Annotated in this window: 50 protein-coding genes; 22 read left to right on the top strand and 28 right to left on the bottom strand. The window is 73.6% G+C overall.

From position 1 onward, the window contains the following. Positions 1-1393 precede the first annotated feature (1393 nt). The gene (locus tag AC07GB_RS16165; RefSeq protein ID WP_478845766.1) at positions 1394-1774 is read left to right on the top strand and encodes a hypothetical protein; all 381 of its coding nucleotides are present in this window, start codon (positions 1394-1396) and stop codon (positions 1772-1774) included. Between the two features lie 3 nt (positions 1775-1777). Here AC07GB_RS16165 and AC07GB_RS16160 read toward each other — a convergent pair whose 3' ends face one another. Next, the gene (locus tag AC07GB_RS16160; protein ID WP_478845764.1) at positions 1778-2602 is read right to left on the bottom strand and encodes a class I SAM-dependent methyltransferase; all 825 of its coding nucleotides are present in this window, start codon (positions 2600-2602) and stop codon (positions 1778-1780) included. A gap of 70 nt (positions 2603-2672) precedes the next feature. On the opposite strand from AC07GB_RS16160, the gene AC07GB_RS16155 reads away from it, so the two are divergent. Then, positions 2673-4532: a S9 family peptidase gene (locus AC07GB_RS16155; RefSeq protein WP_478845762.1), complete on the top strand. Its 1860-nt coding sequence runs from the start codon at positions 2673-2675 to the stop codon at positions 4530-4532. 57 nt (positions 4533-4589) lie between these two features. After that, positions 4590-5378 carry an SURF1 family protein gene (locus AC07GB_RS16150; RefSeq protein WP_478845760.1) on the top strand — a complete coding sequence of 263 codons (789 nt, stop codon included), beginning with the start codon at positions 4590-4592 and terminating at the stop codon, positions 5376-5378. A 52-nt stretch (positions 5379-5430) separates the two neighbouring features. Here the strand turns inward: AC07GB_RS16150 and AC07GB_RS16145 are convergent, their stop codons facing one another. From AC07GB_RS16145 to AC07GB_RS16115, 7 genes are all read right to left on the bottom strand, one after another. Further along, positions 5431-6771 (bottom strand): hypothetical protein, encoded by a 1341-nt coding sequence (locus AC07GB_RS16145; protein WP_478845758.1) that lies wholly within the window; start codon positions 6769-6771, stop codon positions 5431-5433. Then, complete coding sequence (locus tag AC07GB_RS16140; protein WP_078869075.1) at positions 6768-7421, bottom strand: SigE family RNA polymerase sigma factor; 654 nt, start codon at positions 7419-7421, stop codon at positions 6768-6770. The genes AC07GB_RS16145 and AC07GB_RS16140 overlap by 4 nt, the downstream gene beginning before the upstream one ends. Before the next feature lie 379 nt (positions 7422-7800). Next, the gene (locus AC07GB_RS16135; protein WP_478845756.1) at positions 7801-8859 is read right to left on the bottom strand and encodes an aspartate-semialdehyde dehydrogenase; all 1059 of its coding nucleotides are present in this window, start codon (positions 8857-8859) and stop codon (positions 7801-7803) included. Continuing rightward, the gene (locus AC07GB_RS16130) at positions 8856-10127 is read right to left on the bottom strand and encodes an aspartate kinase (RefSeq protein ID WP_030682780.1); all 1272 of its coding nucleotides are present in this window, start codon (positions 10125-10127) and stop codon (positions 8856-8858) included. The genes AC07GB_RS16135 and AC07GB_RS16130 overlap by 4 nt, the downstream gene beginning before the upstream one ends. Before the next feature lie 249 nt (positions 10128-10376). After that, positions 10377-11057 (bottom strand): DUF5063 domain-containing protein, encoded by a 681-nt coding sequence (locus tag AC07GB_RS16125; RefSeq protein ID WP_478845754.1) that lies wholly within the window; start codon positions 11055-11057, stop codon positions 10377-10379. Further along, positions 11050-11649: a recombination mediator RecR gene (gene recR, locus AC07GB_RS16120; protein WP_478845752.1), complete on the bottom strand. Its 600-nt coding sequence runs from the start codon at positions 11647-11649 to the stop codon at positions 11050-11052. The genes AC07GB_RS16125 and recR overlap by 8 nt, the downstream gene beginning before the upstream one ends. A gap of 102 nt (positions 11650-11751) precedes the next feature. Beyond that, entirely contained in the window at positions 11752-12093 is a 342-nt protein-coding gene (locus tag AC07GB_RS16115; RefSeq protein ID WP_478845750.1) for a YbaB/EbfC family nucleoid-associated protein, read from the bottom strand. A 313-nt stretch (positions 12094-12406) separates the two neighbouring features. On the opposite strand from AC07GB_RS16115, the gene AC07GB_RS16110 reads away from it, so the two are divergent. Then, entirely contained in the window at positions 12407-13162 is a 756-nt protein-coding gene (locus tag AC07GB_RS16110) for an SLATT domain-containing protein (protein WP_478846078.1), read from the top strand. Between the two features lie 31 nt (positions 13163-13193). Here the strand turns inward: AC07GB_RS16110 and AC07GB_RS16105 are convergent, their stop codons facing one another. The 5 genes from AC07GB_RS16105 to AC07GB_RS16085 all read right to left on the bottom strand — a co-directional run bounded on the left by AC07GB_RS16105 (position 13194) and on the right by AC07GB_RS16085 (position 19086). Then, positions 13194-13844: a hypothetical protein gene (locus tag AC07GB_RS16105; RefSeq protein ID WP_478845748.1), complete on the bottom strand. Its 651-nt coding sequence runs from the start codon at positions 13842-13844 to the stop codon at positions 13194-13196. A 209-nt stretch (positions 13845-14053) separates the two neighbouring features. Then, positions 14054-16516 carry a glycosyltransferase gene (locus AC07GB_RS16100; RefSeq protein WP_478845746.1) on the bottom strand — a complete coding sequence of 821 codons (2463 nt, stop codon included), beginning with the start codon at positions 16514-16516 and terminating at the stop codon, positions 14054-14056. Beyond that, positions 16513-17250: a GntR family transcriptional regulator gene (locus tag AC07GB_RS16095; RefSeq protein ID WP_478845744.1), complete on the bottom strand. Its 738-nt coding sequence runs from the start codon at positions 17248-17250 to the stop codon at positions 16513-16515. Before AC07GB_RS16095 ends, AC07GB_RS16100 begins: the two co-directional genes overlap by 4 nt. A gap of 128 nt (positions 17251-17378) precedes the next feature. After that, a complete protein-coding gene (locus AC07GB_RS16090) occupies positions 17379-18737 on the bottom strand; it encodes an aminotransferase class III-fold pyridoxal phosphate-dependent enzyme (protein ID WP_478845742.1) in 1359 nt (452 codons plus the stop codon). A gap of 100 nt (positions 18738-18837) precedes the next feature. Further along, a complete protein-coding gene (locus tag AC07GB_RS16085) occupies positions 18838-19086 on the bottom strand; it encodes a hypothetical protein (RefSeq protein ID WP_478845740.1) in 249 nt (82 codons plus the stop codon). 481 nt (positions 19087-19567) lie between these two features. Here AC07GB_RS16085 and AC07GB_RS16080 point away from each other — a divergent pair, with 481 nt between their 5' ends. Then, positions 19568-20278 carry a response regulator transcription factor gene (locus tag AC07GB_RS16080; RefSeq protein WP_478845738.1) on the top strand — a complete coding sequence of 237 codons (711 nt, stop codon included), beginning with the start codon at positions 19568-19570 and terminating at the stop codon, positions 20276-20278. An 8-nt stretch (positions 20279-20286) separates the two neighbouring features. Continuing rightward, positions 20287-21666 carry a sensor histidine kinase gene (locus tag AC07GB_RS16075; RefSeq protein WP_478845736.1) on the top strand — a complete coding sequence of 460 codons (1380 nt, stop codon included), beginning with the start codon at positions 20287-20289 and terminating at the stop codon, positions 21664-21666. On the opposite strand, the gene AC07GB_RS16070 is transcribed toward AC07GB_RS16075, so the two are convergent. Together AC07GB_RS16070 and AC07GB_RS16065 are read right to left on the bottom strand one after the other, a co-directional pair. Further along, complete coding sequence (locus AC07GB_RS16070) at positions 21566-22411, bottom strand: VTC domain-containing protein (protein WP_478845734.1); 846 nt, start codon at positions 22409-22411, stop codon at positions 21566-21568. The genes AC07GB_RS16075 and AC07GB_RS16070 overlap by 101 nt on opposite strands. Further along, positions 22408-23061: a DUF4956 domain-containing protein gene (locus AC07GB_RS16065; RefSeq protein ID WP_478845732.1), complete on the bottom strand. Its 654-nt coding sequence runs from the start codon at positions 23059-23061 to the stop codon at positions 22408-22410. Before AC07GB_RS16065 ends, AC07GB_RS16070 begins: the two co-directional genes overlap by 4 nt. A 152-nt stretch (positions 23062-23213) precedes the next feature. On the opposite strand from AC07GB_RS16065, the gene AC07GB_RS16060 reads away from it, so the two are divergent. The 6 genes from AC07GB_RS16060 (at position 23214) to AC07GB_RS16035 (ending at position 31401) form a co-directional block, all read left to right on the top strand. Then, positions 23214-23849 (top strand): DJ-1/PfpI family protein, encoded by a 636-nt coding sequence (locus AC07GB_RS16060; protein WP_478845730.1) that lies wholly within the window; start codon positions 23214-23216, stop codon positions 23847-23849. After that, positions 23846-24322, top strand: coding sequence for a MarR family winged helix-turn-helix transcriptional regulator (locus AC07GB_RS16055; RefSeq protein ID WP_478845728.1), 477 nt, complete (start codon positions 23846-23848; stop codon positions 24320-24322). Before AC07GB_RS16060 ends, AC07GB_RS16055 begins: the two co-directional genes overlap by 4 nt. A gap of 119 nt (positions 24323-24441) precedes the next feature. Continuing rightward, on the top strand, positions 24442-26310 hold the full coding sequence (locus AC07GB_RS16050; protein WP_478846076.1) for a serine/threonine-protein kinase: 1869 nt from the start codon (positions 24442-24444) through the stop codon (positions 26308-26310). A gap of 222 nt (positions 26311-26532) precedes the next feature. Then, positions 26533-30243, top strand: coding sequence for an nSTAND1 domain-containing NTPase (locus tag AC07GB_RS16045; RefSeq protein ID WP_478845726.1), 3711 nt, complete (start codon positions 26533-26535; stop codon positions 30241-30243). 156 nt (positions 30244-30399) lie between these two features. Continuing rightward, positions 30400-30516, top strand: a complete 117-nt coding sequence (locus AC07GB_RS16040) for a DUF397 domain-containing protein (protein ID WP_478845724.1) — start codon at positions 30400-30402, stop codon at positions 30514-30516. Between the two features lie 219 nt (positions 30517-30735). After that, positions 30736-31401 (top strand): TetR/AcrR family transcriptional regulator, encoded by a 666-nt coding sequence (locus AC07GB_RS16035; protein WP_478845722.1) that lies wholly within the window; start codon positions 30736-30738, stop codon positions 31399-31401. Positions 31402-32102: 701 nt separating this feature from the next. Here AC07GB_RS16035 and AC07GB_RS16030 read toward each other — a convergent pair. After that, a complete protein-coding gene (locus AC07GB_RS16030) occupies positions 32103-33386 on the bottom strand; it encodes an adenylosuccinate synthase (protein WP_478845720.1) in 1284 nt (427 codons plus the stop codon). 173 nt (positions 33387-33559) lie between these two features. Between AC07GB_RS16030 and AC07GB_RS16025 the strand changes: the two genes are divergently transcribed. Beyond that, positions 33560-34411, top strand: a complete 852-nt coding sequence (locus AC07GB_RS16025) for a diacylglycerol kinase family protein (RefSeq protein WP_478845718.1) — start codon at positions 33560-33562, stop codon at positions 34409-34411. Here AC07GB_RS16025 and AC07GB_RS16020 read toward each other — a convergent pair. The 3 genes from AC07GB_RS16020 to AC07GB_RS16010 are packed head-to-tail and all read right to left on the bottom strand — an operon-like array spanning position 34408 to position 37737. Then, complete coding sequence (locus tag AC07GB_RS16020) at positions 34408-35640, bottom strand: cytochrome P450 (protein WP_478845716.1); 1233 nt, start codon at positions 35638-35640, stop codon at positions 34408-34410. The genes AC07GB_RS16025 and AC07GB_RS16020 overlap by 4 nt on opposite strands. Positions 35641-35659: 19 nt before the next feature. Beyond that, positions 35660-36391, bottom strand: coding sequence for a response regulator (locus tag AC07GB_RS16015; RefSeq protein ID WP_478845714.1), 732 nt, complete (start codon positions 36389-36391; stop codon positions 35660-35662). Further along, a complete protein-coding gene (locus AC07GB_RS16010; protein WP_478845712.1) occupies positions 36388-37737 on the bottom strand; it encodes a sensor histidine kinase in 1350 nt (449 codons plus the stop codon). The genes AC07GB_RS16015 and AC07GB_RS16010 overlap by 4 nt, the downstream gene beginning before the upstream one ends. A gap of 130 nt (positions 37738-37867) precedes the next feature. On the opposite strand from AC07GB_RS16010, the gene AC07GB_RS16005 reads away from it, so the two are divergent. From AC07GB_RS16005 to AC07GB_RS15980, 6 genes are all read left to right on the top strand, one after another. Next, the gene (locus tag AC07GB_RS16005; RefSeq protein WP_478845710.1) at positions 37868-38281 is read left to right on the top strand and encodes a DUF3151 domain-containing protein; all 414 of its coding nucleotides are present in this window, start codon (positions 37868-37870) and stop codon (positions 38279-38281) included. Positions 38282-38476: 195 nt separating this feature from the next. Then, positions 38477-39331 carry a tryptophan 2,3-dioxygenase family protein gene (locus tag AC07GB_RS16000; protein ID WP_478845708.1) on the top strand — a complete coding sequence of 285 codons (855 nt, stop codon included), beginning with the start codon at positions 38477-38479 and terminating at the stop codon, positions 39329-39331. Further along, positions 39324-40571 (top strand): kynureninase, encoded by a 1248-nt coding sequence (kynU, locus tag AC07GB_RS15995; RefSeq protein ID WP_478845706.1) that lies wholly within the window; start codon positions 39324-39326, stop codon positions 40569-40571. Before AC07GB_RS16000 ends, kynU begins: the two co-directional genes overlap by 8 nt. A 200-nt stretch (positions 40572-40771) precedes the next feature. Further along, the gene (locus tag AC07GB_RS15990; protein WP_478845704.1) at positions 40772-41689 is read left to right on the top strand and encodes an alpha/beta hydrolase fold domain-containing protein; all 918 of its coding nucleotides are present in this window, start codon (positions 40772-40774) and stop codon (positions 41687-41689) included. A gap of 135 nt (positions 41690-41824) precedes the next feature. Beyond that, a complete protein-coding gene (locus tag AC07GB_RS15985; RefSeq protein ID WP_478845702.1) occupies positions 41825-42409 on the top strand; it encodes a DUF2975 domain-containing protein in 585 nt (194 codons plus the stop codon). Further along, positions 42409-42657 (top strand): helix-turn-helix domain-containing protein, encoded by a 249-nt coding sequence (locus AC07GB_RS15980; RefSeq protein WP_478845700.1) that lies wholly within the window; start codon positions 42409-42411, stop codon positions 42655-42657. Before AC07GB_RS15985 ends, AC07GB_RS15980 begins: the two co-directional genes overlap by 1 nt. Here the strand turns inward: AC07GB_RS15980 and AC07GB_RS15975 are convergent. From AC07GB_RS15975 to AC07GB_RS15945, 7 genes are all read right to left on the bottom strand, one after another. Continuing rightward, positions 42654-43820, bottom strand: coding sequence for a MalY/PatB family protein (locus AC07GB_RS15975; RefSeq protein WP_478845698.1), 1167 nt, complete (start codon positions 43818-43820; stop codon positions 42654-42656). The two genes, AC07GB_RS15980 and AC07GB_RS15975, sit on opposite strands and share 4 nt — an antisense overlap. A 72-nt stretch (positions 43821-43892) precedes the next feature. After that, complete coding sequence (fbaA, locus tag AC07GB_RS15970; protein WP_478845696.1) at positions 43893-44915, bottom strand: class II fructose-bisphosphate aldolase; 1023 nt, start codon at positions 44913-44915, stop codon at positions 43893-43895. 147 nt (positions 44916-45062) lie between these two features. After that, positions 45063-45614 carry an orotate phosphoribosyltransferase gene (pyrE, locus tag AC07GB_RS15965; protein WP_030682693.1) on the bottom strand — a complete coding sequence of 184 codons (552 nt, stop codon included), beginning with the start codon at positions 45612-45614 and terminating at the stop codon, positions 45063-45065. Positions 45615-45644: 30 nt separating this feature from the next. Further along, a complete protein-coding gene (locus tag AC07GB_RS15960) occupies positions 45645-46439 on the bottom strand; it encodes an aldose epimerase family protein (protein WP_478845694.1) in 795 nt (264 codons plus the stop codon). A gap of 59 nt (positions 46440-46498) precedes the next feature. Further along, positions 46499-47278, bottom strand: coding sequence for an SRPBCC domain-containing protein (locus tag AC07GB_RS15955; protein ID WP_478845692.1), 780 nt, complete (start codon positions 47276-47278; stop codon positions 46499-46501). A gap of 81 nt (positions 47279-47359) precedes the next feature. After that, the gene (locus AC07GB_RS15950; RefSeq protein ID WP_478845690.1) at positions 47360-48943 is read right to left on the bottom strand and encodes a polyamine aminopropyltransferase; all 1584 of its coding nucleotides are present in this window, start codon (positions 48941-48943) and stop codon (positions 47360-47362) included. A gap of 107 nt (positions 48944-49050) precedes the next feature. Next, positions 49051-49569 carry a DUF2617 family protein gene (locus AC07GB_RS15945; RefSeq protein ID WP_478845688.1) on the bottom strand — a complete coding sequence of 173 codons (519 nt, stop codon included), beginning with the start codon at positions 49567-49569 and terminating at the stop codon, positions 49051-49053. Between the two features lie 783 nt (positions 49570-50352). Here AC07GB_RS15945 and AC07GB_RS15940 point away from each other — a divergent pair. Next, positions 50353-51555 carry a pyridoxal phosphate-dependent aminotransferase gene (locus AC07GB_RS15940; protein ID WP_478845686.1) on the top strand — a complete coding sequence of 401 codons (1203 nt, stop codon included), beginning with the start codon at positions 50353-50355 and terminating at the stop codon, positions 51553-51555. A gap of 102 nt (positions 51556-51657) precedes the next feature. Continuing rightward, a complete protein-coding gene (locus AC07GB_RS15935; protein WP_478845684.1) occupies positions 51658-52854 on the top strand; it encodes a hypothetical protein in 1197 nt (398 codons plus the stop codon). 30 nt (positions 52855-52884) lie between these two features. Here AC07GB_RS15935 and AC07GB_RS15930 read toward each other — a convergent pair whose 3' ends face one another. Further along, on the bottom strand, positions 52885-53424 hold the full coding sequence (locus tag AC07GB_RS15930; protein ID WP_478845682.1) for a type III secretion system chaperone family protein: 540 nt from the start codon (positions 53422-53424) through the stop codon (positions 52885-52887). 110 nt (positions 53425-53534) lie between these two features. Next, positions 53535-56159, bottom strand: coding sequence for an ATP-dependent chaperone ClpB (gene clpB, locus AC07GB_RS15925; protein WP_478845681.1), 2625 nt, complete (start codon positions 56157-56159; stop codon positions 53535-53537). A 112-nt stretch (positions 56160-56271) separates the two neighbouring features. Here clpB and AC07GB_RS15920 point away from each other — a divergent pair, with 112 nt between their 5' ends. Further along, on the top strand, positions 56272-56685 hold the full coding sequence (locus AC07GB_RS15920) for a pyridoxamine 5'-phosphate oxidase family protein (protein ID WP_478845679.1): 414 nt from the start codon (positions 56272-56274) through the stop codon (positions 56683-56685). Positions 56686-56841 lie beyond the last annotated feature (156 nt).

The raw sequence follows: 56841 nt of genomic DNA, 5'->3' as shown, positions 1-56841 counted from the left end.
CCGCTACCGCGGCGGTTTCCCTCCCACCCGCCCGCCCGTTCCTGCCCCGGCGGCGTGGCCGGGCCCCGACCTGGCGGCGCGCGGGCCGGCCACTCCGGCGGAGGCCCGTTCTTTCGCCCGGGGGCGGGCCTGCCTGGGGTGCCCCGAGGCCCCGCCTGTGTCACCCCGGTCCACCGGCCGGGTCTTCTCCCCCCCCCACCCGCCCCCGTCGGCCTGCGGCCTCGTCCTCAAACGCCGGACGGGCTTGATCTCCCCGCCCGCCCCTGTTCGTGAGCGGGGCAAGTGAGGGGCAACCCGTCAGCACCAGGGCGGGAGATGGGCCGCAGCCGCCAGGTCAGGGCTCAGCCCATGCCACCGAGACAGGCACGGATGGGTGGGCGGGAAGTTGGGCAGCGACCCGCAGCCGCCAGGCCGGGGCCCGACCAAGCCATCAGGCAGGAACAGGCGGTGGCGGGCAGAGGACCGCAACCGCTGGGTCAGGGCCCAGCCCATGTCGCCGAGGCTGGCGCGGACGGGTGGGTGGGAAGCATCTGGCGGGCAGTTGCACAGCGATCCGCCGCCTCCAGGGCGGGGCCCAACCAAGCCATCGGGCCAGGAAACGGGCGGGCAGGTGAGAGACAACCCGCCGCGAAAGCGACCGGGGAGACGAGCGACCGGCCGCAGCCGCCAGGCCGGGGCCCGGCCAGGCCGCCGGGGCAGGTACGGGTGGGTGGGCGGGAGGCACCCCGGCGCGGTAGCGGCGGGGCAGACGAGCGACCGGCCGCAGCCGCCAGGTCGGGGCCCAGCCCTGTCACCGGGCCAGGCACGGGTGGGCGGGTGGGAGAGATCCCGGCGCGGTAGCGGCGGGGGAGGTGCGCGACGGGCCGCAGCCGCCAGGCCGGGCCCGGCCAAGTCGCTGGGGCAGGTACGGGTGGAGGGGCCGGCGGGGTGTGGGCGGGGCTTCGGGGTAGGCATCGGCGGCAGCGGCGGGGCCGGGCGAGGTGTCGGGGCAGGTTCCGCGCGGCGGCTCGTGCTGTCACCATGCTCACCCAGGCAGGGGGAGGCGCGCATGGCAGAGGTGTTCTTGCGGCGGCTGTCACGTTGGCAGGCGGAGCAGCAACGCGAGGACGTGGCAACCGTGTACACGGCGAGCCACGAACAGACCCGGAACCAGGGCCAAGACCACGGTCACAGCCAGGGCCAGGGCCACGGTCGCGGCCAGAGCCAGAGCCAAGGCCAAGCACGCCCCGGCCGCGCTGAGGGCCAAGGGTTCGGGCAAGCCCCGTATCAGAGCAGCCCGTACGGAAGCAGCGCGTACACAGGCAGCCCGAACGAAAGCGGCGCGTACCAAAGCAACCCGCACCAAAGCAACGCGGAAGCACGCCGCACCTTCCTGGCCAGGTTCGAACGCCACGTGCAGGAGCGGGACTTCGACATGGTCGCGGCCGACTCCGCCACGGGCCTGGTCGGCTGCCTGTACGGCTACCGCGCCACCCCGGAAGCCCATGACTTCACGGCCCTGCGCGACGTCCTGCCGCCGGCGGCGACGGGCGCGGCCGCGGCAGGACGCCTGTTCCTGCTCGTGGAGCTGATGGTGCTGCCGGAGCACCGCCGCAGGCGCGTCGCGACGCGCATGCGGGACCTGTTGCTCGCCCGGCACGGCACGGACGTCGTCGTCACGACGCTCGCGGCGGCCGGCGGCGGCACCGCGCACGAGGTGCTGCGGGCGTGGTCGTGCACGAAGCTCGGCGAGTTCGGGGCGCCCCCGAGGGAAGCCTGGATGCACCCGGCCTGACGGTCAGGCCCGGCTGGCCTTCAGGGAGTACATCAGGGGTACGCGCGGACTCGTGGCCGGGTAGCGGTAGAGCCCGTCGCGCGGTTCGAGCGCGGCGAAGCGCCGGAAGAGGGTCACGTCGTGTTCGTGCAGGAAGTCGACGCGCAGGCCCGCCTGCGCGAGGGCCGTGACGACCTCGCCGACGGGGTGCTGCCACTCGACGCTGCGGTTGTGGACGGTGACGGCGTCCCCGTCGGCGTACCCGCCGGGCCCCTCGTCGACCCACGCGTCACGCGCGAAGTAGTCGTGCTCGATCCGCGTACCGGTGGCGTCGTCGAGGACGTCCGTGAGGGGGTGGAACTCGGCGAGGTAGAGGAAACCGCCGGGCGCGACGAGTGCGGCGGCGGTCTCGGCCCAGCGCCGGATGTCGGGCAGCCAGCACAGGGCGCCCGCGCCGGTGTAGACGATGTCGTACGAGGTGTCGGGCACGGCCTCGGCGGCGTCGTACACGTCGGCCGCGACGAACGCCGCCCGGTCCGGGGTGAGCCCGAGTTCGGTGGCGAGGCCGCGGGCGGCCTCCACGGCGGGCTCGGAGAAGTCGAGGCCGACGACGCGGGCGGCGCCGTGCCGCGCCCAGGAGAGGGTGTCGAGGCCGATGTGGCACTGGAGGTGCAGCAGGGAGCGGCCGGTGATGTCGCCGATCTCGGCCCGCTCGAAGTCGCGCAGCGGGTCCTTGCCGGCGCGGAAGGCGGCGAGGTCGTAGTAGTCGCTGGCCAGGTGGATCGGCACACGCTCGTCCCAGCGGCGCCGGTTGGACTCGCGCCAGTCGGCGGGGTTCGGTGTGTACATGCCCGAAAGTTATCCACAGGCTGGGGACCCTCGCCAGCGGATTACGGAGAGGGCGAGGCACTATGGGGCCATGAGTGAGACGGGCAAACAGGTGGACGCAGGGGCCGAGGGCGGCGCGGGGGCCGGGAGCGGCGTAGGAGGTGGCGGGGCGCCTGAGTGGGAGAAGCGGTTTCGGGCGGCCCGCGTGTCCCTTCCGGACTGGGCCGAGGACGCCCCGGACCGCTCCCTGTTCGTGTCGAACGCGACAGGGACGTACGAGCTGTACGCCTGGGACCGCGCGACCGGCGCCCAGCGTCAGGTCACCGACCGGGCGAACGGCACGACGGACGGCCTCCTCTCCCCCGACGGCCGGTGGATCTGGTGGTTCGACGACAAGGACGGGGACGAGTTCGGCGTGTGGCGCCGCCAGCCCTTCACCGGCGGGGCCGACGAGGCGGCCGTGCCCGGCCTCGCCCCCTCGTATCCGGCCGGTCTCGCCCTCGGCAGGGACGGCCGCACGGTCGTGGTGGGCCGCTCCACGGACGAGGACGGCTCGACGATCCACGTCGTCGGCCCGGACGCGGCCCCCGGCGCCGAGCCCGTCGAGATCTACCGGCACCGCGAGTCCGCGGGCGTCGGCGACCTCTCGCACGACGGCTCCCTGATCGTCGTCGAGCACACGGAGCACGGCGACGCGATGCACTCCGCGCTGCGCGTCCTGCGCCTGGACGGCTCGGTGGTCGCCGACCTGGACGACACCAAGGGCGGCGAGGTCGAGCTTGGCCTGGAGTCCCTCGGCTTCGCGCCGGTCGAGGGCGACACGCGGCTGCTGGTCGGCCACCAGCGCCGGGGCCGCTGGGAGCCGATGGTGTGGGACGTGGCGTCGGGCGAGGAGACGGACCTGGCCATCGACCTGCCGGGCGACGTGTCGGCGGAGTGGTATCCGGACGGCTCGGCGCTGCTCGTCGCGCACGGCTTCGAGGCCCGCGGCGACCTGTGGCGGTACGACCTGGCCACGCGTGAGCTGACCCGTGTGGAGACCCCGCGCGGCTCGGTGTCCGGCGCGACGGCCCGCCCCGACGGCACCGTGGAGTACATGTGGTCGTCGGCCGCGGAGCCGCCCGTCCTGCGCTCCACCTCGGGCCGGGTCGTCCTGGACCCGCCCGGCATGAAGGCGCCCGCGTCGGTGCCCGTGGAGGACGCGTGGGTGGAGGGCCCCGGCGGCCGCGTGCACGCCCTGGTCCAGAAGCCCGCGGGCGCGAAGGGCCCGCTGCCCACGGTCTTCGAGGTGCACGGCGGCCCCACCTGGCACGACAGCGACTCCTTCGCGGCCGGCCCGGCCGCCTGGGTCGACCACGGGTACGCGGTCGTGCGGGTCAACTACCGCGGCTCCACGGGATACGGCCGCGCGTGGACGGACGCCCTCAAGCACCGCGTCGGGCTCATCGAGCTGGAGGACATCGCCGCGGTGCGCGAGTGGGCCGTCGCCTCCGGCCTCGCGGACCCGGAGCGGCTGATCCTGTCCGGCGGCTCCTGGGGTGGCTATCTCACGCTCCTCGGCCTCGGCACCCAGCCGGACGCCTGGGCACTCGGCCTCGCCGCGGTCCCCGTGGCGGACTACGTGACGGCGTACCACGACGAGATGGAGGCCCTGAAGGCGATGGACCGCACCCTGTTCGGCGGGACGCCGGAGGAGGTGCCCGAGCGCTTCGAGGCCTCGTCCCCGCTGACGTACGTGGACGCGGTCAAGGCCCCGGTCTACATCTCCGCGGGGGTGAACGACCCCCGCTGCCCCATCCGCCAGGTGGAGAACTACGTGGAGCGCCTCGCGCAGCGCGACGCCGTCCACGAGGTGTACCGCTACGACGCGGGCCACGGCTCCCTCGTCGTCGACGAACGCATCAAGCAGGTCGCCCTTGAGCTGGACTTCGCCGCCCGCCACCTGCCCTAGCCCCGGCGGGGCGCCCCGGGGGAAGCCGTCCCCGGGGCGCCCCGTACCGTGGGAGGCGTGTACCGGTTCCTGCTGACCCCCCGCTGGTGGGGGATCAACGTGTTCGTCGCGCTGGCCATCCCCCTGTGCCTGTTCATGGGCTCCTGGCAGCTCGGCCGCTTCGAGGACCGCGTGCAGGACCACGAGGACGCCAAGAAGCAGACCGCCGTCGACACGAGCGCGAAGGCGCGGCCGCTGGCAGGGCTCCTGCCCGTGGACCGGGAGACGTCCGGCGAGCGGGCGACGGCCACCGGCCGGTACGGCAAGCAACTCCTCGTCCCGGACCGCACGTTGGACGACCGCAGCGGGTACTACGTCCTCACGCTGCTGCGCACCGACGGCGGCAAGTCGCTGCCGGTGGTGCGCGGCTGGCTGCCCGGCAAGGCCGACGCGGACAAGGCGCCCGCGCCGCCGAAGGGCGAGGTCACCGTGACCGGCGCGCTCCAGGCCTCGGAGAGCCCCAGCTCGGACGGCGTACGGACGGCGGGCGGCCTGCCCACGGGCCAGGTCGGCATGATCAGCGCGGCGTCCCTCGTGAACCTCGTACCGGACGACGTGTACGACGCCTGGGTCACGCTCGACAAGGGCACGGACGGCCTGCGGCCGGTCCCCGCGGCGGCGCCGGAGGACTCGGGCCTGGACATCAAGGCGTTCCAGAACCTGGGCTACACGGGCGAGTGGTTCGTGTTCGCGGGGTTCGTGGTCTTCATGTGGTTCCGGCTCTTCCGGCGCGAGCGGGAGTTCGCCCGGGACGCCGAGCTGGGCCTCGCGCCGGAGCCGGAGGCTCCGCAGCGCTCCACCGCCTGAGAGCGGCCGAGGCCGGCGGGGGCGGGCCGGGGCGCCCGGGGGCCCGGGGGCGCTACTGCGCCGGGAGCACCCCGGTCTTGTACACCGTGCCCGAGCAGGCGTTCGCCACGGTCGCGTCCGCCGACGGGGCGCCCGGTTCCGCCGTGAGGGACACCGCGACGCTGCCGTCCTTGGTGCCCTCCTCGCCGAGCAGCTGGGTGGTCGGGCCGCCGCTCTCCCCGGTGCCGCCCTCGGAGCCGGAGCCGCCCGCGCCGCCGTCGGTCGGGGAGGGGTTCGGCGAGGGCTCGCCGCCGTCGGACGGGCACTGCGCCGAGGGCACCCAGGCGAAGCGCACCTCGTACGACGCGCCGGGCTTGAGGACGAGCGAGCTGGCCTCCTGGGCCGGGTCGGGCAGGCCGGTGCCGTCGCCCGGGGTGTGGTCGACGACGGTGATGGCCGAGGGGCTGGCCGCGCCCTGCGCGGTGGCGGCCACGGCGCCCGCGTTCTCGACCGTGCAGCTGCTGCCGGAGACGTTGGCGACGCGGAAGGTGCCGTAGACCTTGCCGTCGGCGTCGGCGGGGCCCACGGAGCCGGAGGCGTTGCCGAGCTGGGAGGCGTCGCAGGTGGGCGAGGTGACGGCGTCGGTGCCCTGGTCGTCGGGCTCGGTGCCGCCGGTGGCGCCGCCCCTGCCCGTCTCGCCCCTGTCCTTGCTGCCCTTCTCCTTGCCCTTCTCGCCCTTGTCCTTGTCGCTCTTCTCCTTCTTCTTCTCCTTGCCGCCGCCGGTCTCCTTGCCGGGGCGGCCGGGGTCCTTGCCCTCGCTGCCGCCGTCCTGGCTGTGCTGGCTCCTGCCCGCGCCGGCGATGGAAGGACGCGCGTCGGAGTCGTCGGACGAGCGGGTGACGTGCACGAGCGCGGGCACGGCGGTGGCCGCGAAGAGGACGACGGCGGCCGCGCCGACGAAGGCCTGGCGCTTGCGGGCCCTGCGGGTGGGCACGGCGTGCCGGAGCTTCTCCAGGGCCGCGTCGGCGGGCTCGATGTCCTGGACGGCGGTGCGCAGCAAACGCCGCAGCGCCAGCTCGTCGTCGGCGAGGCCACGGGGCTCGTCGGGATCACCGAAGCCGCCACCGCCGAAGCCGCCGCCGGAGCCACCGGAGCCACCGAAGCCGGAGAACGGGGAGCCGCCGCCGTCGACAGCGGTCAGCCGGCCGAGCCCGCGCAGCTGCTCCGTGACATCCGGTACATCCGATACATCCCGTACATCTCGTACGTCAGGTGCGTCGGGTGCGTCGGGTGCGTCCCGTGCCTCGTGGTCGTGGTCGAGGCGGTCGCCGTCGACCGGGCCGTGCTTCACCGTGTCGTTCCCAGCGTCGTGCTCGTGCTCGTGGTGCTTGCCCATGCCGCCCGCTCCGCTCATGCCGGGGCCTCCATGGCGACCCGCAGGGCGGCGATGCCGCGCGAGCCGTAGGCCTTGACCGAGCCGAGCGATATGCCGAGCGTCTCGGCGACCTGGGCCTCGGTCATGTCCGCGAAGTACCGCAGGACGAGGACCTCGCGCTGGCGGCGCTGGAGGCCGCGCATGGCCTTGATCAGCTCGTCGCGCTCCAGCTGGTCGTACGCGCCCTCCTCGGCGCTCGCCATGTCGGGCATCGGCTTCGTGAGGAGCTTCAGGCCGAGGATGCGCCGGCGCAGCGCGGACCGGGAGAGGTTCACCACGGTCTGGCGCAGATACGCGAGGGTCTTCTCGGGGTCGCGGACGCGCTTGCGCGCGGAGTGGACGCGGATGAACGCCTCCTGCACGACATCTTCGCAGGACGCGGTGTCGTCGAGGAGCAGGGCGGCGAGTCCGAGCAGCGACCGGTAGTGGGCGCGATAGGTCTCGGTGAGGTGGTCGACGGTGGTGCCCGCGGTCACGGCCACCTCATCGCCCTCGCGCTGCGTCGGAATGCGGGCGGGCCGCGTCACGGGCATGGGGGCGATCACCGGCATGCCGCCGGGTACGCGAGGACGGCGGGACGGTCGTAGTGCCGCCGCGCCGCTCGCGGTGAATTCGAGTACCTCTGCCACGCCTGTTGGACACGCTTCCCCCCATCAGGGTTGTACGCGTCAGGCATGGCGTTCGGCACCGCGAGCGCGACGTGCCTCACAGGCACCGCTCTCCACGGTGCGTCAAAAGCCCCCATGCGTACCAGCTCTTCCCCTATGCCCCAATTGCTTTTCGCAGCGTTCAGGCCGCCCACCGGAGGGCGAGGGCGAAGACGCCTACGCCGCCCGGTCGGTTGCAGCGGCCGGAAGCCGAATCTTCGAACGCGCGGACGCCCCAGTTCAAGCGGTCTGGACCAGAGATCGGACACCGAACTTACACAGGTCCTACAGGTCGCTCCGCTTCGGGGAGCCTTTCGGGCAGCCGGGTCTGCCCCGAGAGCCGCCCTCGGGGGAAGGCCGGTCAGCCGGCCGGGATCTCCCCCGCCACCAGCTCGGCGATCTGCACCGTGTTCAGGGCGGCGCCCTTGCGCAAGTTGTCCCCGCACACGAAGAGTTCGAGCGCGGCCGGGTCGTCCAGGGCGCGCCGGAGCCGTCCGGCCCAGGTGGGGTCGGTGCCGACGGCGTCGGCGGGCGTCGGGAACTCGCCGGACGCGGGGTCGTCGAACAGGACGACCCCGGGCGCGGTGGCGAGGATCTCGCGGGCGCGCGCGACCGTCACCTCGTCCTCGAAGCGCGCGTGGACGGTCAGCGAGTGCGTCGTGACGACCGGCACCCGGACGCAGGTGACCGCGACCTTCAGGTCCGGCAGGCCGAGGATCTTCCGGGACTCGTCCCGGACCTTCATCTCCTCCGACGACCAGCCGTCGTCGCGTACGGAACCGACCCAGGGCACCACGTTCAGCGCGACCGGCTCAGGGAAGGGCCCGGTGTCGTCGCCGACGGCGCGGCGCAGGTCGCCGGGCCCGGTGCCAAGCTCGCTGTCCGCGACGAGCCTGAGCTGGCGCCGCAGCGTGTCGACGCCGTCCCGCCCGGCCCCGCTGACGGCCTGGTACGAGGACACCACCAGCTCCCGCAGGCCGAACTCGGCGTGCAGCGCGCCGAGCGCCACGATCATCGAGAGGGTGGTGCAGTTCGGGTTGGCGACGATGCCGCGCGGGCGTACGCGCGCGGCGTGCGGGTTGACCTCCGGCACGACCAGGGGGACGTCCGCGTCGAGCCGGAAGGCGGCGGAGTTGTCGACCACGACGACACCCCGCGAGGCGGCGATGGGCGCCCACTGGGCCGCCACCTCGTCGGGCACGTCGAACATGGCGACGTCGACGCCCGTGAAGACGTCCTCGCTCAGCGCGAGGACCTCGACCTGCTCCCCGCGCACGGCCAGCTTGCGGCCGGCCGAGCGCGGGGAGGCGACGAGTCTGATCTCGCCCCAGATGTCGGCGTGCTGCGACAGGATCTGGAGCATCACCGAGCCGACGGCCCCGGTCGCCCCGACGACCGCGAGCGTCGGCTTGCGGTTCATCGCCCGGTGCCTCCATAGACCACGGCTTCGTCCGAGTCGGAGTCGAGGCCGAAGGCGGTGTGCACGGCGCGCACGGCCTCGTTGACGTCCTCGGCGCGGGTGACCACGGAGATGCGGATCTCGGAGGTCGAGATCAGCTCGATGTTCACGCCCGCGTCCGTCAGCGCCTCGAAGAACGTGGCGGTGACGCCGGGGTTCGTCTTCATGCCCGCGCCGACCAGGGAGATCTTCGCGATCTGGTCGTCGTAGCGCAGCGAGTCGAAGCCGACGCCCGCCTTCGTCTTCTCCAGGGCGTCGATGGCCTTGCGGCCCTCGGCCTTGGGCAGCGTGAAGGAGATGTCGGTGAGGCCCGTCGCGGCGGCCGACACGTTCTGCACGATCATGTCGAGGTTGATCTCGGCGTCGGCGACGGCGCGGAAGATCGCGGCGGCCTCGCCCGGCTTGTCCGGCACGCCCACGACCGTGATCTTGGCCTCGGACGTGTCGTGCGCGACACCAGAGATGATCGCCTGCTCCACCTTGCGGTCCCCTTGCGGTTCGTTGCTGACCCACGTGCCCTGCAGTCCACTGAAGGAGGACCGCACGTGGATCGGGATGTTGTAGCGGCGTGCGTACTCCACACAGCGGTGGAGCAGCACCTTGGACCCGGAGCTGGCCAGCTCCAGCATGTCCCCGAAGCTGATCCAGTCGATCTTCCGGGCCTTCTTCACGACGCGCGGGTCGGCGGTGAAGACGCCGTCCACGTCCGTGTAGATCTCGCAGACCTCGGCGTCGAGCGCGGCGGCGAGGGCGACGGCGGTGGTGTCGGAACCGCCGCGGCCCAGGGTCGTGATGTCCTTCTTGTCCTGGCTCACGCCCTGGAAACCGGCGACGATGGCGATGTTGCCCTCGTCGAGCGCGGTCCGGATGCGGCCCGGCGTCACATCGATGATCCGGGCCTTGTTGTGGACCGAGTCGGTGATGACACCGGCCTGGCTGCCGGTGAACGACTGGGCCTCGTGGCCCAGGTTTTTGATCGCCATGGCCAGCAGGGCCATGGAGATCCGCTCTCCGGCGGTCAGCAGCATGTCGAATTCGCGCCCGGCAGGGATCGGTGACACCTGCCCGGCAAGATCGATCAACTCATCCGTCGTGTCACCCATGGCCGACACCACGACCACCACTTGGTGGCCGTTCTTCTTGGCGTCGACGATGCGCTTGGCGACCCGCTTGATGCCCTCGGCATCGGCTACGGAGGAGCCTCCGTACTTCTGCACGACAAGGCCCACGTGCGCTCCTCGCTCAGTAAAGTCTCTTCCCGCCCATGGCGGTCGGCTCAGTCTAACGAGCGGCCGAATCGCGCCCCGGGAGTATCAGATCGTGAGATGTCCCGCTCACGTCGTGATCACCCGGCGGGGCTCCCTGTCCTCCGGCCGCTCCGGGGACTCCACTGCCCGCTGTGGAGCGGAGCACTCCGGAAAGTGGGGTGGGTCACAGGGGCCGCGCGGGCCCCGCCGGGGCGCCTGGCGCAGGGCCTGCTACTGCACGGGCCGCAGGCCGAGCGGGCCCGCGATCTCCTCGGCCATGACCTTGCCCGCGGCCTCTTCCAGGGTCTCGTCCGCGAGGTCCTGGTCGGTGTCGAGGCCGTTGAGGTCCTCCAGGGGCTGGTTCAGGCGGACGTGCGCGACCAGGGACTGGAGGGCGCGCAGGGACGCCGACGCCGTGGCGCCCCAGTTGGAGAAGTAGGAGAACTGCCACCACCACAGGGCCTCCGTGGTGCGGCCCTCGCGGTAGTGGGCCAGGCCGTGGCGGAGGTCGGTGACGACGTCGGCCAGGTCGTCGGAGATGCGGCAGGCGACCGGGGCCTTGCGCGGCTCGTACGGGTCGAAGACCTCGGAGTAGACGTCGATCGGGTCGAGGAGGGCGGCCAGGCGCTCGCGCAGCTCGTCCACGTCGCCCTCCGGGCCCAGGTCGGGCTCGTAGCGCTCGTCGGGGACGATGTCCTCGTGCGCGCCGAGGCGGCCCCCGGCAAGCAGGAGCTGGGAGACCTCCAGGAGCAGGAAGGGGACGGCCGAGTCCGGCTCGTCGCCCCTGGCGACCTCCGTGACCGCGACGATGAAGCTCTCGATCTGGTCGGAGATCTGGACCGCGAAGTCGTCCGGGTCCTGGGACGCGGCGTGCACCAGCGTCTTCGGCTGCGGCTCAGGTGACTTAGACATCTAGGAGTCGTCTCCCCTCGAAAGCGCGGCCCAGGGTGACCTCGTCCGCGTATTCCAGATCTCCCCCGACAGGGAGTCCGCTGGCCAGGCGGGTGACCTTCAGGCCCATCGGCTTGATCATGCGCGCGAGGTACGTCGCCGTGGCCTCGCCCTCCAGGTTCGGGTCCGTCGCCAGGATCAGCTCGGTGACCGTGCCGTCGGCGAGGCGCGCGAGGAGTTCCCGTATGCGCAGGTCGTCGGGGCCCACGCCCTCGATGGGGCTGATGGCGCCGCCGAGTACGTGGTACCGCCCCCGGAACTCGCGGGTCCGCTCGATCGCCACGACGTCCTTGGGCTCCTCCACCACACAGATGACGGAGGGGTCCCTACGGGCGTCGCGACAGATGGCGCACAGCTCCTCCTGAGCCACGTTCCCGCAGGTCGCGCAGAAGCGGACCTTGTCCTTCACCTCAAGGAGCGCATGCGCGAGACGCCGTACGTCCGTCGGCTCCGCCTGGAGGATGTGGAAGGCGATCCGCTGCGCGCTCTTGGGACCGACGCCGGGCAGCCTGCCCAATTCGTCGATGAGGTCCTGGACCACGCCTTCGTACAACGGACTGCCTTTCCTGCGGGTTTCCGGGGTCAGTGTTCGGGGGTCAGGGGGCTTTGATACGTACCGTAGTTGGCCGCCGGGCGACTTTGAAGGTAACGGCGATTAGAACGGCAGGCCGGGGATGCCGCCGCCGCCCAGGCCCTGGGCGAGCGGGCCGAGCTTCTGCTGCTGGAGCGCCTGCGCGTTCTCGTTCGCCGCGTGCACGGCGGCCACGACGAGGTCCGCGAGGGTCTCGGTGTCCTCCGGGTCGACCGCCTTCGGGTCGATCACGAGGGCGCGCAGCTCACCGGAGCCGGTGACCGTGGCCTTGACGAGGCCGCCGCCCGCCTGGCCCTCGACCTCCGTGCGCGCCAGCTCCTCCTGCGCCTGGGCGAGGTCCTGCTGCATCTTCTGGGCCTGCTGGAGCAGCTGCTGCATGTTGGGCTGTCCACCACCGGGGATCACGATCAGCTCCTGGTGTCCATCGAGTGCGTACGACGTGCTTGTCGGGCGTGTTGACGCCTGGCACGAGCCTACGTGGTGACGGGGGCGAGCGCCCCGGCACTCCCGGCGGCACTCTTTCGGGTGAGATCGGCGGTGTTCCTATACCTGATCAAGCACCCCTTCCAGGCGGAAAAGCCGTGAAAACGGCCGCATAGCCACCCATTGGGCGGTAGGACTTGTGCTCGCGCAGAGGCACCGTCCATTACGTTGCGTCACTTATGCGGAACTTATGCGGAAGCCGAGGGAGTGCCGGGTGAGCCACCACCAGCCGGAGATGCAGCCTGAGGGGGTGCCCCATGACGGGCACGAGGCAGGGGCGGGGGCGCCGGGCGGCGCGGGTGGCGGGCTCGGGGGCGCCCCGGGCGGCCGGGAGTTCCCCACGGGCGACTGGGGCGAGCCCGCGGCGCGGCTCGACGAGCTGTACCGGTGGGTGGAGCGGGGCGCTCTCGACACCGCCGGGTGGTACCTGCGCGACCGCGTCCGCAAGCGGCGCGGGGCCCGCCTGCTGCGCGGCGGCGCCGCGCTCGGGGCGCTCGGGGCCGGGGTGCTTCCGCTGCTCGACCTCACGGGGGCGGCGGGCGGGGTGGCCACGTGGGGATTCGTTTCGCTGCTCGCCGGGGTCGCGTGCGTGGGATGCGACCGGTACTTCGGGTTCACGTCGGGGTGGATGCGGGACGTCGCCACCGCGCAGGCCGTGCAGCGGCGGTTGCAGGTGCTCCAGTTCGACTGGGCCTCGGAGAGCGTGCGGGAGGTGCTCGGGCCCGCGGAGGGGACCGCGAGCGAGGCGGCGGAGCGGTGCCTGGGGGTCCTTCGGCGGTTCTCCGAGGACGTGACGGAGCTGGTGCGGGCCGAGACCGTGGACTGGATGGTGGAGTTCCGCGCGGGGTCCGCGCCGCTGGCCATGCAGACCGGCGGGGGCGGACCCGCCCCCGGCCCCGCCCGCGAGCCCGGCGGGGCCCCCGGGCGCTTCCCCCTGCCCCCCGGGGCCCGGCCGAACATGCCGCGGCAGCGGCCGCCGGAGCCGCGCTAGCGGGCACCCGAGCCGCGCCGGGGCAGGGCGGCTAGCTGTAGATGATCATCGAGCCCTGGGCCAGGCTGCGCGTCGTCGCCGCGTGGAGGCCGAGCCACACGTGGCGCTCGCGGGCGAAGGGGCTCGGGTCGTGGGGCGGCGCGGGGGCCGGCTCCTCCAGGGTCGTGGGGGACTGGGGAGGGGCCGGGGGCAGCGGGGGGTTCGCGGGGTCTATGCCGATGGACGGCGCCACGAACTCCAGCTCGCGCAGGAGCGCCTGGGAGGAGCCCAGCGGGCCCCCGCCGGCGAGCAGCTCGTCGTTGGCGAGCGGCGCGGGGAAGTCCACGGGCACGTACGCCCCGGCGTGGTCGTAGTGCCACACCAGGTGCGACTGCTGGGCCGTCGCGTCGAACATCTCCAGGAGTTGCTCGTAGTCCCCGCCGAGTTCGTCGACCGGAGTGACCTCAAGGCCGCAGACGCGCAGCAGGTACGCGCGCCGCAGGAAATGCAGCGCGTCGTAGTCGAAGCCCGCGACCGGTGCCACGTCGCCGGACAGGCCCGGCATGTACGCGTAGACGGGGACCGTCGGCAGTCCCGCGTCGGTCAGTGCCTTGTCGTACGCGGCGAGTTCCTCCGCGAAGGGGTTGTCGGGGCTGTGGCACAGCACATCGACGAGCGGGACGAGCCACAAGTCGCAGGCCAAGAAGGGCTCCTCGGGTCAGAACGTCGGACGTCGGGCGACGCGGGGGTTCGGACGGGTCGGGTGGGGGGTCATCGAAGCAGTCGGCGCGGTCGGGGTGGTCGGGGGAGGCCCCCCCGGGGGGCGGTCGGGGTGGTGGACGGGCGGGCGGAGGCGTACGCGGGTTCACTACCGTGCGTGTTGTTCCCGCAGCGTAGTGGCAGCGGGCCCGCTCAGGCTCCCCCTTGCACGTCCCAGATCCACACCCCGTCTACCCACTTTCCGCGCTGTCCAAGGAGGTCGTCGAGGGTGCTGCGCAGCGCCGCGTCGGCGGGCTGCGGGGGGAGCACGACGACGCCCGCGTTCCAGTAGCGCAGGTCCTCGCGGACGGCCTGCCGCCAGGCGTCCGTGGCGCGTACGGCCCGGCCTGTGGCCCGGACGTCGCGCAGGAGGTTGGTGGTGTTGCGGGGCGGTGCGCCGTAGATGCCGACGCGGTCCGGGCCCCAGGGCCCGTTGAAGTACCCGCCGGGGAGCCTGAAGCCCAGGTCAGCGGCGGTCTGCCAGTGCAGCGCCTCCGCGTAGCCGGGGTCGGGGAGCGGCACCGGGACGAGGGTCTCCCCCGCGGCCGTGTCGACGTACCGCCGCCAGGTGCCGTCGGCGATGAACGCCGGGACCTCGATCCGGTCCACGGCCTTCAGGGGCAGCGGTACGAGGGGCAGCAGCGCGGCGGCGACGGTGGCGAGGCCCCCGTACCGCAGGACGGCGGCCCGGGTGCGGCCCGGCGCCGACGCCCAGGCCGGTGCCCGTCGTGTCCGCTCGACGAGCGCCTCGATCGCGAGCGCGACGAGCATGCCGAGCGCCGGAGCGCACACCATCGCCACGCGCCCCTCGATGACCGACTCGAAGAGCGGCCGGTCGGAGAGCAGGGCCCACGGCCCCGGCAGGACCACGCCCGTCAGCGGGATGCGGAACTCAGGGCCCAGGGACAGGAACGCCGCCGCGACCGCGGTGAACGCCAGGGCCTTCACCGCCGGGCGCCGCCACAGCCACACCACGATCACGAGGGCGAGGGTGATCAGCGGCCAGCCGTAGAACGCGTTCTGCTCGGTCGGGTTCATCGAGAGCGAGGCCGCGGTCCCCGCGTCGCCCGCGAGGGAGCGCTCCGCGAAGGACAGCAGGGCGAGCGGGCTGTTGCCCGCGTTGTCCCCGTGCAGCACGCTCTTGTAGCTCTGCGGCCCGAAGAACTGCCACCACAGCGGGAAGGCGATCAGCGGCAGACACACGCCGAGGCCGATCGCCACGCCCCGCGCGAGAGGGCGCCAGGCAGCGCGCGCGACATCGCGGCGCACCACCGCGTACGCGACGGTGAAGAGCACCATCCCCAGCGCCGCCAGCAGCAGCGGCTCCTCGCCGAGGAAGATCTGGTACGTCGCCATCAGGCCGAGCACGACGCCGTCCCGTACGACGCGACGGCCCGCGCACAGGCGCAGCGCCCGGTCGATGATCAGCGGGATCATGAACAGGACGATGAAGTTGGGGTGCGCGTGCGCGTGGCTGACCATCGGCGGCGCGAAGGCGGCGAGCGCCGCGCCCACCGCCGCGGCGCCCCGGTGGCGTACGAGACGTCTGCGCAGGAGCCGGTACCAGGCGGTCGCGGTGGCGGCGAGGCCCAGCGTCATCGCCACGTTCAGGCTGACGGCCGGGCCGAACACCCAGGTCACGGGGGCCAGCGGGACGGACAGGCCGAGCATGACCGTGTTGGCCATGAGGTTCACGCCGTCCGGGGCGTTCTGAAGGGTCGTGAACAAGGGGTTGTCGAGGTGCCGGACGTTGTGGGCGGTGACCTCGAAGAACCACTCCCACTGGTTCTGGTCCTGGAGAGCGTGCGGGAGGTAGCGGGTGTCGGGGGAGATCCAGCGCCGCGCGTACAGGGCGGTCGCGGCGATCAGGAACAGGGCGGCGACGAGCAGGTCGGCGGGGCGGAGCGCGCGGGCGCGCAGCGCGGTCAGCTCGGCCAGGACGCGGACGTAGTCCGTGGGCCGCACCTTGGAGCCCTCCTGGTGCGACCACCGCACGGGCACCTCGGCGACCGGCCAGCCCTGGGCGCGGAAGTGGTGCAGGATCTCGACGTCGATGCCCCAGCCGCGCAGCCGTGACGCGGCGAACGCGGCGCGGGCCCGGTCGCCGTCGAACAGCTTGAACCCGCACTGGGTGTCGCGGATCCCGGGCACGGCGACCGTACGTATCAGGAAGTTCCCGCCGCGGCCGAGCAGCTCGCGCAGCCGGTGCTGGTGCACGCCGATCGTCGCGCCGGGCCGGGCCCGGGAGCCGACCGCCGCCGCGTCACCGTCGGCCAGGGCCTTCTCCAGGGCCTCCAGCTCCTCGATGGGCGCGGCCAGGTCGGCGTCCGTGACCAGGACGCGGCGGCCGTAGGAGGCGAGGACGCCCTGGCGCAGGGCGTGGCCCTTGCCGCGGTTCCTGCCGCAGCGGATCAGCTGGACGCGGGGGTCGGCCGCCACGGCCTCGGCGGCGATCTCCGCCGTGCGGTCCGTGGAGCCGTCGTCGACGACGATCAGCTCCCACACCGGGGTCTGCGGGGCCGCGTCCAGGTAGGCGCGGACGGCCTCCAGGGTGGGCGCGAGCCGGCGTTCCTCGTTGAAGGCGGGGATGACGACGCTGAGGTCCACGGCGGTCATCGGGAAGCCCGCCCGGCGTCCCCGGGGGCCGCGTCCCCGCCCGTGGCGGCCAGCGCCTCGATCAAGGCCAGGGAGTGCGCGTTGTACTCGACGACGATCTCGTGCGCGGCGGGCGCGTCGCGGCGCGACACGGCGTCCACCAGGTCGGTGTGGCGCGACCACAGGCGGCCGCGCAGATCGCCGCCGCGCTCCGCCTCGCGGCGCAGGTGCGGCACCGCGCACACCCAGGACTTGACGCGCAGGCGGTGCAGGAAGTCGGCGAGGTAGGCGTTGCCGAAGAGGGCGCTCAGCTCGCGCCAGAAGCGCAGGTCGTAGCCGATGAGGACGGTGAGGTCGCCCGCGGCGGCCGCGCGGGCCGCCTCCTCGCCGCGGCGGCGCACCGACACGAAGCCGCCCTGCGGGACGGTGCGGCGCTCCGCCGTCACCGCGAGGTCGCGGAAGATGCCGTCGGCGACGAGGCCGCGGGCCTCGATCATGCCGCGGTAGTCGGCGAGCGAGTGCTCGTGCACGCGGAAGCCGCGGTGCTGCACGGAGTCCAGGAGGCCCTGCGCGGAGAGGTTCACGAGGGCCTCGCGGACCGGGGTGGCGGAGACGCCGTACTGCTCGGCTATCTCCTTCACCGTGAACTCCTGTCGCGGTACGAGGCGGCCCGCGAGGATCTCGTCGCGCAGGGCGTCGGCGATCTGCTGGCGCAGGGTGCTGCGGATGACGGCGGGGCCGTCGGCTCCGGGCATGGTGGGTGGCCTCCCCCTGCGTGGTCGTGTGCGCTGCGCCGCGACGACGGAGCGGGCGTCGTCGCTTACGAGCACGTCAGACTACGCGGTCGGGGTTTCGCCCCCTGAGTCACGCCCGGCCACGGGGCTCAGGCCACGTGGGCGTCGGCGGCGTCCAGGGCCCGGTCGAGGGCCGCGAGGCCGGCCTTCGCCTCGGCGTCCGTGAGGGTGCACGGCGGCACCACATGGGTCCGGTTCATGTTCACGAAGGGCCACAGGCCGTTCGCCTTCGCGGCGGCGGCGAAGGCGGCCATGGGGGCGTTCGCCTCGCCGCTCGCGTTGTAGGGGACGAGCGGCTCCCGGGTCTCCCGGTCCCTGACCAGCTCCAGGGCCCAGAACATGCCCATGCCGCGCACCTCGCCCACGCTCGGGTGGCGCTCGGCCAGGTCGCGCAGGCCGGGGCCGATGACGTCGGCGCCGACGCGCGCCGCGTTCTCGACGACGCCCTCGTCCGCCATGACGCCCAGGGTGGCGACGGCGGCGGCGCAGGCCAGCGGGTGGCCGGAGTAGGTGAGGCCGCCCGGGTAGGGCCTGCGGGCGAAGGTCTCGGCGATGGCCGAGGAGATGGCCACGCCGCCCAGGGGCACGTACCCGGAGTTCACGCCCTTGGCGAAGGTCAGCAGGTCCGGTACGACGCCGTCGTAGTGGTCCACGGCGAACCACGCGCCGGTGCGGCCGAAGCCCGCCATGACCTCGTCCAGGATCAGGACGATGCCGTGCCGGTCGCACAGCTCGCGCACGCCCGCGAGGTAGCCGGGCGGCGGGGGCATGATGCCCGCGGTGCCGGGGATCGTCTCCAGGATGATCGCCGCGATGGTCCCGGGCCCCTCGAAGGCGATGGTGTCCTCCAGGTGCGTCAGGGCCCGCTCGCACTCCTGGGTCTCGTTCTCGGCGTAGAACGGCGACCGGTAGAGGAAGGGCGCCCAGAAGTGCACGACGCCCGCCGAGGCGGTGTCGGACGGCCAGCGGCGCGGGTCGCCCGTGAGGTTGATCGCGGCGGCGGTGGCTCCGTGGTACGAGCGGTACGCCGAGAGCACCTTGGGGCGGCCCGTGTGCAGCCGGGCCATGCGGGTGGCGTTCTCGACGGCCTCGGCGCCCCCGTTGGTGAAGAAGATCTTGTCCAGGTCGCCCGGGGTGCGCTCGGCGATGAGCCGGGCCGCCTCCGAACGGGCCTCGATCGCGAACGCGGGGGCGAACGTGGCGAGCTTCCCCGCCTGCTCCTGGATCGCCGCGACGACCTTGGGGTGCTGGTAGCCGATGTTCGTGTAGACGAGGCCGCTGGTGAAGTCGAGGTACCGGTTGCCCTCGTAGTCCCAGAAGTACGAGCCGTCCGCGCCGGCCACCGCGAGCGGGGTGATCAGTTCCTGGGCCGACCAGGAGTGGAAGACGTGCGCGCGGTCGGTTGCGGCGACCGCTGCGCCGAGCTGGGGGTTGGGCTGAGGGGTCATGGGGGCGAGGGTAGGTGTCCGGAATGCGCCCGGACCATGGGCGCGGTGTCTGGCGACCGCCGCATAACGCGACACCCTGTCGCCCGCGTCCGGGGCCGCCTCAGTCGTCCGGGGCCCGTTGCGCCCGGGGGCGGCCGTCCCAGCAGGTGATGTCGTAGGTCAGGTCCCCGGCGTCGTCGGCGTCGTCGGCACCCTCGACGCCGTCTGTGTCGTCTGTGTCGTCGTCGCTGGGCTCCGCCTCGATCCGGGCCGCCCGCCCCGGCCCTCGCACCACGTCCTCGTCGAAGTGGTAGCCGTCCGCGGGGCTCCAGGAGACGAGGTACACCGTCCCGCCGGGGCGGCACTCCACCGTGGCCGTTCCCCCGGTGAAGCGGACCGTGGACCGCGCGGGGCCGGGCGCGGGGGGCGTGGCCGGGCGCGAAGCCGGGGTACGGGAGGGCCCTGCCGGGGAAGGCGCTTCCCGCGAAGGCCCTGCCGAGGAAGGTCCCGCCGGGGAGGGCCCCGCCCGGGAAGGCCCCGTCTCAGAAGGCCGGGCCCGGGAAGGCCCCTCCGCCGCCAGCGCCCTGCGCACCGCCCCCTCGTCCAGCGGGCGGCTGTGCGCGGCGCCCCCGCCGTCCGCGCTCGCCAGCTGCCACGCGCCGAGCGCCCCCGCGGCCGTGCCGACCGCCACCCACGCCACCGTGCCCGCGGCGCTCCACCACTTCCGCATCCGTCCAGCCTCTCCCGCCGTTCCCTAACGGCGGGTTAAGGGCCGGGCCTTCGGACAGCTCGGCCAGGTCAGCGGGAAACCGATGGTGAACCAGGCCCGAACTCCTGGCTACCGTGGCCCCATGGCCCATCTTCTCGTCGTGGAGGACGACCCCCAGCTGCGCGACGCCCTGCTGCGGGCCCTGCGGGACAAGGGGCACGCCGTGGTGACCGCGCCGACGGGCATGGCGGGGCTCGACGCGGCCGTGACGCACCCGCCGGACCTGGTGGTGCTCGACCTGGGGCTTCCGGACGTGGACGGGGCGCGGGTGCTGCGGATGCTGCGTGCCGTCAGCGACGTACCGGTCATCGTGGCGACCGCGCGCGACGAGGAGCCGGAGATGGTGGCGGCCCTGGGCGACGGGGCGGACGACTACATCGTGAAGCCGTTCGGCGCCGCCCAGTTGGACGCCCGCGTCAAGGCGGTCCTGCGGCGGCTCGGCGCGGGCGCGGCCGAGGAGCCGCTGCGCGTGGGCGGCCTCACCGTGGACCCGGCCGCGCGCGAGGTGACGCTGGACGGCAGGGCCGTGGACCTCACGCCCCGCGAGTTCGACCTGCTCGCCCATCTGGCCCGGCGCGCGGGCCAGGTCGTGTCGCGGCGCGAACTCCTCGCCGAGGTCTGGCACCAGCCGCTCGGCGGCGCCGACAAGACCGTCGACGTCCATCTGTCGTGGCTGCGCAGAAAGCTCGGCGAGACCGCGCAGGCCCCGCGCTATCTGCACACCGTCCGCACGGTGGGCGTCAAACTCACCACCCCGGAGCCCCCGCCCGAGCACTCCCCCGAGCCGTCGTAGGGCCCGCCATGCGCCGTCGTCTGCTTCTGCTCACCGCTGCCACCACCGCCCTCGTCCTCACCGCCCTGCTCGTGCCGCTCACGCTGCTCACCCGCAGCCACGCCGCCGACCGTGCCACCGCCGAGGCCACCGCGCGGGCGCAGTGGGTGGCGCATGCCATCGGGCCCGCCCTCTCGTCCAGGAAGGAGCGGCCGGCCGCCGAGCAGACCGTAGAGAGCGTCAACGGGCCAGGGCTGCCCCGCACTTCGTTGATCCTGGGCAGCGACGCCACCGTCGGACCCGGCCCCGCTGAGGTCACCGACGCCGTCCGGCTCGCCCGCACCGGCCGTGCGTTCACCTACGAGCCCTCCTCCGGCGGCCGTCAGGTGCTCGTCCCCGTGCACGGCGCGGCCGACGGCACCGCCGTGGTGCAAGTCACGCTCACCGAGCGGCAGTTGTACGCCGGGACGCTGACCTCGTGGCTCGTCCTCGCCGGGATCGGCGTCGGGCTCGTCCTGCTCGGCCTGCTGCTCGCCGACCGGCTCGGGGCCCGCCTCGTGGGCGCGACGCGGGGCCTGGCCCGGACCGCCGACCGCCTGGCCGCCGGGGACCTGTCGGCCCGGGCCGCCCCCGCGGGCCCGCCGGAGCTGCGGCTCGTCGCCGCCGAGCTGAACGGGCTCGCGGCCCGCATCGACGACCTGCTCACCGCCGAGCGCGTCACCGCACGCGAGAACGCCGCCGACCTCGCCCACCGCCTGCGCACCCCGGTGGCCGCGCTGCGGCTCGACGCGGAGACGCTGCGGGACCCGGAGGAGGCCCGGCGCATCGCGGCGGACGTCGACGCCCTGGAACGCAGCGTCGACGACGTCATCCGCAAGGCCCGCCGCCCGCTGCGCGCCGCCCCGGGCGCGGATCTGGCGGTCGTGGCCCGGGAACGCGCCGCGTTCTGGCAGCCGCTGGCCGAGGACCAGGGGCGGCGCGCGGCCGTCGACACGCCGGAGGGCGGCCTGGCCGTGCCCGTCCCGTACGACGAACTCGCCGCCTGCCTCGACGCGTTGATCGGCAACGTCCTCGACCACACGCCCCAGGGCACCGCCTACCGCGTCGCCGTCACCGCCGGACCCGACGGCCGCGCGTGCCTCACCGTCAGCGACGACGGGCCCGGCTTCCCCGACTCCTGCGCCCGGGCCGCCGCGCGCGGGACGAGCGGTGGCGGCTCGACGGGCCTCGGCCTTGACATCGCCCGGCGCACGGCTCAGGACGCGGGCGGCTCGTTCACCGTCGAGCGCCGCCCGACCCGCGTCACGCTCAGCTTTCCCCGTCCGGCGCGCCCCCAGGACCGCGCGGAGCGCCCTGACCGCCCGCCGCCCGCGGGAACGCGACCCGCACCGCCCGCGCCCAGCGGTTGACCCCCAACTCCGGGCGCACCGCCGCGAGGCCGCCGCAGTACTTGGTGAACTCCGCGGCCCGCAGGCCGTACCGGTGCAGGACGCGGTCCGCCTCCGTCAGCTTGCCGCGCGTCTTCGTCTCGACGAGGACGAGCCCGCTGTCGGCCGCCGCCGTCCTGCCCGTCGCCACGTCCCGCACGACGAGGGCGGCGTCGCACGTGATCCGCTGGCCGTCGGCCACGAACGTCGCCCGCCGGTAGTCCGTGACCAGGGAGGGCGTCAGGGAGTCCGGCGCCTCCACGCCGTACGACCCGCGCAGGACTCCGGCGAGGAAGCCGCGCCGGGTGTCGTCCAGCGCGTGCGCGTCACCCTCCATGCGCTGGCGGTGCTTGACGGTCTCGCCACGGCCGGTCTTCAGCTTGATCTCGAACTGCCGCTCCCCGCTGTCCTGATAGAGCCGCTCCCGTATCCGATAGCGCAGCCTGCGGCCCTGGCGGTGGTCGTGGAAGGTGCCGAGGGCCGGGGTGTCGTAGTACGTCGAGTGATAGCCGAAGCTGCGGCGGCCCCCGATGCTCAGGGCGCGGAAGGGGCCGCCGCGCCGGCGCGGGTCGGTGAGCAGCGCCGCGAAGTCCTCGAAGACCTCGACGGGGACCAGATAGCCGTGGTCGTAGCGGGCGAGCAGCTCCGCGCGGGCGTTCAGCTCCGGGAGCGAGACGGGGTGCGCGGCGAGCGCGGCGCGGCTCAGGGCACGAAGGGCAGGGTTCACGCGGGCTCCTTGCTGAGGCGTGCGGCCGGTCCTGACGTCGTACGCGTACGCGCACTGGCACGCGCCCGCCGCGTGAACGAACGGGAGCCCTCCGTGAGTTCCGGCTGCCGGAAGCGGACTTCCAGGACCATCAGGTCGCGGACGAAGTCCACCTCGTGGACGGTCCAGCCGAGCGGCTGCCCGACGCGGCGCTCCAACTCGGCGCGCAGGGCGTCCTCCTCGCGGTACACGGCGTCGAGGGTGACGACCGCGCGGCGGTCGCGGGCGTACAGGCGCGGATGGTCGGCGACGTACATCACGAGCAGCAGCACCGCCGCGAGGCCCGCGCCCAGCGGCAGCGACAGGCCGGGGAGGCCGCACAGGAGGCCGAGGACGAGCGTCGTGAAGTAGTACGCGACCTCCTGGTGCCGTACGGCGTCGGAGCGGAGCCGGACGATCGAGAGCACCCCGAAGAGCCCGAAGCCGAGCGCGAGTCCGCCGCCCTTGGCCTCCGACAGGGCCGCGACGACAGCGAACAGCGCGACGTTCAGGGCCAGATACGCGGGCACCAGCTCGCGCCGGTGGTGGCGCGGATAGAAGACGGCGAAGGTCAGCAGCGAGACGGCCAGGAGGTCGAGGCCCAGGTGGGCGGCGAGTGTCTGCGGGTCCATGCGCCGGACGCTAGGGGGAGGCGGGTTAAGGGGGCTCCTGGTGAGCGTTAAGGCCTATTGACAGTGTGTTGTCGTAATGACAGTCTACTGCCATACCCACTCGGGCACGGGCCCGGGGCGGAGCAGCCGGGAGACCGGCACTGGAGGTCACCATGAGCAAGGCCGAAATGAGCAAGGCCGTCATGAGCAAGGCCGACATGAGCAAGGCCGTTCACCTCGCCGTTTACGACACGCTCGCCGACTGGGAGACCGGGTACGCCACCGCGTTCCTCGCCCGCACCGGCCACACCGTCCGCACGGTCGCCGTGACCACCGACCCCGTCACCAGCGTCGGCGGCGTCCGCGTCGAGCCCGACCTCACGCTCGACGCGCTGCGCCCCGAGGACAGCGAGCTGCTCATCCTGCCCGGGGCCGACCTGTGGGACACCGGGGACAGCCTCGCGCCGTTCGCCCGCGCCGCCCGCGCGTTCCTCGACGCGGGCGTGCCGGTCGCCGCGATCTGCGGGGCCACGGCGGGCCTCGCCCGCGAGGGGCTGCTGGACGAGCGCGCCCACACCAGCGCCGTACCGATGTACCTGGACGCGACCGGGTACAAGGGCGCGGACCGGTACGTCGAGTCCGACGCCGTCACCGACGGCGACCTGATCACGGCGGGGCCCACCGAGCCCGTCGCGTTCGCGCGCGAGGTCCTGGGGCGCATGGGCGCGTTCGAGGGCGAGCGGCTCGACGCCTGGTACCGGCTCTTCCACGACTCGGACCCGGCCGCGTACGAGACCCTGAACTCATGACTTCCCCGCACGGCGGCGGCCCCGCCGCCCAGGAGCTGCTCAGCCGCACCGCGCTCGGCGTCTTCCGGCTCAACGGCCAGTTCCTCGCCCTCTCCGAGGAACTGGCCCGGCCCGCCGGGCTCACCGCCGCCTGGTGGCAGGTGCTCGGCGCCGTCCTGCGCGAGCCCCTGCCGGTGGCCGGCGTCGCCCGCGCCATGGGCATCACCCGGCAAAGCGTGCAGCGCGTCGCCGACCTCCTGGTGCGCGACGGCCTCGCCGAGTACGTGCCGAACCCCGCCCACCGCCGCGCCAAGCTCCTGCGCCCCACCGCCGAGGGGCGCGCGGCCGTCGCGCGGATCGAGCCGGGCCACGCGGACCTCGCCGCCCGGCTCGAAGACGCGCTCGGGCCGGAACAGTTCGCCCGGACCGCGCAGGCGCTCGAGCAGCTTTCGGACGCCCTCGCACGGCTGGAGTCGGCCGTTACGCAACCGTAGAGGTAAGCCCGGGGCGCCCCTGTCCACCCCGCACTATCCTCGGTCTGTTGCACGGCGGTACACGCACAGTGGCCGCCGGAAAGTGGCTGGAACTGGGGGAGGACGGCGCCGCGATGGCCATGGAGAAACTGGGCCCGGGGGAACCGCAGCGGATAGGCGCCTACCGCCTGCTCGCACGGCTCGGCGCGGGCGGCATGGGGCAGGTGTACCTGGCGCGTTCCGGCCGGAACCGCACGGTCGCCGTCAAGCTGGTGCGCGAGGAGCTGGCCGCGCAGGAGGAGTTCCGCAACCGCTTCCGGCAGGAGGTGCAGGCCGCGCGGCGCGTCGGCGGCGCGTGGACGGCACCGGTGCTCGACGCCGACACGGAGGCCGCGATCCCCTGGGTCGCCACCGGGTACGTCGCCGGGCCCTCGCTGCAAACCGTCGTCTCGCACGACCACGGCCCGCTGCCCGAGCGCTCCGTGAAGATCCTCGCCGCCGGGCTCGCGAACGCCCTGAAGGACATCCACGCCGCCGGGCTCATCCACCGCGACCTCAAGCCGTCCAACGTCCTGGTGACCATCGACGGGCCGCGCGTCATCGACTTCGGCATAGCCAGGGCCCTGGAGACGGTCACCGACGGCGGCCTCACCCGCACCGGGGCACTCGTCGGATCTCCGGGGTTCATGGCGCCCGAGCAGGTGCGCGGCGACCGCGTCACCGAGGCGGCGGACGTCTTCTGCCTGGGGTCCGTGCTCGCGTACGCCGCGACGGGCGCGCTGCCCTTCGGCACGGCCAACAGCGGTGTGCACGCGCTGATGTTCCGCATCGCCCAGGAGGAGCCGGACCTGGAGCCGGTGCCGGAGTCGCTGCGCGACCTCGTCAAGGACTGCCTGGCCAAGGCGCCGGGCGACCGGCCGTCCCTCGACGAGGTGCTCGACCGGACAGGGGCGGAGGACACGGTCTTCGAGGGCAAGTCCCGGGAGCCATGGCTGCCCGGGGCCCTGGTCGCCCAACTGGGGCGGCACGCGGTGCAGTTGCTGGAGTTCGAGGACCCCGAGGCCGAGGCCGAGGCCCCATCGCCCGAAGGCCCGGCCCCCGAGGCCACGCCACCCCCGCCCGCCGCCCCGCCGGGCACCCCCGCCCAGCCGGACGCCCCGCCCCCGCCCGGCGTGCCCGGGCAGGGCTCCGTCGACCGGCTTCCGACCATGGTCAGCGGAGCGCCCCCCGCGCCGATGCCCGCGGCCGCACCCGCCACGGCGCCCGCGCCCCCGCCGGCTCACACCCCCGCCTACGCCTACCCCCACCAGCCCGCGGGGCCCGCCGGTCCCGCCGCCTACGGATACCCGCACCCGCAGGGCCCGTACGGCACCGGCACCGGCACGCCCCCCTACGGGCCGCCGCCGCTGGACCCGCCGCGCCGCAGCGGCCGGTCCACGGCACTGCTCGTCGTCGTGGCCCTCATAGTGGCTCTCGGCGCGGGCGGCACCGTGTACGCGGTGATGAAGGGCGAAGGCGACCCGAAGGCGCACGGCGACGGCAAGGGCCGGGACAGCGCCGCCCCCAAGACGCCGGGCACCCCGTCCGACTCCGCGGGGCCCACATCGCCGACCCCGTCCACTTCCGACGAGACCGACGACTCCGACGACTCCGACGACGGCGAGACCGTGCCGGCCAAGTTCCTCGGCACCTGGAACGGCACCGTGTCCGGCGAGGCCGGCACCAGCACCCGCCGCCTGACCATCCAGCAGGGCGACGTGGGCGACACCGTCCTGTCGCTGACCGCCGACGGCCCGCTCAAGGGCGGCGGCACCTACCACTGCGTGTTCCAGGGCACCCTGACCTCCGCGTCCGACAGCGAGCTGCAGATCTCCGGGACCCAGGTCACCGTGGGCCCGGCCCGCACCTGCGAACCGGGCGCCCCCAGCGTCGTCAGCATCCTGCCGAGCGGTGAACTCCACCGGGTCAACACCGACGGCGGCAAGGCCCTCACCTACACCAAGGGCTGACCCCGCGGACCACGGGACCGGACCGCCGCCCGCCCCCCGTCGGTCGGGCGGCGGTCCCTGCCACCCCGGTGATTCCAACCCGCCGCGGGTTTGTCCCGCACCCCCTGTCCGTGCCCCGGGACAAAACCGGTTTTGGCTCGCACGCGGCTTCCGCGGGACCGGACGGCGGGGTTGGGTGGGTCCCCGTCACGCACGGACGGAGGCACACGGGGAGGGCGGGCCGTGGGACGTCGCGAGAAGCCGATCGACCCGGCCGCGGGGCCGGTGGAACGGTTCGCACACGAGTTGCGGGCGCTGCGCCACGAGGCGGGCTCACCCACCTACCGGGCCATGGCCGCCGACTGCGCGTACTCCGCCACCACGCTCTCCCACGCCGTCGCGGGCGAGAAACTGCCCTCGCTCCCGGTCACGCTCGCCTATGTGAAGGCCTGCGGCGGCGACCCCGGCCGGTGGGAGCGGCGCTGGCGCGAGGCCCGCGCCGAGGAGTCCGCGCACCGGCACCACGACGACGCCCAGGACGCGGATCCGCCCTACCGCGGGCTCGCGCGCTTCGACACCGGGGACCAGGCGCGCTTCTTCGGCCGCGACCGGCTCACCGGTGAACTCGTCGCTCTCGCCGCCGAACACCGCGTCACGACCGTCTTCGGCCCCTCCGGCAGCGGCAAGTCGTCGCTGTTGCGCGCCGGCCTCATCCCCCGGCTGCGGGAGCCCGCGCCCCCGGCGCCCCGGCCCGCCGCGATCCGCGTCCTCACCCCCGGCCCCCGGCCCGTACGCGCCCACGAGCGGCTCTTCACCCCGGCACCGGGCGACGGCGACACCTGGCTTGTGGTCGACCAGTTCGAGGAGGCCTTCACGCTCTGCCACGACCCGGGCGAGCGGGAGGAGTTCATCGACCGCCTGATGTCCGCCCGCGCCCCCGAGGGGCGCCTGCGGGTGGTCCTCGGGGTGCGCGCCGATTTCTACGACCGCTGCCTCCAGCACCGCGAACTCGCCGAGGCGATCCGCGAGGCGAGCCTGCCGGTCGTCCCGATGAGCCCCGCCGAACTGCGCGAGGCCATCATCAGACCGGCCGCCGCGCACGGCCTCATCGTGGAACGCGCCCTCACCGCCCGGCTCATCGAGGAGACCCTGGACGAGCCGGGCTGTCTCCCCCTGACCTCCCACGCGCTCCTGGAGACCTGGCGCCGCCGCCAGGGCCGCACCCTGACGGTGGCCGCGTACGAGGCGTCCGGCCGGGTCACAGGAGCACTCGCCCGCACCGCCGAGGACCTGTACACCAGGCTGCCGCCCGAGGAGCGGGAACTGGCGCGCCGCATCCTGCTCCGCCTGATCACGCCCGGCGACGGCGTGCCCGACACGCGGCGGCCGGTGCGCCTGGCCGAGCTGGACGGCGTGACCGGCGGCGGCCCGGGGGCGGACACCCCCACCGCCCGCGTCCTCGACCGGCTCGCCAGAGCCCGCCTGGTCACGCTCGACCACGACACCGCAGACCTGACCCACGAGGCCGTCATCACCGGCTGGCCCCGGCTGCGCGACTGGATCAGCGAGGACCGCGAACGGCTGCGCTGCCACCGCCGCCTCACCGAGGCCGCGGAGGCCTGGCGAGAACTCGGCCGCGACGCCGGCGCCCTGTACCGGGGCACCCGCCTCGCCACCGCCGACGAGCACTTCCCCCAGGCCCACACGCACCCCGAACTCACCGCCCTGGAACGGGACTTCCTGACCGCGAGCACCGCCGCCCGCGACCAGGAGCGGAGCGCGGCTGCCCGCGTCACGCGCCGCCTTCGCCGCTCCACCCTGGCCCTGTCCGTGCTGCTCGCCCTCGTCCTCGCCGCCACCCTTGTCGCCTGGCAGCAGAGCCGCGACAGCGAACGGGAGCGTGACCGGGCCCGCGCCGCGCAGCGCGTGGCCCAGTCACGCCAGCTCGCCGCGCAGTCCGCCGCGCTGCGGGGCAGCGACCCCGACCTGGCCTCGCTGCTCGCCGTGCGGGCCCATCGCACGGCCCCCACCCCGGAGGCCGCGGGCAGCCTCTACGCCGCCGCCGAGCTGCCCCTGCGCCGCCGCTTCACCCCCGCCGGGGGCCCGGTCCTCTCGGTCGCGCTCAGCCCCGGCGGGCACACCCTCGCCACCAGCGGCTACGACGGCGCCGTACGCCTGTGGGACACGGCCACCGGCCGCCTGCGCGCCGACCTCGGCAGCGACGCGGGCGACGTCTACTCCGTGGCGTTCAGCCCCGACGGACGCACCCTCGCCGCCAGCGGCGACACCCGCGTCCGACTGTGGGACACCGCCGCCGGCACCGTCCGCCGGGCCCTGCCCCGCCACACCGACGCCGTCTTCACGCTCGCGTTCAGCCCCGACGGCCGCACTCTCGCGACGGGCAGCGACGACGGCACCGTACGCCTCTCGGACACGGCGACGGGCAGGACCCGCGCCACCCTCACCGGCCACAAGGGCGAGGTCTCCGGTGTCGCCTTCGACCGCGGAGGGCACACCCTCGCCACCAGCGGCGCCGACCGGACCGTCCGCCTGTGGAACCCGGCCACCGGCAAGCCGCGCGCCACCCTGCGAGGCCACGCCGGCGAGGTCTCCGCCGTCGCCTTCAGCCGCGACGGGCGCACCCTGGCCAGCACCGGCTACGACCGGACCGTACGGCTGTGGGACGTGGCGGGGCGGCGGACGCGGGCCGTCCTGACGGGGCACACGGGCGAGGTCTCCGCCGCCGCCTTCAGCCGGGACGGACGCACCCTGGCCACCGGCGGCGCCGACCGGACCGTCCGCCTGTGGAACCCGGCCACCGGCCGCCTCCGGACCGTGCTCACCGGCCACACCGCCGCCGTCTCCGGGGTCGCCTTCGGGCCGGACGGGCACACCCTCGCCACCAGCGGCTACGACAGGACGGTGCGGCTGTGGGACACGGCGCCGCGCACCCCGCACACCACGCTCACGGCCCGGGGCGCGGTCGCCCTCGTGGCCTACAGCCCCGACGGGCGGATCCTGGCGACCGGCGGCACCGACGGGAGCCTACGGCTGTGGAACACGGCCACAGGCCGCACGCGCGCCACCCTCACCGACCGCACCGGGCCGGTCCTCGCGGTCTCGTTCAGCCGCGACCTGCGCACCCTGACGACGGTCAACGACACCCAGCGGGTACGGCGGTGGGACGTGGCCACCGGCAGGCCCCGCAGCACGTCCGTCGACAGCGCCGAGGCCGTCGTTGCAGCGGCCATCAGCCCGGACCGCCGGACCCTCGCCGTCGTCACGGACCAGCGCACGGTCCGGCTGTGGGGCGTGGCCGCGGGCCGGGCCAGGACCGTACTCGACCACCGCGGGGCGGTCCTCGCGCTGAGCTTCAGCCGGGACGGGCGGACCCTCGCCACCGGCAGCACCGACGGGTCGGTGCGGCTGTGGGACGTCCGCAGCGGCGAGCGGCGCACCACCCTCGCCGGGCCGTCCGACGCGGTCGGCGCGGTCGCCGTCAGCCCTGATGGGCGCACGGTGGCCGCGGGCAGCGACGACGGTTCGGTACGCCTGTGGGACGCGGCCACAGGGCGCACCCGCGCCACCCTCACCGACCGCACCGGGCAGGTCCTCGCGGTGGCCTTCAGCCACGACGGGCGCACCCTCGCCGGCAGCGGCGCCGACAGCTCGGTCCGGCTGTGGGACACGGCCACAGGCCATCTCCGCGCCCGCCTCACCGGGCACACCGGCCCCGTGCGCACCCTCGCGTTCAGCCCCGACGGGCGGACCCTGGCCACCGGTGGCGAAGACACGACGGCCCGCCTGTGGCGCACCGACCTGCCCACGCCGTCCGGGGCGATCCGGCGGATCTGCCGCGCGGTCGGCCGCGACCTGACCCGGCAGGAGCGGCTGAGCCACCTGCCGGACCAGCCGGACCGCCCCGCGTGCGCCTCGCCTCTCAAGCGCCGATGAACGCCGATGAACGCCGATGAACGCCGATGAACAGGGTGCCAACTAGCGCACCGCTATAGGGTGCCAACTGGCGCACCGCTATGCGGAGATCCGGGCGCAGGCTCTGAGCCCCAACGAATCGCTGAGCCTCATCGAGCGGTTGGCCGGAGAAGAACGATGACCACCACCGGAAGCCTCCAAATCCGCGACTCCCAGGAACCCGGCGGCCCCGCCCTCACCGCCCCCGTCGAAGCCTGGACCGCCCTCCTCAACAACCTCCCCCCGAAGATGTGACACTTCGCCCCCTTACTGTCACATTCTGCGCGCCCTATTCTCCTGTGCGGGCGTCACAAGCCCCGGACGCGGTCCCCCCGTCCGGGCCGCCTCCTCGATGCCCCTCAGAAATGTGACACTCCCACCCCTGACTGTCACATTTCCGCGCCCACATAATCTCTCGGGTGAGCGATGGGCGATCCAGGCGTGGGCCCGCCGCAGTCACGGCAGGCTGCGCACATGAATTTCCACGCGCCACCAGCAACGGTCACCGTCTATCGGGCCGTGCTCGACACACTGGCTGAGCACGGGCCGCGCCGCCCGCCCACCGCACAGATCGCGCGTCGGGCCGCCACTAACCGTCAGTTCCTCTACCGAAACTGGCCGGACACCCAGGTGCTGGTCCGAGAAGCGTGTGAGGCGGAGCTGGACCGTCTGCTGTTCCTGGCGAGCAACGCGGGGGCCACGCTGCCGCCGCCCTGCCAGGTGACAGCGCAGATCGTGTACGCCGCCCGGCTGCTCCGCGAACACCCTGTAACTCGCGTGACCGCCCGGACCAGTCCGGACCTCTCCCTCGCCGCGCTAGCGGAACCAGCCACGTCGCTGCACGTGCGGGCGCTGCGCTGGGTTCACGCCCGCCTGATCACGTGGCAGCCAGGCACGGACCAGACGGCCATGGCCGGCGTCCTGTTCACGGTGGCGGCGCCGTTCGCCCTCGTACCTCCTCCGTCGGACGACCCCATCGACCGCGAACTCCTCGACACCCGACTCTGTTCGGCCCTGCACTCCTGCCTAGGCCTCGGCACGCCCTGCCCCGACTGCTCCAACTGCTCGGGGGGCTCAGACGGCTCCGGCGGCTCCGAGGGCTCAGGCGGCTCCGGGGGCTCCGGGGAAGGCGCGTCGTGACATCCGATTCCAGACGACCGGCGACGACAGGAGCGCACCACCTATCTGCCGGACGAGCTGCGCCAACCCATGTACGCGCCGGAAACGCAATCAGGGCACCGTGCGGGACGGGCCTGCTTCTTCCCGTCACGCACGGGGAGTACGGGGAGTACGGATAGTGCGGGGAGTAAGGGGAGTAAGGGGAGTACGGATAGTGCGGGGAGTAGGGGGAGTGCAGGGAGTACAGGGAGTACGGTTAGTGCGGTTAGTGCGGAGGAGTTGGCGGGCCGGTCCTAGAGGTCACTACGCTGTCCGGCCGCGACGACGACCTGTACCTCGGCGGCCGTGGGCTGCTACTCGTCCCGCCGCCGCTGTCAGCCTCGTGCACGGCCGACGCGGCACTGGCGGCGCGGCACCGGCGGCGCGGCACCGGCGGCGCTCCTGGGCCGTACCCGGGCCGCCGTACTCACCCTCATCGCCGAGCGCCCCGGCTGCGCGCGGCCGGGCTGATCACCCCCGTACAGCCCGGAGCCACGACACGGCACCGCCACTCGGCACCGCGCAGGCCCACCGCCCTCGGCGTCGGCCTCCTCAACGCCGAGGAACCAGAAGAGGGGCACCCGTCCGGGCGCCCCTCCTGTGATCAGGACTGGTCCTGTCCTAGGTGTCCTGAATGCCTGAATAAACGAGGCCTAGATGAACGAGGCCTAGATGAACGAGGCCTAGATGAACGAGTTGATCTCGATCGTCTCGTCACGGCCCGGGCCCACGCCGATCGCGGAGATCGGGGCGCCGGACATCTCCTCAAGGGCCTTCACGTAGGCCTGCGCGTTCTTCGGCAGGTCGGCGAAGGTCTTGGCCTTGGTGATGTCCTCGGACCAGCCGGGCAGCGTCTCGTAGACGGGCTTCGCGTGGTGGAAGTCCGTCTGGCTGTAGGGCAGCTCCTCGACGCGCTTGCCGTCGATCTCGTACGCCACGCAGACCGGGATCTGCTCCCAGCCGGTGAGGACGTCGAGCTTGGTGAGGAAGAAGTCCGTCAGACCGTTCACGCGGGTCGCGTAGCGGGCGATCGGGGCGTCGAACCAGCCGCAGCGGCGGTCGCGGCCGGTGGTGACACCGCGCTCGCCGCCGATCTCGCGCAGCGCCTCGCCGTCCTTGTCGAACAGCTCCGTCGGGAAGGGGCCCGCGCCGACGCGCGTGGTGTACGCCTTCAGGATGCCGATGACGCGGCTGATCTTCGTCGGGCCGACGCCGGTGCCCGTGCAGGCGCCGCCCGCGGTCGGGTTCGACGAGGTGACGAAGGGGTACGTGCCGTGGTCGACGTCCAGGAGCGTGCCCTGGCCGCCCTCGAACAGGACGACCTTGTCGTCGTCGAGCGCGTTGTTGAGGATCAGCGTGGTGTCGGCCACGTACTGCTTGATGTTCTCGCCGTGCTCAAGGAGCTGCTCGACGATTTGCTCGGCCTCGATGGCGCGACGGTTGAACACCTTGGTGAGCAGCTGGTTCTTCTGCTCGAGGGCCGCTTCGACCTTCTGCTTCAGGATCGACTCGTCGTAGAGGTCCTGGACGCGGATGCCGGTGCGGTTGATCTTGTCGGCGTAGGTCGGGCCGATGCCGCGGCCGGTCGTGCCGATCTTCCGCTTGCCGAGGAAGCGCTCGCCGACCTTGTCCACGGTCACGTTGTACGGCGTGATGATGTGCGCGTTTCCGCTGATCAGCAGCTTCGACGTGTCGACGCCTCGCTCGTTCAGACCGCTCAGCTCGGAGAGCAGGACCGACGGGTCGACGACGACGCCGTTGCCGATGACCGGTACGCAGTCCGGGGAGAGGATTCCGGAAGGGAGGAGGTGCAGCGCGTACTTCTGGTCGCCTACGACGACCGTGTGGCCGGCGTTGTTGCCGCCCTGGTAGCGCACTACATAGTCCACGGATCCACCGAGCAGGTCGGTGGCCTTTCCCTTGCCTTCGTCACCCCACTGAGCACCGAGCAGCACGAGTGCGGGCACAGGCGTACACCCCTTCCGGGCGGGGCATGTCCAAGGTCAGGGGCCACGGTCTGTAGCCGTCGCCGCCGATGTGGGTGTGCCTTGGTCGCCCCGGAATAGACGAAGCCCCTGGCGCAATAGCGCAAGGGGCTCTTGCACAAAGATGCTACCCGAGGACTAAAGAAAGGGCGCACGTGTCGGCTCGCGGCCAGCGCGATGACCTCATCGTGATCATCGACCCGGTCGCCCGGCGCACGGACGGCGAGTCCGTACGCATCGCCAAGGACGTGCTTGGCGCGGGCGCGGCGCTCAAGCTCTGTCTGCCCGAAGGCCCCGAGGAATTCGCCCGTGCCCTGGCCAGGCGGGGGACGCGGCGGCCGGTCGTGGTGGGTGACGACGCGGCCCTGCGCCGGGCCGTCGCCGTCCTGTACCGGCAGCGGGCGCTCGGCGCGACCGAGCTTGCGGTGGTGCCCGTCGCGGGCGGCGCCACCGGGGTGCGGCTCGCCCGTGCCCTCGGCGTGCCGGCCGGGGCGGTCGCCGCGGCGCGCACCGTGCTCGACGGGGTGCCCCGGCGGCTCGACCTGCTCGTCGACGACCGGGACGAGGTCGTGCTCGGGGACGTGCGTATCCCCTCCCTCGGCGCGGGGCTCACCGACGCGTCCGGCGCCGAGCGGCACGGCCACGCCTGGCTGCGCACCTGCCAGTCCCTCGTCCGCACCCTCGGCTCCCGGCCCGCGGTGGGCCGGGCCGGGCCCTCGCGGCTGCGGGTGGAGGCCGACGGGGTGACCCTCGTCGACCTCGACCAGCCCGTCGAGGGTGTCTCCGTGGCCCCCGGCAGCGGCGGCCTCGCCCGGGTGGAGGTGCGGCCGTCGTCCGTCGGGGCCGGGATGGCTCCCGTGGGGGCGCGGGCCCGCTCCGTGACGGTGTCGGGCCCCGACTTCCGCTACCGCGCGGACGGGACGACGGCCGGGCCCGTCCGCACCCGCACCTGGACCGCCCGCCCCCAGGCCTGGGGCCTGACCCTCCCGGCGGACCCGCCCCGCTAGAGGGCCACGAGCAGCCCTTCCAGACCGCGGATCACGAAATTCGGCCTCCGTCGCGGCTCCGCGGCGAGCCGAAGGCCCGGCGCGCGGCGCAGCAGGGCCCGCAGCGAGGCGGCCAGCTCCAGGCGCGCGAGGGGTGCCCCGATGCAGTAGTGGATGCCCGCGCTGAAGGAGATGTGCGGGTTCGCCTCGCGGGGGCGGGCGAGGTCCAGGGAGTCCGGGTCGCGGAAGACGGTCCCGTCCCGGTTCGCCGAGCCGAAGAGCAGCGCCACCTCGCTGCCCCGGGGGATGACCGTGCCGCCGACCTCGATGTCGTCGAGCACCCAGCGCTCGAAGAGCTGGAGCGGGGTGTCGTGGCGCAGCAGCTCCTCGACGGCCGTGGGGAGCAGCCGCTCCGGCTCCGCGCGCAGGGCGGCCAGCTGCCCGGGGTGGCGGAACAGCGTGTACCAGCCGTTCACGGTGGCGTTGACGGTCGCCTCGTGCCCGGCGTTCAGGAGCAGCACGCAGGTGGAGATCAGCTCCTGCTCGCTGAGCCGGTCGCCCTCCTCGTGGGCGGCGATGAGGTCGGTGAGCAGGTCGTCGCCGGGCCGTGCCCGCCGTCTGGCGATCAGCTCCCGCAGGTACGCGGAGAACTCCAGGGATGCCCGCACGGCGCGGGCGGCGGTCTCCTCGCCCGGGTTCAGCTCGTACATCCCGCAGATGTCCGCCGACCACGGCCGCAGCGGCCCCCGGTCCCCCTCGGGGACGCCGAGCATCTCGGCGATCACGGCGACGGGCAGCGGCTCCGCGACCCGCGCGAGCAGGTCGCCGCCGCCGTCCGCGACGAGGCCGCGCACCAGGTCGTCGGCGAGGCTGTCGACGTAGGGGCGGAGCCGGTCCACCGTCCGGCGCGTGAACGCCTTCGCGACCAGGCGGCGGACGCGGGTGTGCGCGGGCGCCTCCAGGTCGAGCATGCCGTGGTCGTTGAGGACGTGGAACGGCTCGTGCGCGGCCGGGGGCGCCGCGCGCCCGAACTCCTCGTGGCCGAACCGGTGCAGGTACGTGCGGCCGAGCCGCCGGTCGCGCAGGAGCGCGGCGACGTCCGCGTGCCGCGGGATCAGGTACTGGTCGCTCGGCCCGTAGTAGTGCACCCGGCCCCGGGCGCGCAGGTCGGCGTAGGCGGGGTAGGGGTCGTCGAGGAAGGCGCGCGACGAGGGCGCGAACACCTCGGCGACGTCGGCGGGTTCAGCCATGCACGGACGCTAGCCGCGCTCACCCCGGGGTGACCAGCCTCGCCTCGTACGCGAAGACGGCGGCCTGCGTGCGGTCCCGCAGCCCCAGCTTCACCAGGACCCGGCTGACGTGCGTCTTGATGGTGGACTCCGCGACGACGAGCCGCGTGGCGATCTCCGCGTTGGAGAGGCCCTGCGCGATGAGCACGAGCACCTCCGTCTCGCGCTCGGTCAGCTCCCCGTACTGGGCCTGCGCCCGCGCGGCCCCGGCGAGCCCCGGCTGGTCCGAGAGCCGGGAGAACTCCGTGATCAGGCGGCGCGTCACGCTCGGCGCGAGCAGCGCCTCCCCGGCGGCCACGATCCGTACGCCGTCCGCGAGCTGCCGCGCCGAGGCGTCCTTGAGCAGGAATCCCGACGCGCCCGCGCGGAGCGCCTGATAGACGTACTCGTCGAGGTCGAAGGTGGTCAGGACGAGGACCTTGGTGGCGGTGCCGTCGGCGGCGACGATCTCGCGCGTGGCCTCGATGCCGTTCATCTCGGGCATGCGGATGTCCATAAGTACGACGTCGGGGGCGAGTTCGCGCACCCGCTCCACGGCCTCGCGGCCGTTCACCGCCTCGCCGACGACCTCGATGCCGGGCATCGCGTTGAGCAGCACGGAGAAGCCCTCGCGGACCATCATCTGGTCGTCCGCGATCAGGACACGCACGGATTCCCCGGCGGGCCGCCCGGTCGGCCGCCCTGCCTGCTGCCCGGTCGGCTCCCCGGTCACGCGGCCTCCTCCGCGGCCGCCACCGGCACCGGCAGGAAGACCGTCACCTCGTACCCGCCGTCGGCCGTCGGCCCGGCCGTCATCTCCCCGTCCAGCATGCCGACCCGCTCCCGCATCCCGGTGATGCCGTGCCCGGCGCCCAGCGAAAGGGGCGGGCGAAGCTCTCGTTGAGGGGCGGTGGCCGGGTGACGGGCGGGCGGCTTCACGAGCCCGGTCGCGGGCCCGTTCACGATCCGCAGGCCGAGCCCGCCGATGACGTACCCGATCTCCACCCGGGCCGGCGCGCCGGGGGCGTGCCGCAGGCTGTTGCTGAGCGCCTCCTGCACGATCCGGTACGCCGACAGCTCGACGCCCTGCGGCAGTTCGCGCACGGCCCCCGTCACGGCCTTCTCCACGGAGAGCCCCGTCTCCCGGACGTGGCCGATCAGCCGGTCCAGGTCGGCGAGCGTCGGCTGCGGGGCGTCGGGGGCCTCGTAGTCCTCCGCGCGTACGACGCCGAGGACGCGGCGCAGCTCGGTCAGCGCGATCACCGCGTTCTCGCGAATCGTCGCGAAGGCCTGCGTCAGCTCGGGCGGCGCGTTCTCCACGCGGTAGGGGGCCGCCTCCGCCTGGATGGCGACGACCGACATGTGGTGGGCCACGACGTCGTGCAGCTCGCGGGCGATGTTCGTGCGCTCCTCCAGGAGCGTGCGCCGGTCCCGCTCGACGGCGGTCACGGTGCGCTCGGCGACGACCTCGCGGCGGGCGTCCCGGTTGGCCGACACCAGGGTCACGAGGGCGACGGTGACACCGCTGAAGGTCAGCATCTGCACCGTGTTGGAGTTCCAGCCGACGGACGCCTCGGCGAACATCGAGTACAGGGCGGTGAGCACCCACATCCACGCCGCCGTGCGCGGCCGGGTCCGCGCCGCGACCACCGCCATCACCGCCGTGTGCCCGAGGACCGAGCCCGGCGGCCACGGCGCCCAGCCGCCGCCGCTCAGGACCAGCATCATCGGGGTCATCCCCAGGGAGCACCACCAGGCGAGCACGGGCCGCGCAAGGGTGAGGACCACCGCGCCCGCGGGCAGGAACCCGGTCAGGGCCCACCCGAACTCCCCGCTGGTGTCCCAGCCGCCGAAGCCGCCCGCGTACGCGACGAACAGGGTGAGCGCCGCGAGCCCGAGCACCACGCCGTGCGGCAGCCACGCCGCGGCCCGCCCCGCACGGCCCGGCAGCCGCGCGGCGTCCCGGCGCAGCGGCGGCAGCGGCCGGTACGCGAACACGTCCTGGAACAGATCGTCGCGCAGGCCCTGGAGGGCGTTCTGCGCGAGGTGGAACTCTGGGCTGCGCGTCTTCTCGGTCACGTCCAAGACGGTACGGGGGCCGCACCGGCCGGGACGTCCCCTCTGGGACGGGTTCGCGGGGGTCCGTCGCAAGTACTACGCGGCCCCCGGGGCGCACCCGTGGGGGGTGCCATGGAGCAGACTGGAGCCCATGGCCATTCACGAGAACCTGCTCGGGGGACCGCCCCCGACCCATCTGCCCGACGACCCGGAGCCCCGGGAGCTGCTCGCGGGCGGCACGGCGGCAGCCGACGTCGCCGCCAAGTACCCGACGTCCTCGCTCGCCTGGGCACGCCTCGCCGACGAGGCGTTCGAGGCGGGCCGCGTCGTCGAGTCGTACGCGTACGCCCGCACCGGCTACCACCGGGGCCTCGACGCCCTGCGCCGGGCCGGCTGGAAGGGCCACGGCCCGGTGCCGTGGGAGCACGAGCCGAACCGCGGCTTCCTGCGGGCCCTGCACGGCCTGGCCCGCGCCGCGCAGTCGATCGGCGAGGAGGAGGAGTACGAGCGCTGCTCGGCGTTCCTGCGGGACTCCTCGGCGACGGCCGCGGACACCCTCGGCTGAGTCCGGCCGCCGAGACCTGCCTGGGCCACCCGTCGTGACCAGGCAGGTCTTGCCGTTTCCTGGGATGTTGCGGAGGATGCGGGTGGGGACCGGGGCCCCCGTGCCGGTACCGGCAGGGGCGGACCGCTACCCGGATCACGCATCTAGGAGACAGCGATGTCCCACGAGGCGATCACGGCAGACGAGACTCACGAGATGAACGAGACACAGCAGACGCACGGCGAGACGCCCGACCAGAGTCCCGACAGCCCCAACCTCGACTTCGCAGGCAGCACCCCGTACGAGGACTACGTGAAGGCGGACGTCCTCACCCACCTCCAGCACCTGCGCTCCGACGACCCGGGCGAGATGGTCTTCCTGGTCACGACCCAGGTGATGGAGCTGTGGTTCACGGTCATCGTGCACGAGTGGGAGACCGCGGCGCGCGCCCTGCGCGACGACGACGTGCCGACCGCGGTGGCCGCCCTGAAGCGGTCCGTGCGCGAGCTGGAGGCCCTGAACGCGTCCTGGAAGCCGCTCGGCCAGCTCACCCCCGCCCAGTTCAACTCCTACCGCGGCTCGCTCGGCGAGGGCTCCGGCTTCCAGTCGGCGATGTACCGGCGCATGGAGTTCCTGCTCGGCGAGAAGTCCGCGTCCATGCTGGTCCCGCACCGGGGCACGCCGCGCGTGTACGCGGAGCTGGAGAAGGCCCTCCAGGAGCCGAGCCTGTACGACGAGGTCCTCCGGCTGCTCGCGCACCGCGGGTACGACGTCCCGGCCGAGGTCCTGGAGCGCGACGTGGCCGCCAAGTACGAGCCGTCGCCGCGCGTCGAGGCCGTGTGGACCGAGATCTACTCCGGTGACGAGAGCGGTGACGTGGCCCGCCTCGGCGAGGCCCTGACCGACGTCGCCGAGCTGGTGTGGCGCTGGCGCAACGACCACCTGGTGGCCACCCGCAGGTCCATGGGCTCCAAGACCGGCACCGGCGGCTCCGCGGGCGTGGCCTGGCTGGAGAAGCGCGCCACGAAGAACGTGTTCCCCGAGCTGTGGACGGCGCGCAGCCATGTCTGAGCCGAGGGGAGCAGACCTGCGCGCGCGGGCCGCCGCCCTCGACGCCGCGGACCGGCTCGCCGCCAAGCGCGAGGAGTTCGTCCTCGACGACACCACGTATCTGGACGGGAACTCCCTGGGCGCCCTGCCCGCGCACGTGGCGGGCCGGGTCGCCGACGTCGTCACGCGCGAGTGGGGCGGCCTGCGCATCCGCTCCTGGGAGGAGAGCGGCTGGTGGACCGCGCCCGAGCGGGTCGGGGAGCGGATCGCCCCGCTCGTCGGCGCCGCCCCTGGCCAGGTGGTCGTCTCCGACTCGACGAGCGTGAACGTGTTCAAGGCGGTCGTCGCCGCGGTGCGCATGGCGCAGGCCGACGATGCCGCGCGCGACGAGGTCGTCGTCGACGCCACCACTTTCCCGACGGACGGGTACGTCGCCGAGTCCGCCGCCCGCCTCACCGGTTGCCGCCTGGTCCCGGCCGCCCCGGCCGACGTGCCGGACCTGCTCGGCCCGCGCACGACGGCGGTGCTGCTCAACCACGCCGACTACCAGTCGGGCCGCCTGCACGACATGGCGGGGCTCACGGCGGCCGTGCACGCGGCGGGCGCGTACGTGGTGTGGGACCTGTGCCACACGGCGGGCGCGCTGCCCGTCGCCCTGGACGAGCACGGCGTGGACCTCGCGGTCGGCTGCACGTACAAGTACCTGAACGGCGGCCCGGGCTCGCCCGCGTACCTCTACGTACGCCGTGACCTCCAGGCCCGCTTCGACTCGCCGCTGCCGGGCTGGAACTCGCACACCGACCCCTTCGGCATGCGGCCCGACTACGAGCCCGCGCCCGGCGTGGTGCGCGGCCGCGTCGGCACGCCGGACATCCTGTCGCTGCTCGCCCTCGATGCGGCCCTCGACGTCTGGGACGGCGTCTCGCTGGACGACGTGCGGGCCAAGTCCCTCGCGCTCACGGACTTCTTCCTGGAGTGCGTCGAGGCGTACGTGCCCGCGGACCGGGCCGAGTCCGTCACCCCGGCCGCGCACGCGGAGCGCGGCAGCCAGATCGCGCTGCGCTGCCCGGACGCCCGGGAGGTCATGCCGAAGCTCGTCGCGGCGGGCGTGGTCGGCGACTTCCGCGCGCCGGACGTGCTGCGCTTCGGCTTCACCCCGCTGTACGTGTCGTTCGCGGACGCGGAGCGGGCGGCGCGGGTGCTCGGGGACATCCTCGGCGGTTGTGGGGAACTCGGCCCCGGGGGCGGCCGGGCGACCTGATAACGTCCGGCGAATCCGGATCATGGCCCACTCGGGCGCATGACCGGACCCCGTACGAACGCCCGCCGGGCGCCGGTGAGTTGTTCTGGGCGCCCGGCGGTCTCGTAGTCCGCCGAGTCTCGCAGTCCGCCGAGTCCCGCAGTCCGCCGAGTCCCGCAGTCCGCCGAGTCCCGCAGTCCGCCGAGTTGGGAGGTCACCGCATGCCGGACGACGACGCCGAGGCGCGTGACGCCGCCGAGGAGCGGTCGGCCTTCGCGCACCCCGCGGTGGCCCCGGACGCCACCGCCGCCTACGGGCCGCACCCGGACCAGCTCGTGGACTTCTACGCGCCGCGCGGCGGCGGCGAGGGCCCGGCGCCGCTCGTCGTCGTCCTGCACGGCGGGGCCTGGCGGGCCCCCTACGACCGCCTGCACATCACGCCGTTCGCGGACTTCCTGGCCCGGCGCGGCTTCGCCGTCGCCAACGTCGAGTACCGCAGGGGCCGTTCGCCGTCCGGGCCGATCCCCGCGCAGGGCGGGCCCGCCGGGCCCGTGGCCGGGCGCTGGCCGGAGACCTTCGACGACGTGGCCGCCGCCCTGGACGCGCTGCCCGCGCTCGCCCGCCGCGCGCTGCCCGCCGCCGACCCGCGGCGCACCGTCCTGACGGGCCACTCGGCGGGCGGTCACCTCGCCCTGTGGGCGGCGGCCCGGCACGTCCTGCCGGAGGGCTCGCCGTGGCGCACGGACCGGCCCGCGCCGCTGCGCGGCGTCGTCGCGCTCGCCCCCATCGCGGACTTCCGCGTCGCGGCCGACCTCGGCGTCTGCTCGGGGGCCGTACGCCAGCTCCTGGACGCCGACGGCCCCGCCACGGAGGAGGCCCGGGCCCGCTTCGAGGAGCGCCTGGCCCACGCCGACCCGGCCGCGCTGCTGCCCACCGGCATCGCCACGACCGTCGTGCAGGGCCGCACCGACGTCGTCGTGCCCCAGGCGGTCGCCGAGGCCTACGCCGACGCGGCAGCGAAGGCGGGCGAGGTCGTCGGCCTGACCCTCCTGGAGGACGTCGGCCACTTCCCGCTGATCGACCCGGCGGCGGACGCGTGCGCGGTCGTCGCGGAGGAAATCGCCCAACTGGCGTTCTGAACCCGGCCCACAGCCCCGGCGCCGGCCCTGGCGCCTCCCTCTGCCCGGCCCCGGCCTGACTCCCCTCTCGCACTTGTCGAAAATCGATATGCCCGGCTACCCTCACGCATATCGAAAATCGATAGGGAGCAGGCGATGAACACGCGACTCACCAGGGGCCTGGCCTCGGTCACCCTGACACTGGCGGTGCTCTGCGGCCTCGCCTTCCTCGGCACGGGCGTCACCCACATGCTCGACGACGGAGCCGTCTGCGTGCGGACGGACTTCTGGCAGAACGCGTCACTGGCGGACGACCTGCCGGTCGGCCAGGGCGTCCAGGCCTCCAGCAGCGCCGCGCGCCTGTGCCAGGACAGCCCCTCCGTGGGCCAGCGCGCCGCCGACCTCGGCGGGCAGCTGCCCTGGCTGCTGTTCGGCACCCTCGCGCTGCTGCTGTTCTCCCGGCTCCTGGACGCCGTGGTGCGGCTCGGGCCGTTCACCGCGACGGTCGCGCGCCGGCTCTCCGTGCTGGGCTGGTTCGTCGCCGCGGGTACACTCCTGGCCGGCCTCGTCGCCGGGTGGTCGCACTCCTGGCTGGTCGGGAGCATGGCGCCGATCGTGGGGTCCGGGCCGACGCTGTCCGGGTCGCTGATGCCCGTCCTGGGTGGCCTGGCCGCAGTGATCATGGGGAAGATCATGCGCGAGGGCGTGCGCATGCGAGAGGACCTCGAAGGGACCATCTGATGCCCGATGAGGAACCGCACGCCATCCGGATCCACCTGGACCGGATCCTCGCCGAGCGCGACATGACGCTCACCGAGCTGTCCGCGCGGGTGGGCATCACCGTCGTCAACCTGTCCGTGCTCAAGAACGGGCGGGCCAAGGCCATCCGCTTCTCGACCCTGTCGAGGATCTGCGAGGTCCTGCGGTGCCAGCCGGGGGACCTGATCACCCACGCCCCCGACGGGCCCGCAGACCGCAGCGCCCCCTAGCCGCCCGGAGCCACCGCGCGCACCGCACGCACCAGGGCTCGCACCCCCGCGGCCGCCTTCTCCCGCGGGCACCCCACGTTCAGCCGCACGAAGCCCGGGGCGCCGTAAGTGGCGCCCGGCATCACCGCGACCCGCTCGTGGTGCACCAGGCGGTGCTGGAGGGCCTCGTCGCGGGTCTCGCCCAGGACGGGCCCGAGGTCGATCCACGCCAGGTAACCCGCGTGCGGAGGGCGCCAGTCCAGGGCAGGGAAGGCCTCGTTCAGGGTGGTGGCCACCAGACGCAGGTTCTCGTGGGCGTAGGCGCGGACGGCGTCCAGCCAGGCGCCGCCCTCGCGGTACGCGGCGATGTGCGCGGTCAGCGAGAGCACCGCGGGCGAGGCGAGACCCTCGCCCGTGTCCATGCGCCGGACGAAGGCGGCATGGTCGCCGGGGTCGCCGATGATGCCGTAACTGCCGCTCAGCGCGGGGAAGTTGAAGGCCTTCGTCGCGGAGGTGACGAGGGCCCAGCGGCCCCGGCCGTAGCGGGTCCAGGGCCGGTGGACGTGCCCCTCGTGCGTGAGATCGGCGTGGATCTCGTCACTGATGACGGCCACGCCGTGCCGCGCGCACAGCTCGGCGAGCGCGGTCAGCTCGGCGTCGCTCCACACCTTGCCGGTGGGGTTGTGCGGGGAGCACAGGATGAGGACGCGGCTGTCGGGGCGCGCCAACGCCGCTTCCAGGGCGGCGAATCCGGGGTCCTCCAGAGGCACCCCGCGCAGCTCGCGGCCGAGGCCCGTCACCGCCTTGCGGAAGCCGTCGTACGTCGGGGTGTGCACGACCACGCCCTCGCCCGGCTCCGTCCACATGCGCAGGAGCTGGGATATCTGGCTGAGCACGGAGGGGGCGTAGACGAGCGATGCGGGGTCGATGCCGGTGTCGTAGCGGTCCTTGAACCAGTCCCGCACCGCGCCGCGGAAGTCGTCGTTGCGCCAGTCCGTGTAGCCGAACACCCCGTGGGCGACGCGCCGTTGGAGCGCGTCGAGGACTTCGGGCGCGCACCGGAAGTCCATGTCGGAGATGGTGAAGGGCAGCAGGCCGGGGACCGGGAACCGGTCCTTCACGCCGTCCCACTGCACGCACCAGGTGCCGTACCGGTCCACGGGGGTGTCGAAGTCGTACGCCACGGTCGGTCCTCCCTCCGGGTACGCCGACGGGCCCGGCACCCACGAGGAGTGCCGGGCCCGTCGGACGGATGACTACTTGAGCTTCGTGCCCGTGGAGCGCAGCGCGCCGCACGCCTCGGTCACGCGCTTGGCCATGGAGGCCTCGGCCAGCTTGCCCCAGGTGCGCGGGTCGTAGGTCTTCTTCGAGCCGACCTCGCCGTCGACCTTCAGGACGCCGTCGTAGTTCTTGAGCATGTGGTCCGCGACGGGACGCGTGAAGGCGTACTGGGTGTCGGTGTCGAGGTTCATCTTCACGACGCCGTTCTCCAGGGCGGTGGCGATCTCCTCCGCGGTGGAGCCGGAGCCGCCGTGGAACACGAAGTCGAAGGGGGACGACTTGCCGTACTTGGAGCCGACGCCGTCCTGGAGGTCCTTGAGCAGCTCGGGGCGGAGCACGACGTTGCCCGGCTTGTACACCCCGTGGACGTTGCCGAAGGAGGCGGCGAGCAGGTAGCGGCCCTTCTCGCCCAGGCCGAGCGCCTCGGCGGTGCGCAGCGCGTCGTCGACGGTGGTGTACAGCTCGTCGTTGATCTCGTGGCTGACGCCGTCCTCCTCGCCGCCGGTCGGGGTGATCTCGACCTCAAGGATGATCTTCGCGGCGGCGGCCTTGGCGAGCAGCTCCTGGCCGATGGCCAGGTTGTCCGCGAGGGTCTCGGCGGAGCCGTCCCACATATGGGACTGGAACAGCGGGTTCCGGCCGGCCTTGACGCGCTCGGCGGAGATGTCGATGAGCGGCCGGACGTACGTGTCCAGCTTGTCCTTCGGGCAGTGGTCGGTGTGCAGCGCGACCGTGACGTCGTACTTCTTGGCGACGATGTGCGCGAACTCGGCGAGGGCGACCGCGCCCGTCACCATGTCCTTGCTGTGCTGACCGCCCAGGAACTCAGCGCCACCGGTGGAAATCTGGATGATGCCGTCGCTCTCCGCCTCCGCGAAGCCACGCAGGGCGGCGTGCAGGGTCTGGGACGAGGTCACGTTGATGGCCGGGTAGGCGAACTTGCCTGCCTTCGCCCGGTCGAGCATCTCGTTGTAGACCTCGGGGGTTGCGATGGGCATGTGTCCGCTCCTTGTGATGTGCGGGGTGAGTGCTGCTGTGCTGCTTGGCCCTGACCTGGGTGTCTAGGGAACCCTGGCGTGCCTGGGAACCCGGGGGCGGCGACGGCGGTGTCGTCGCCCCCATCCTTCCAGACGCGCGGGACGTCCTCAGTCGAGACCTAGCTCGTCCTTCGAGTACGCGAAGAGGTACGGCACCCCCGCGCCCTCGGTGATCTTCACGTCGGCGCCGGTGGCCCGGTCCACGATCGTGGCCACGCCCACGACCTCGGCGCCGGCCTCGCGCACGGCCTCCACGGCGGTCAGCGGGGAGCCGCCGGTGGTGGAGGTGTCCTCGACGACGAGGACGCGCCGCCCCTTGATGTCCGGGCCCTCGACGCGCCGCTGCAAGCCGTGCGCCTTGGCGGCCTTGCGCACCACGAAGGCGTCCAGGCGCCTGCCGCGCGCGGCGGCCGCGTGCAGCATCGACGCGGCGACCGGGTCGGCCCCCATCGTCAGGCCGCCCACGGCGTCGAACTCCAGCTCGCTCGTGAGGTCGAGCAGCACCTGCCCGACGAGCGGGGCGGCCTCCCCGTCCAGGGTGATGCGGCGCAGGTCGACGTAGTAGTCGGCCTCCAGGCCCGAGGAGAGGGTCACCTTGCCGTGCACGACGGCCTTGTCCTTGATCTGCCGCAGCAGGTCGCCGCGTACGTCGTTCGTCATGGCTACGAGCTTAAGGGCGCGGCCGGGGCTTCAGAGCCGCCGCCAGGTCCAGGTGGTCGAGGTCTCCAGCGGCTCCAGCGGGGTGACCAGGCGCGGCAGGGTGTTCAGGCCGTTGGGCGGGCCTGTCTGCGGCTCCACGCACACGGCGGCCTCCTGCTCGTCGTACACGACGACCCACTCCTCGCGGCTGGCCACGTTCAGCTCCAGCTCGCCGGGCCAGGTCAGGGTGACGTCGACGCCGTCCGGCATGCCGAAGCAGTCGTCCCAGGGGCCGGGGCGCGGGTCGACGCGCTCGCCGGTGGGCAGGTGGTCCTCGCCGCGCTGCTCCTGCCAGGCCGCGTCGAAGGCGATCCGGACGTCCTCGCCGCCGTCGGTGAGGCGCCGGTTGAACCACGGGTGCCAGCCCGCCTGCGCCGGGAAGGAGTCGTCGTACGTCTCCACGGACATCCGCAGCGTAAGGGCGTCCTCCGTCAGCTCGACGATCTGCGTGACCCGGCCGGGGTAGGGCCACGGGTCGGCGAGGTCGTAGGTGAACACGGCTTCGCGGCCGCCGGCCCGCGCGGTCCTCCACGCGGTGTCCCGGCCGGTGCCGTGGATGGCGTGGGGCGGGGAGTTGAGCGGCAGCTGGTGCGGGTGGCCGCCGCTCAGGAAGCGGCCCTCCCTGACCCGGCCGCACCACGGCACCATCGGGAAGCAGCCGTACCGTTCCCCCTGCCGCAGCAGCTCGACGCCGCCCACCTTGAGGCTGCCGAGCCGGGCCCCGTGCCCCGGCAGCACCGAAACTTCCGCGTCGCCCGCGGCCAAAGTGATCTCTTCGCTACTCACGCTCCGACCCTAGCCGCGCGCCTCGCGGGGCGCCCCGGGCCCACCCGCGGGGCCAGGCCTCAGCGGCGCTTGCGCAAGGCCCGGGTCACCACGATCGCCGAGGCGACGAGGACGGCGGCGGCGGGCGCGGCCCACCGCAGGGTGGCTCCGCCGCCGAGCGTCTCGGGCGCGGGGACGGGCGCGTACCGGCCCCGGGGCGGCGCGTGGTCGACCTCCTCCGCGCTGCGCCCGATCATCGTCCGCCGCGCGTGCGCGGCCTCGGGCCCGACCGCCGCGACGGCGTCGGCCTCGGCTTCGGCGAGCGGGTCGAGCGACGGCGCCGGCACCTCCGCCTCGTAGACGCGGGAGACCCCGGTGGGCGCCGACGGCTCGTCGTCGGCGGCGTCGGCGGCCGGGCCGGGGGCCGCGAGGCCTTCCGCGAACCGCGCGAGGAGCCGGCGCAGCGCCCCCTCCACAGCCTGTGGAGAACTCTTCACGGCCTCGGCGACCCGCCCGTCCGCGGACGCGGTCCCGCTGAAGGTCACCTGCGTGCCCCCCTCCGCGGCGGCGGCCAGGCGCAGCACGAGGGAGAACGTTACGGCGCCGCTGCCGCGGGCCTCGTGGGCCTCGCCGGTCACCGCGTATCCGCCGTCGCCGCGCGCGGCGACCCGCAGGCCGCCGCGGTAGGTGATCGTGTGGCCGCCGACGCGCACCTTGAGCCGCCCGGTGACGGGCGGCGCGTCAGGCCCGGGGTCGGCGTCCCGCTGCAAGCCGGGCACCGCGCGGGCGACCCGCTCGGGGTCGGCCAGTGCCTCGCGGAGCGGCTCTTCCGGAACCGGTACGAACACCTCATGCTCCATGACAGTCGAGCCTACCGACGCCGCCGCCGTGGTGTACGCCACTTCGGCCCGCCCGTCGCGGCGCGGGCCCTCGGCGGGCCGTCAGTCGGCGTAGCGCGGATGCACCAGGGTGGACGGCTCGATGGTGCGCCAGTCGGGCGGCCGCAGCCGCTCGGCGGCGCGGGACCCGGCGCGCAGCACGGCGGAGCCGCGGGCCGCGCCGAGCACGGGCTCGGCGCGCGAGGCGAGCACGAAGCCCCAGTCGCGGGGCGCGTCGCCGGGGTCTGCGGTGCGGTCGGGCCCGGCGGCCTGCGCGCCGCGACGGCCGGTGAGGCGGTAGGGCTCGGTCCAGTACCCGGCGGCGCGCAGCGTGGCGTCGACGGTCCAGTAGGCGCGGGGCCGGGTCGCGGCGGGCCCGGCGTGCACGGCGAAGCGGCCGTCGTCGGTGAGGACGCGGGAGACGAGGCCGTAGAACTCCTGCGAGTACAGCTGGGTGCTCGCGGTGATGCCGGGGTCGGGCAGGTCGGCGACGACGACGTCGTACACGCGCCGGTGCGGGCCGCGCAGCCAGCGGAAGGCGTCGGCGTGCGTGACGCGCACGCGCGGGTCGCGGTAGACGTGGCCGTTGAGTTCGCTCAGGGCCGGGTCGTGGCGGGCCAGGTCGACGACGGCCGGGTCGAGTTCGACGATGTCGACGCGGCGCACCCCGGCGTGCCGCAGGACCTCGCGGGCGGCGAGCCCGTCGCCGCCGCCGAGGACGAGCACGCGCCCGTGGGGCCCGCCGCGCAGGGCGGGCTGGACGAGGGCCTCGTGGTAGCGCCGCTCGTCACGGCCGCTGACGCGCAGCCTGCCGTCGAGGAAGAGGTGCAGGGACTCCCGGTCACGGCCGGTGAGGACGACCTCCTGGACGTCGCTCTGGACGGCGACGCGGATCCCGGAGCCGTACACGGCGCGGCGCGCGGCCCGCTCGAAGTCGTCGACCAGGACGGCGGCGGAGGCGAGGACGGCCAGCACGAGGCCGTTGACCACGAGCAGCAGCCAGCGGCCGCGCCGGCTCAGATCGCGTCCGAACAGGCCGAGGACGAGCGCGCCGCCCGCGAGGACGTTCACGGCGCCCGTGAGCAGGGCCCCGGTGAGCTGCCCGAACCAGGGAAGGAGCAGGAAGGGGAAGGCGAGGCCGCCGACCAGGGCGCCCACGTAGTCCGCGGCGAACAGGTCGGCGACGGCACCGCCCGCGTCCTGCCGCCGCACGCGCTGGATGAGCACCATGAGCAGGGGCACCTCGGCGCCGATGAGGACGCCGATGGCCAGGGAGAACACCACGAAGAGGGACCGGGACCCGCTGGCCCACATCTCGCCCCGGTCGCCCGCCCACGCGAACGCCGCGTACAGGACCATGGCGCTGCACCCGCCGACGAGCGCGAGGGCCGCCTCGACGAGCCCGAAACCGGCGGCGGCCCGGCAGCGCAGGCGCTTGGCGAGCAGCGAGCCGACACCCATCGCGAAGACCATGACGGACAGCACGACGGAGGCCTGGGTGACGGAGTCCCCGATCAAGTACGAGGCGAGGGCGACGAGTTCCAGTTCGTACACGAGTCCGCAGGCGGCGCAGATGAACACGCCCGCGAGGACGAGGAAGCGGCCTGTCCTGGGCGTGACGGGCAGACGCTGGCGCGGCTCGATCACGCTGGGAACGCTACGTCACCGTCCGCTCACACCAAGTCCCCCACAAGGGTGGAGGTGGCGGCGAGAATGTGTGAACCTCCGTTCAAGGAGCCCTCGCACGGGTCCGCTCACAGCGCCACGGGCGTCCGCACGCCGACCCGGGTGCGGGTCGCCACCAGCTGCCCGTCCTGCGGATACGCGTGCCAGGTGCGCCACATCACCGAGCCCTCGTGCCGCTGCGCGAGCAGCGCCGTGAACGCGTGCGGGATGCCGGGGAAGACCCCGGCGAGCCCGTGCGGGTGCTCGGCGACGAGGGCGAGCAATTCCTGGGCGCGGCCCGCGAACTGACCCCGTGACAGCGTTTCCACGCGGGCCGCGAACTCGTACTCCCACTCGCCGACCCGCTTGGAGACGCCGAGCGGCAGCGGCGTGCTGCTGCCGGGGATGCAGGCGACGGTCTCGGAGCAGCTGCCTTCGTCGTCTTCGAGCAGCACTTGGTGGGAGGCCCCGAGAAGTCGCAACTGAAGGGTCGCGCCGGTCAGTTCGAGGTCGAGAGTGGCCAGAGCGGGTAGCGGCTCGCGGCCGAGGGCCCAGGCCAGGTCCCCGGCGCGCGTGTCGGTGTAGACAGTCTTCAGGGTCGTGAGCATGGGTCGGCTCCGCTAACACGCAATGGAGGTGGGGGGGCCGGCGCGCCCGGTCGGACACCGGGCGGAGGGGGATGCCGGCGCGTGCCCACGGAGACGTCCCGCTGCCTGCCGAGCAGAGGCGTCCGAGGGCGGTGTGACGGTTAAGAGGGAATCATGAACTGCGACACTGCCACAGCGCTTTTACCCAACTTCGTAGGGTTTCCATCCCCTAGAGGGCCGAACAGTTCATCTGTTCACGTTTCATGGAAAGCACTCGGTCCGGAAATGGCATCGTATGGACGCCCATCGCCGCTTCAACGACGAAGCGCCCGACGGGAGTTGCCTCCCGTCGGGCGCTTCGCCCGGTGGACCAGCTGCCCCGTGTCAGCTGCCTCCGCCGCCGCAACCTCCGCCCCCGCCACCGCAGGACGAACCGCCGCCGCAGGACGAGCCGCCACCGCAGGAAGAGCCTCCGCCACAGGACGCCCCGCCGCCGTCGAAGGTCGAGGTTCCGCTACTGGAGCCGGACCCCGCCCACCAACTGCGGCCCCCCGATGTGACGCGCCTGCGGCCGTTCCTGCTGACGTGCACGAGCAGCCCGATCACTACGAACCAGCCGATGAAGAACAAGGCCACAACCATCCACCCCATCCCTCACTTCCTTTCCCCCGAAGCGGCCCCGGGCCGTTCCCCCGAACCGGCGCCGCCGTGCGGATATGGTCCCGCGTCGTTGCGTGACAAGGGGATGCCCCCGGCCGAGCGCGGTCAAAGCAGAGTTGAGGAAGTCCAGAGGTTCGGCGGAGGATGACGGCCATGACGTCATCTCCCGGTGCCTCCAGGAACGACCGCCCGCTGCTCAACCGCCGCCTCGCGGAGTTCGGTACGACGATCTTCGCCGAGATGTCCGCGCTCGCGGCCCGGACCGGGGCGATCAACCTGGGCCAGGGCTTCCCCGACACGGACGGCCCCGACGAGGTCCGGGAGGCCGCGGTGCGCGCCCTGCGCGAGGGCCGCGGCAACCAGTACCCGCCGGGCCCCGGCGTCCCCGAGCTGCGCACCGCGATCGCCGCCCACCAGGAGCGCCGCTACGGCCTGGCCTTCGACCCCGACCGCGAGGTCCTCGTCACCGCGGGCGCCACCGAGGCCATCGCCGCCTCGCTGCTCGCCCTGGTCGAGCCGGGCGACGAGGTGATCGCCCTGGAGCCGTACTACGACTCCTACGCCGCCTCGATCGCCCTCGCGGGCGGCACCCGGGTGCCGGTGACGCTGCGCCCCGGGGACGGGCGCTTCAGCCTCGACCTGGACGAGCTGCGGGACGCCGTCACCCCGCGCACCCGGCTGCTCCTGCTCAACACCCCGCACAACCCGACCGGCACCGTCCTCACCCGCGCCGAGCTGGCCGAGATCGCGCGGCTCGCCGTGGAGCGCGATCTGCTCGTCGTCACCGACGAGGTGTACGAGCACCTGGTCTTCGACGAGGGCGGCCACACCCCGCTCGCCTCCTTCCCCGGCATGCGCGAGCGCACGGTGACGATCGGCTCGGCGGGCAAGACGTTCTCGTTCACGGGCTGGAAGGTCGGCTGGGTCACGGCCCCGCCGGAGCTTGTCACGGCGGTGCGGTCGGCGAAGCAGTTCCTCACGTTCGTGGCGTCGGGCCCGTTCCAGTACGCGGTCGCGGAGGCGCTCGCGCTGCCCGACGCGTACTTCACCTCGGTCCTTGAGGACCTGCGCGCCAAGCGCGACCTGCTGGCCTCCGGCCTCGCGGCGGCCGGCTTCGACGTCTACCGCCCGGCGGGCACGTACTTCGTCACCACCGACATCCGCCCCCTCGGCGAGAGCGACGGCATCGCCTTCTGCCGCGCCCTGCCCGAGCGCGCGGGCGTCGTCGCCGTCCCGAACGCGGTCTTCTACGACCACCGCGACCAGGGCGCCCCCTTCGTCCGCTTCGCCTTCTGCAAGCGGACCGCGGTCCTGGAGGAGGCGGTCGCCCGGCTGAAGTCCTGGTGACGGGCGCGCCCGGGCCGCCTTCGACCCGCGCCGGGGCGAAACCCCACCCACACGGCCCCGCCTGACTCGCGCCCGCCCCACAGGGACCGCAAGGTTCCGGGTGTGACCCACCCCAGCCCCACCGTTCCCGCCCCCGTCACACGCACCCCCCGTACGGAGTGCGAGCCCGCCGGGCCGGGCCGCCGCGCGGCCACGGCGGTCCACGCACTGGGCGCCTTCGCGGCCGCCCGCCTCACCGGCCTGCTCGCCCTCGCGCTCGCCACGAACGCCTCCGACCAGGACTTCTTCCGTCTCCTCGGCCGCTCATGGGACTCCCGCTGGTACACCGGCATCGCCGCCCGCGGCTACGGCCACACCCTGTACTTCGAAGCCGGCGTCGCCCAGAGCGACCTCGCGTTCTTCCCGCTCTACCCGGCCCTGATCCGCGCGGTGGGGAGCGTCACGCCGCTCAGCTACGGCGCCGCGGGCCTGCTCGTCTCCTGGCTCGGCGCGGGCGCGGCCGCGATCGGCATCTACAAGATCGCCGCCCGGCTTCACGACCACCGCACGGCCACGGTCCTCGTCCTGCTGTGGGGGCTGCTCCCGCACTCCGTGATCCTCACCATGGGATACACCGAGCCGGTCCTGACGGCCCTCGCGGCGGGCTCCCTGTACGCGCTGCTGACCGGCCACTGGATCGCGGCGGGCGCCCTCGCCGCCCTCGCGGGCCTGGCCCGGCCGAACGGCTTCGCGGTGGCCGCGGCCGTCCTCGCGACCGCGGCGTACGAGATCGTCCGGCGCCGGGGCCGCGTTTCCCCCAGGCTGTGGACGGGCGCGGCGCTCGCCCCCGTGGGCTGGGGCGCCTATGTGCTGTGGGTGGGCGTCCGCAAGGGCGATGTGCTCGGCGGGTACTTCGCGGTGCAGCGCGCCTGGGGCTCCCGCTTCGACTTCGGCCAGGGCTCGTTCGCGTTCGTCCGGCATCTGCTCCTGGACGGCGACAAGCTCGTCTTCGCCATGACGTTGGTGATCGTCGCGGTCGCGCTGCTCCTGTACGGGCTGCTGCTCTGCGACCGCGCCCCGCTGCCGCTGCTCGTCTACAGCGGGGTCCTGCTGCTGATCACGGTCGGCGGCTCCGGGTTCTTCGAGTCCAAGCCCCGCTTCCTGCTGCCCGCCTTCCCGCTGCTGCTCCCGCTCGCGTGCGCCCTGGTGCGTACGGCGAGAGCCCGGCCGAGGCATGCCGCCCTGGTGGTCGGCGCCCTGGCCGGGCTCTCGCTCGCGTACGGGACGTATCTGGTGACGACGGCCCGCATGCCGTTGTAGTGCTGTGCGCGCTGTGCGGAACCGGCGCGGTCAGGCCTGCTCGTCGCCGGGCTCGGCGTCGTCCGCCGCGTCGGCGTCCTTCTCCAGGCCCAGCTGCTCCACGAGCCAGCGGTCGAATTCGATCGCGGCCCGCACCCAGCTGACCGTCGACGACACGAAGTGCTCCAGGGAGACACCCGTGCCGATCAGCATCTGCGCCTCGCCGATGAGACGGACGGTGCCGTCGTCGTGCGTGTGCGTGTAGACCTTGGGCCAGAGCGTGCGGCGGTTCCAGTCGTCGATGGACTCCAGGATCTGCGGCTTCTCCTCGATGCCGTGCGGCCTGTCGTAGAAGGTCCTGACCGAGAAGACCTGCTGGTCGTCCTCGCCGCGGAACATGAAGTACGTACGGAACTCCTCCCACGGCGCCGCGAGGTCACCCTCGTCGTCGACGACGTACTTGAGTTCCATCTGCTCCAGGAGCTGCTTGACGAGGTCCTGGTCAGGGACGACGGGGCCCGCCGGTCCTGCGCCCTGCTGCGGTTCGGGCTGGCCCCCGAAATTCGGAATCGAGGACGGGTCGATGCTCACCGTTATTTCCCTTCGTACTTCGTACGGATTGAGCCATCCTCCCCCATGGCGGGCGGGGGCCCGCAACCCCCGCCCCGGGATGTGACCGGTTACGGCGCCCCGCCGGGCACCTACAGGGACTTTCCGGGCACCGCGCCGGTCGCGGGGCCGACGATCAGGTCGTCCCCGAAGACGTCCACGCGCACGGTGTCGCCGTCCGTGACCTCGCCCGCGAGGATCTCCTTGGCGAGCCGGTCGCCGATCGCCGTCTGGATCAGGCGGCGCAGCGGCCGGGCGCCGTACGCCGGGTCGTTGCCCTTGTCCGCGAGCCAGGCCAGCGCCTCGGGCGTGATGTCGAGCGTGAGCCTGCGGTCGGCGAGCCGCCCCGCGAGCCGGGAGAGCTGGAGTTCGGCGATCCGCGCCAGCTCGTCCTTGTGGAGCGCGGAGAACACCACCAGGTCGTCGAGCCGGTTCAGGAACTCCGGCTTGAAGGAGGCCCGTACGACTTCGAGTACCTGCTCCTTCTTCTCGTGCTCGCTGGTCAGGGGCTCGACGAGGAACTGGCTCCCCAGGTTCGACGTCAGGATCAGGATGGTGCTGCGGAAGTCCACCGTGCGGCCCTGGCCGTCCGTGAGCCGGCCGTCGTCGAGCACCTGGAGCAGCACGTCGAAGACCTCCGGGTGCGCCTTCTCGACCTCGTCGAGCAGCACGACGGAGTACGGGCGCCGGCGCACGGCCTCGGTGAGCTGGCCGCCCTCCTCGTACCCGACGTAGCCGGGGGGAGCGCCGACGAGGCGGGCCACGCTGTGCTTCTCGCCGTACTCGCTCATGTCGATGCGGACCATGGCCCGCTCGTCGTCGAAGAGGAAGTCGGCGAGCGCCTTGGCCAGCTCGGTCTTGCCGACGCCGGTGGGGCCGAGGAAGAGGAAGGAGCCGGTGGGGCGGTCGGGGTCGGCGATCCCCGCGCGGGTGCGCCGCACGGCGTCGGAGACGGCCCGTACCGCCTCGGACTGGCCGATGAGGCGCTTGCCCAGCTCGTCCTCCATGCGCAGCAGCTTCTGCGTCTCGCCTTCGAGGAGGCGCCCGGCGGGGATGCCGGTCCAGGCCGCCACGACGTCGGCGATGTCGTCGGGCCCGACCTCCTCCTTGACCATGGTGTCGGCCTTCGTGCCGGCCTTGGCGGCCTCCTCCTCGGCCTCGGACGCGGCCTCCAGATCCCGCTCCAGGGCGGGGATCTCGCCGTAGAGCAGCTTGCTCGCGGTGTCGAAGTCGCCGTCGCGCTGGGCCCGCTCGGCCTGGCCGCGCAGCTCGTCGAGCCGCTCCTTCAGCTCGCCGACGCGGTTGAGGGACTGCTTCTCCTTCTCCCAGCGGGCGGTGAGCCCGCGCAGCTCCTCCTCCTTGTCGGCGAGGTCGCGGCGCAGCTTCTCCAGGCGCTGCCGGGAGGCCGGGTCGGTCTCCTTGGTGAGGGCCAGCTCCTCCATGCGAAGGCGGTCCACGGCGCGCTGGAGTTCGTCGATCTCGACGGGCGAGGAGTCGATCTCCATGCGCAGGCGCGAGGCCGACTCGTCGACGAGGTCGATGGCCTTGTCGGGCAGGAACCGCGAGGTGATGTACCGGTCGGAGAGCGTGGCGGCGGCGACCAGGGCGCTGTCCGCGATCTGCACCTTGTGGTGGGCCTCGTAGCGCCCCTTGAGCCCGCGCAGGATCGCGATGGAGTCCTCGACGGAGGGCTCGGCGACGAGCACCTGCTGGAAGCGCCGCTCCAGGGCCGGGTCCTTCTCGATCCGCTCGCGGTACTCGTCGAGCGTGGTGGCGCCCACCATGCGCAGTTCGCCGCGCGCGAGCATGGGCTTGAGCATGTTGCCCGCGTCCATGGCGGAGTCGCCGCCCGCGCCCGCGCCGACGACGGTGTGCAGCTCGTCGATGAACGTGATGATCTGCCCGTCGCTCTCCTTGATCTCGGAGAGCACGGTCTTCAGGCGCTCCTCGAACTCGCCGCGGTACTTCGCGCCCGCGACCATGGCGCCGAGGTCGAGCGAGACGAGCCGCTTGTCCTTCAGGGACTCGGGCACGTCGCCCTTGACGATGCGCTGGGCGAGGCCCTCGACGACGGCGGTCTTGCCGACGCCGGGCTCGCCGATGAGCACCGGGTTGTTCTTCGTGCGGCGGCTGAGCACCTGCACGACCCGCCGGATCTCCTGGTCCCGGCCGATCACCGGGTCGAGGCGGCCCTCGCGGGCGGCCGCGGTGAAGTCCGTGCCGAACTTCTCCAGGGCCTTGTACTGGCCCTCGGGGTCGGGGGTGGTCACGCGGCGCCCTCCACGGCTCTCCGAGAAGGCGGCGAGCAGCTTCTTGTCCGTCGCGCCGTTCTCGGTCAGTACGTCGCCCGCGGGGCCGCCCTTGGCGGCGAGGGCGATGAGCAGGTGCTCGGTGGACAGATAGTCGTCGCCGAGGTCCTTCGCCCGCCGGCCCGCGTCCGCGATCACGGCGAGCAGGTCGCGGTTCGGCTGCGGCGGGGCCACCGTGGACCCGGTGACGCTCGGCAGCGCGGCGAGCAGCCGCTCGGTGGCGGCGCGCACGGCGGCCTGGTCGGCGTCGACGGCGGCGAGCAGGTCGGTGATGTTCTCGTTCTCCTGGCCCTCGAGCAGCGCCAGCAGCAGATGCGCGGGGGTCAGGTCCGGATGGCCTTCGGACACGGCCCGGCTCGTCGCCGCGTTGATCGCGTCCCGGCTCCTGTTCGTCAGCTCGGCGTCCACAGGGGTCCGCTCCTCCTTCTCGCTCCGGCTACTGACTCACCTAACGTACACAAAGTTGAGTCTATTCCACTCAAGGCGGGTGCCGGAAGCCCGGCCGGGCTACCTTCCGCCCATGGCCATCGACCTCGGCGCCCTGCCCGCGCCCTACCTCAGCTTCTGGCGGGAACGCCACGTCTGCACCCTGACCACGCTCCGCCGCGACGGCACTCCGCACGTGGTACCCGTCGGTGTGACGTACGACCCCGAGGAACGCGTCGCCCGGGTGATCGCGAGCGGGACCAGCCGCAAGGTGGCGCACGTGCGGGCCGCGGCGGGCGCGCGCGTCGCGGTCTGCCAGGTGGAGGGCCGCCGCTGGGCCACGCTCGAAGGCCTCGCGACGGTCTCGGCGGACCCCGTACGGGTGGCGGACGCGGAGCGCAGGTACGCCGAGCGGTACGGCAGGAACCCGCGGGAGAACCCGGCCCGGGTGGTCATCGAGATCGCGGTGGACCGCGCGCTCGGAAATGTGAAGGAAGCCGCGGCCTGACACGGCCCGAAGCGGTCTGACGCGGCCCGGCGGGCGCGACCCGCGCACACCACAGCGGGGGGGAGGGGGTTGGGGGGGGGGGGGGGGGGGGGGGGGGGGGGGGGGAGGGGAGGGGGCGGAGGGGGGGGGGGAAGATTGATGTGAGGCGGGGGGTGG

It is taken from the genome of Streptomyces sp. NPDC045778 (genome assembly GCF_056431945.1).
Note: the sequence above shows the minus strand (reverse complement) of the source record. Positions and strands in the feature narration are given on the sequence as shown.

What these genes read in the sequence shown, in the direction of transcription:
- AC07GB_RS16160 (WP_478845764.1), bottom strand. Translation starts at nt 2,602, where the DNA reads ATGTACACACCGAACCCCGCCGACTGGCGCGAGTCCAACCGGCGCCGC.
- AC07GB_RS16155 (WP_478845762.1), top strand. Translation starts at nt 2,673, where the DNA reads ATGAGTGAGACGGGCAAACAGGTGGACGCAGGGGCCGAGGGCGGCGCG.
- AC07GB_RS16145 (WP_478845758.1), bottom strand. Translation starts at nt 6,771, where the DNA reads ATGAGCGGAGCGGGCGGCATGGGCAAGCACCACGAGCACGAGCACGAC.
- AC07GB_RS16135 (WP_478845756.1), bottom strand. Translation starts at nt 8,859, where the DNA reads ATGAACCGCAAGCCGACGCTCGCGGTCGTCGGGGCGACCGGGGCCGTC.
- AC07GB_RS16125 (WP_478845754.1), bottom strand. Translation starts at nt 11,057, where the DNA reads ATGTCTAAGTCACCTGAGCCGCAGCCGAAGACGCTGGTGCACGCCGCG.
- AC07GB_RS16110 (WP_478846078.1), top strand. Translation starts at nt 12,407, where the DNA reads ATGCAGCCTGAGGGGGTGCCCCATGACGGGCACGAGGCAGGGGCGGGG.
- AC07GB_RS16100 (WP_478845746.1), bottom strand. Translation starts at nt 16,516, where the DNA reads ATGACCGCCGTGGACCTCAGCGTCGTCATCCCCGCCTTCAACGAGGAA.
- AC07GB_RS16095 (WP_478845744.1), bottom strand. Translation starts at nt 17,250, where the DNA reads ATGCCCGGAGCCGACGGCCCCGCCGTCATCCGCAGCACCCTGCGCCAG.
- AC07GB_RS16090 (WP_478845742.1), bottom strand. Translation starts at nt 18,737, where the DNA reads ATGACCCCTCAGCCCAACCCCCAGCTCGGCGCAGCGGTCGCCGCAACC.
- AC07GB_RS16080 (WP_478845738.1), top strand. Translation starts at nt 19,568, where the DNA reads ATGGCCCATCTTCTCGTCGTGGAGGACGACCCCCAGCTGCGCGACGCC.
- AC07GB_RS16075 (WP_478845736.1), top strand. Translation starts at nt 20,287, where the DNA reads ATGCGCCGTCGTCTGCTTCTGCTCACCGCTGCCACCACCGCCCTCGTC.
- AC07GB_RS16065 (WP_478845732.1), bottom strand. Translation starts at nt 23,061, where the DNA reads ATGGACCCGCAGACACTCGCCGCCCACCTGGGCCTCGACCTCCTGGCC.
- AC07GB_RS16060 (WP_478845730.1), top strand. Translation starts at nt 23,214, where the DNA reads ATGAGCAAGGCCGAAATGAGCAAGGCCGTCATGAGCAAGGCCGACATG.
- AC07GB_RS16055 (WP_478845728.1), top strand. Translation starts at nt 23,846, where the DNA reads ATGACTTCCCCGCACGGCGGCGGCCCCGCCGCCCAGGAGCTGCTCAGC.
- AC07GB_RS16050 (WP_478846076.1), top strand. Translation starts at nt 24,442, where the DNA reads ATGGAGAAACTGGGCCCGGGGGAACCGCAGCGGATAGGCGCCTACCGC.
- AC07GB_RS16040 (WP_478845724.1), top strand. Translation starts at nt 30,400, where the DNA reads ATGACCACCACCGGAAGCCTCCAAATCCGCGACTCCCAGGAACCCGGC.
- AC07GB_RS16035 (WP_478845722.1), top strand. Translation starts at nt 30,736, where the DNA reads ATGAATTTCCACGCGCCACCAGCAACGGTCACCGTCTATCGGGCCGTG.
- AC07GB_RS16020 (WP_478845716.1), bottom strand. Translation starts at nt 35,640, where the DNA reads ATGGCTGAACCCGCCGACGTCGCCGAGGTGTTCGCGCCCTCGTCGCGC.
- AC07GB_RS16005 (WP_478845710.1), top strand. Translation starts at nt 37,868, where the DNA reads ATGGCCATTCACGAGAACCTGCTCGGGGGACCGCCCCCGACCCATCTG.
- AC07GB_RS16000 (WP_478845708.1), top strand. Translation starts at nt 38,477, where the DNA reads ATGAACGAGACACAGCAGACGCACGGCGAGACGCCCGACCAGAGTCCC.
- kynU (WP_478845706.1), top strand. Translation starts at nt 39,324, where the DNA reads ATGTCTGAGCCGAGGGGAGCAGACCTGCGCGCGCGGGCCGCCGCCCTC.
- AC07GB_RS15990 (WP_478845704.1), top strand. Translation starts at nt 40,772, where the DNA reads ATGCCGGACGACGACGCCGAGGCGCGTGACGCCGCCGAGGAGCGGTCG.
- AC07GB_RS15985 (WP_478845702.1), top strand. Translation starts at nt 41,825, where the DNA reads ATGAACACGCGACTCACCAGGGGCCTGGCCTCGGTCACCCTGACACTG.
- AC07GB_RS15980 (WP_478845700.1), top strand. Translation starts at nt 42,409, where the DNA reads ATGCCCGATGAGGAACCGCACGCCATCCGGATCCACCTGGACCGGATC.
- fbaA (WP_478845696.1), bottom strand. Translation starts at nt 44,915, where the DNA reads ATGCCCATCGCAACCCCCGAGGTCTACAACGAGATGCTCGACCGGGCG.
- pyrE (WP_030682693.1), bottom strand. Translation starts at nt 45,614, where the DNA reads ATGACGAACGACGTACGCGGCGACCTGCTGCGGCAGATCAAGGACAAG.
- AC07GB_RS15955 (WP_478845692.1), bottom strand. Translation starts at nt 47,278, where the DNA reads ATGGAGCATGAGGTGTTCGTACCGGTTCCGGAAGAGCCGCTCCGCGAG.
- AC07GB_RS15945 (WP_478845688.1), bottom strand. Translation starts at nt 49,569, where the DNA reads ATGCTCACGACCCTGAAGACTGTCTACACCGACACGCGCGCCGGGGAC.
- AC07GB_RS15940 (WP_478845686.1), top strand. Translation starts at nt 50,353, where the DNA reads ATGACGGCCATGACGTCATCTCCCGGTGCCTCCAGGAACGACCGCCCG.
- AC07GB_RS15920 (WP_478845679.1), top strand. Translation starts at nt 56,272, where the DNA reads ATGGCCATCGACCTCGGCGCCCTGCCCGCGCCCTACCTCAGCTTCTGG.